This is a genomic window from Streptomyces sp. NBC_01546 (assembly GCF_045208355.1).
GTDB lineage: Bacteria > Actinomycetota > Actinomycetes > Streptomycetales > Streptomycetaceae > Streptomyces.
The window spans coordinates 4,752,386-4,809,109 of record NZ_CP109379.1; the positions used below are offsets into that span (position 1 = coordinate 4,752,386).

The window sequence follows — 56,724 nt, forward strand, 5'->3', positions numbered from 1 at the left end:
CCCGATTTCAAGCCCGCCTGCAGTCTCAACCCCGTGGTCTCCTGCGGCAGCGTGATGAAGAGCGACCAGGCGGCGGCCTTCGGCTTCCCCAACCCCATGCTGGGGCTGGTCACTTACGCCGTCGTGGTGTGCGTCGGCGCGGGCCTGCTGGCCGGCGCGCGCTACCGCGGCTGGTTCTGGCTGGGTCTGAACGCCGGAACCCTCTTCGGCGTCGGCTTCTGCTCCTGGCTGATGGTCCAGTCGCTGTACGAGATCAACGCGCTCTGCCTGTGGTGCTGTCTGGCCTGGGTGGCCACCCTGCTGATGTTCTGGGCGGTCACCGCGTACAACGCCCGTACGGGGATCCTGCCTTCGCCCGGCCCGGTACGGGACTTCTTCGCCGAGTTCGGCTGGGCCCCGCCCGCCCTGCACATCGGGGTGATCGCCATGCTCGTCCTCACCCGGTGGTGGGACTTCTGGACCGGCTGACGGCGCGGAACGCGAGAGGGCCCCGGCAGCTGGACGCTGCCGGGGCCCTCGTCGTTTCGCTCCACGGGCACGGGGCCCGGAGATCAGCTGCCGACGGAGGCGTTGCCCGAGAGGACCGGGATGTTGTCCAGGATGTGCGAGAGCGGCTCGTCGCCCTTGGCCTGGGTGGAGTTCTCGGTGCACTGCTGGTTCTGCGGGTTCGACAGGACGTTGATGTCCTGGACGCCGACGTTGGCGATCAGCGCGAACAGGGACTGGGCGTTGACCTTGACCGGCAGGCCGATGCAGGGCTTGTTCAGGGTGCCCTGGACCAGGCCGAGCTGCGGGCTCTGGTCACCGTGGGTCTTCTGGTTGCCGTAGATCTGCTGGGCGCCGTTGCCGTTGACGGTGTTGATCCCGTTGTCGTTGCCGATGGCCATGGCCGGGGCCGCAGCAGCAGCGCCTGCGCCGACGGCGGCGGCGGTGACGGCGGCGGCGGTCATGATCTTCTTGAACATCTTGATCCTTCTGTCGCACGAGTGCCCGCTAACGGAGCGCCCTGGTCAACTGCCCTGCCAGGAGGTTGGTTCCGCTGCTTCACTCAAACGGCCCGTGTGGCGCGAGGTTTTCCCCGGCCCGGGTGAGAGGCCCCCGGACGCCTGCGCGAAGCCCGTACGAAGCGCGCAGTCGGCCCGCCTCCGGTTGCGCTCCGTACGAGGTGTTCGCACGGTGGGTGAGGGAGCGGATCGCTCAGGTCCGTATCCGCGCGACCACGAGAAGGAAACATCCATGCACCCCACGAAGCCCTCCCGCGCCCGCCGCGTCCGCCTCCTTGTCCCTTCGGCCCTCGCCGTCGTCATACTGTCCGGCGCGGCGGCCCCCGCGGGCGCCGTGGAAAGCGACCGTGGAGCCGCGCTCAGCCGGCGAGCCGCGGCCGGCCCCGTCGACGACCTCATCAACGGCATCCTCGAATCCATCAAGGCCCTCCTGCCGCCGGGCATCAGCCTGCCGGACATCAAGATCCCGGAGATCAAGCTGCCGGAGATCAAGCTCCCCGAGATCAAGCTGCCCGAGATCCCGGGGGTCCAACTCCCGCAGATTCCGGGTGTGGAGATCCCGGGGCTGCCGTCGCTCACCCCGCCGGCGCTGCCGGACCCGGCGGACCCGGCGGACCCGGCGGACCCGGTGGAGATCGTGCCGGAGCTCCCCGACGTCGAGGTCCCGGGGATTCCGGACCTTCCGTAACGTCCGGAACGCGCCGTGGTTACGACTATTGAGCTGAACAGGTCTGATCGCGGACGGAACCGTGTCGTCAGGGAAGATGGACCGTTTCGCTCGATGTGAGCCCCGGATCGGGGCAGAACATCGAACAGAAGGTGCACTTCCCATGAACTCTGCCAAGAAGGCCGCTCTGGTCCTGGCCACCGCTGGTCTCGCCGCGGCCGGTGCCGCCGGCTCCGCCGTCGCCGACTCGTCGGCCGAGGGTGCGGCCGTGGGTTCCCCCGGCGTCCTCTCCGGCAACCTGCTCCAGGTCCCGGTGCACGTCCCGGTCAACGTCTGCGGCAACACCGTGAACGTGATCGCGCTGCTGAACCCCGCGTTCGGCAACGTCTGCGTCAACGACTGACGTCGGCTGTAGAACGACTGTGGGCGCCCCGGCCTCGCCGGTGGCGCCCACAGTCATGTTCGGGCCGTTCAGTGGGCGCCGCCGCCGTTGAGCTGCACGCCGCCGAGGAGCGGGGAGGCCTGGGTGGCGCCGTTCGCGAGGCCGAGCACCTCGCCGGGCAGGTTGTTGCGTACCTTGTTGACCCTCTGGACGGTGCCCAGGACCGTGTTGAGGTGGCCGCCCTGTTCGGCCAGTCCGGCGCCCACGGTCTGGGGGAGCGACTCGGAGACGGGGTTCACGGCCTCCGTCACTTCCGTCACCCCGCTCGTCAGGCTCATGGGCACCGCGGAGGGGGCATCGGCGGCGAAGGCGGGGGCGGAGGCGCCGAGGGCGGCTACGGAGCCGGCGACGACAGCGGCGACCTTCGTGAGCTTCATTTATCGAAATCCTCTTCTTTTCGTGGGCAGAGGCGTCGGCGGCGACCGTCGCGCCGCTTTCGCCATGGGTAACGATTCCCCGCCGATCCGGAAACGCGTCGCGCGGGTACATGACAGCGGCCGGAGAATCCGACAAGGGATTCTCCGGCCGATATTTCTTCCGATTACCGGTATTGCCGGTCAGGCGATACGCGACCGCCGGTAAAGAATGGCGCCACCGAGGATCAGTGCCGTGGCGAGGGCCGCCGCGGCCGCGGGCTGGCCCGCGCCGGTCTCGGCCAGCATGGGCCCGGTCACGTGCGCGGGAGCGGGCGCCGGTGCCGGCGCCGGTCCGGGCGCCGGGGCGGGGAGGGGCGTCGGTGCCGCGGCCGCCGGGGGCAGGTGGACGGGAGTGTCACCGGCGGGTGCGGCCGGGGGCTGGTCGGCCGGACGGACGACCTCCGGTGCCGGGTGCTCGACGGGCTGGCTCCCGTGCGGCGGCCGGGGCGCGGGCGCCTCTTCCACGACGGGGGCGGGCGCGGGAACCGGGGCCGGAAGCGTTACGGGTGCCTCCTCGACCGGGGCCGGAAGCGGTGCGGGTGCCTCCTCGACCGGTGCCGGGAGCGGTGCGGGTGCCTCCTCCGGGACGGGCTCCGGCCCGGGAGCGGGGGCGGGCAGCGGCTGGGGAGCCTCGTCCGCCGGCGCGGGGCGGGCGGCGCCTCGGGACTCGGTGCGGGCGCCTCCTCGACCGGGGCCGGGTGCTCCGCGACGGGCTCGGGCATGGGGTGCGGCCGCTCGGGCGCCGGGGGCGCGTGGTGCACCGGCGGCGGCGGGGCGTGCTCGGGGTGGTCGTCGCACTCCTCCTGGCCCTCCTCCCCGCCGGGGCCGCCGTAGCCGTCCTCGTGGCGCGGCTCCTCCTGGCGCGGCTTCGCGTGCCGCGGCCCCTGGCGGGGCTCCTCGTCCCTCGGCTGCTCGTAGCGCGGCGACTCGTGGCGCTGCTCCGGCACCGCGTGCCGCGGTCCCTCGCGCTCCTCGAGGTAGCGCTCGAAGGCCTCGGCGTTCTCGGGGCTCAGGTAGCGCCCGTAGTCGTGGCCGTCGTCGGAGTGCGAGCCGGTGGTGGTGACGCAGGTGTTCCCCATCGCGGGGTTGAGCGCCGCACCTCCGTCCACGCTGTTGCCGCACACGTTGGGTGCGAAGGTGACCGGTACCGAGACGCTGTTGCCGGCCAGCACACCCGGGGAGTGCGAGGCTTCGGCCGTCGCCCCCTGATGTGCGTAGGCCGCGCCGGCCGCGATCGACAGCAGACTCGACGCTGCCGCCGCCGTGAGCATCCCCTTGCCCAGTACCTGTCGGCTCAGTACCTGTCGCATGGGTCCTTCCCTGTCTACCGGCGCTGGTGCCGGTGCTGAATCGAAGGTGGCCTCGGAGTGCACCGCCGTGCACTCCGAGGCCACCCCGAGGAGGTTTGCCCTTGCGGGCGCAAGCGCTTCGTCAGCAGCTGCTGCGTCAGTGGTTGACGCAGACGTTGCCGAACGCGGGGTTCAGCAGCGCGATCACGTTCACGCTGTTGCCGCAGATGTTGATCGGGATGTTGATGGGCACCTGGACGGCGTTGCCCGAGAGGACGCCCGGGGAGCCCACGGCCGCGCCCGAGGCGCCGGCGTCGGCCATCGCGGGGGCCGCGGCACCGGCGGCCATGAGAACGCCGGCGGCCAGGACAACTGCCTTCTTGTACGTCATTTGATTTTCAATCCTTCCCGCAGAGGCGTATCCGCTGCAGAAATAACAACGAGCGGCTCCGGGAAAAGAAACAGTCCGGGTGCCCGGAATTCGGACTTTATTTGGGTTGCTATTCACTGCCCATTCATGCGGCGAGGCCGTCGCGACCGAATTGGTGCGACGGCCTCGCTGGCGCGGGCCTCGATCAGCTGCCGGCGGAGACGTTGCCGGAGAGGATCGGGATGTTGTCCAGGATGTGCGAGAGGGCCTCGTCGCCCTTGGCCTGCGTGGAGTTCTCGGTGCACTGCTGGTTCTGCGGGCTGGACAGGACCGGGATGTCCTGGACGCCGACATTGACCAGAGCAAGCACGGACTGCACGTTGGCCTTGGCGGGCAGGGCGATGCAGGGCTTGTTGAAGGAGCCCTGGATCAGCGCCATCTGCGGGCTCATGTTGCCGTAGGTGGCCTGGTTGCCGTAGATCTGCGAAGCGCCGTTGCCGTTCACGGTGTTGATGCCGTTGTCGTTCCCGATGGCCATCGCCTGCGGCGCCATGGCGGCGCCCATGCCCACGACCGAGGCCGCAACCGCTGCCGTGGCCATCATCTTCTTGATCATTGTCGTCCCTTTTTTGCAGGATTGCCCGGTACTGGAGCATCCGGAACAACGGCCCGGCACCCGCCGGGGTTGCGTGACTTCACCCGGATGCCGCCGTTTCGGACGGCGCGGTTGACGCTCAGGCGTTCCCCTCGGTGTCACGCTGCCGCTCGGGACGCCGTTGGGTCCCGCCCGCGAAGCCGCTCGCCGCGGCCTCGCCCTGCCGCATGCGCGGAATTCCTTTCGGTTCGAACAATGGTGCAAGAGATAACGACCCGCTCGGTTCGAGGGTGCGTGCCATCGCCCAAAAGGCCGTACGAGCGAGTCCGACGTGATTTCCAGCCCGATTTCTGACAAAGTTCACTCCTGTTTTGTTCCCTTGATCGAAAATGGAGACAGGGTCATGGGTTCCTCCCGCAGAATCCTCGGCACGCTCGGTCTGCTGTCCTGCCTCACACTTTCCGCGTACGTTCCCGCGGCGCAGGCGGCCCCCGCGCCGCAACCCCCCGCTCCCAAGGAGATGCCCCGGGTTCCGTTCACCCAGCGTTACCAGGCGGTGCAGCACGGCGGGCTGGTGCGGGCCTCCAACTCCGGCATCAGCTGCCGCCGCGAGGAGTCCCCGCAGGCCGAGCCGTGCGCCGAGGTCAAGCGGGGCGCGGCGGGGGTCAACAGCGACTTCGAGATGTTCTACAGCGAGGTCGACAAGGACCCGGACACCTACAACTCCACCCGGGCCGAGCTCAAGGTCCCGCAGGGCGCGAAGGTCTCGTACGCCCGTCTCTACTGGGGCGGGAACCTGCGGGTGGGCGAGCAGAAGCCGCCGGAGGACAACGGCCGGGTGCTGGTCGCCGAGCCGGGCGGCGCGTACAAGGAGGTCCTCGCCGACACCGTGATGGGCCACAGAACGGACGCGGGCAGCGATGCCTACCAGGCCTCCGCCGACGTGACGCCGCTGGTGCGCAAGGGCGGCGCCGGGATGTGGACGGTGGCGCAGCTCAACATCGCCATGGGCCACTCCGAGGTCGGGGCCTGGGGCGGCTGGACGCTGGTCGTCGCCTACGAGCACCCGCAGGAGCCGGTGCGCCGGATCTCGGTGTGGGAAGGCTTCGAGGCGCTCGCCGCCCGGGCGGGCGACGGGGTGGTCGAGCTGGACGGCCTGGACGCGCCGGCCGGGGCGTCCGGGCGGGTCGGGGTGGTCGCGTACGACGGGGACCGCGGCACCTTGGAGGACTCACTCACCGTGACGGCCGACAGTGGCCGCCGGGTGAGTCTCAGCGATCCGGAAAACCCTTTCAATGACGTCATGAATTCCACGATCACGGAATTCGGACAGCAAGCATTCTTGCGACAGCCGGATTATATGAACAATCTCGGATATGACGCGGACGTGTTCGATCTGAGTCCCGCCCTGTCCGGTGGTGCCCGCAGTCTGAGCTTCAGGTTCACGGGTGAAAGTCAGGGTCATTTCCTCGGTGTGCTCTTCGTTCAGACAGACGCGCGCCGCTGAACGTAGGAGACCACTCCACGTGCCCACACAGCCATGGGCGGCACAGCCCACGACCGTCCTCCATCTCGCCCAGCCCGTAGACGGCGGTGTCGCCCGGGTCGTCACCGATCTCGTGCGCGCCCAGACCGCCGCGGGCCTGCGCGCCGTCGTCGGCTGCCCGCGCGGCGGAACGCTCGCCGGCGCCGCCCGGGAAGCCGGCGCCGAAGTGCTCACCTGGCGCGCCGGGCGGGGCCCCCGGGCCCGGTCTGCCCGCCGAAGTGCTCGGCGTCCGGCGGCTGCTCCGCCGCGTCCGGCCCGACCTCCTGCACGCCCACAGCGCCAAGGCCGGGCTGGCCGGGCGGCTCGCCGCGCGCGGCACCGTCCCCACCGTCTTCCAGCCGCACGCCTGGTCCTTCGACGCCGTCGGCGGGGCCACCGGCGCACTCGCGCTGCGCTGGGAGAGGTACGGGGCGCGCTGGGCCGACCGGGTGCTCTGCGTCAGCGAGGCCGAGCGCCGCGCGGGCGAGGCCGAGGGGATCACCGCCCGGTGGTCGGTGATCCGCAACGGCGTGGACCTCGACCACTTCCGGCCCGGCGGCCCGGACCCCGGCCAGGACAAGGCACGGGCCCGCGCCGGGCTGCCGCTGCCCGCGGCCTTCCGGGGTGACGGGCCGCTCGCCGTCTGCGTGGGCCGGCTCTGCCTCCAGAAGGGGCAGGACATCCTGCTGCAGGCCTGGCCGGAGCTGCTGGGCACCGTCCCCAGAGCCCGCCTCGCCCTCGTCGGCGACGGCCCCGACACCGAACGGCTGCGCCACACCGCCCCCTCCGGGGTGCTCTTCGCGGGCGCTGCCCCCGACATCCGACCGTGGCTTCGGGCCGCCGATCTCGTTGTACTGCCGTCGCGGTGGGAAGGCATGGCGCTCGCCCCGCTCGAGGCCATGGCCTGCGGCCGCCCGGTCCTGGTCTCCGACGTCAGCGGTGCCAGGGAGAGCCTGCCGCCCGGCCAGGGACGGCTCTGCCTGGTGCCACCGGAGGACCCGACGGCGCTGGCCAAGGCCCTGGGACGGCTGCTCGCCGAACCGCGGCTGCTCGCCGAACTCGGAGAGCAGGCCCGGCAGCACGCCCGGACCGACTTCGACGTGCGGCGGACCACGGACGCGGTCACCGGCCTGTACCACGAACTGCTGGGCAGGCCCCGGCCCTTGAACCAGGAGCGCATCAGCCGATGACGATGGACAGCGCACCCGCCCGGCACACCGGGCAGGGCGGCACGGGGCCCGCCGGCGGTGCCGGCATCACTGCCGTACGCCGTGCCGCGACCGCCATCCACCCTCCGCGCGGGCCCAGGGCAGGTCAGGCCCGGCCCGCCGTACGCCCGCAGCGGGTCCGCCGCCTGGACGGGCTGCTCCCGCTGCTCACCGCCGACGCGCTGGCCGTCGTACTCACCGCGACGGCCCTGCCCGGAACGGGCCTGCCGGCCCCGGCGGCCGCCCCGATCGCCGTCCTGCTCACCGCACTGCACGCGCAGGCCGGGCTCTACCGGCCGCGGCTCTCGCCCTCGGCGCTCCTCGAACTGCCCGTGCTGGCCGGGAGGTCCGCCGTGCTGTGGTGCGGCGCGGCCACCGTCGTCGCCGCCGTGGAGCCCGCCCACGCCCTGGGCTGGGGCGCGCTGCTCACCGCCGTGTGCCTTCAGGTCGTACTGGCGTGTGCGGGGCGCGGGTTCGTCAATCAGTTCCGCCGCCGCACGCGCCTCCGCCGGCCGGCCTCCGCCCTCGTGGTCGGACCCGGCGCCGGAGCGGGCGCGGTGGCCGCCGCCCTGTACGGCCGCCCCGAGTACGGGCTGCGCCCGGTCGGGGTCGCCGACACCGGGACGGCCGCCGAGGGCGACACCGGCCCGCTGCCGGTGCTCACCACCCACGAGGACGTCCGGCGCGCGGTCATCCAGAACTCCGTGCGGCACGCCGTGTTCACCCGCCCGCCCGAGGCCGATGAGCGCACCGCCTCCCTGGTCCGCCTCTTCCACGACCACGGCTGCCGGCTCTGGCTCGCCGACCCGGCCGGTACCGCCAAGGTCACCGGGATGCGGGTGGCGCACCCCGCCGACCAGCTGTGGGGGTACGCCGTCCAGCCCCTGCTGCCCCGCCCGGCGCGGCCGCTGGAGCGCTGGGTCAAGCGGGGCCTCGACGCCATCCTCGCACTGGTCGCGCTGGCCGCCGCCGCGCCCGTGATGGCCGCCTGCGCGCTGGCCGTACGGACCTGCGACGGGCCGGGGGTGATCTTCCGTCAGGAGCGGGTCGGCCTGTACGGGCGCCCCTTCACCCTGCTGAAGTTCCGTACCCTGCGCGCCGACGAGCACGAGTCCGCCACCCGCTGGACGGTCGCGGGGGACCGGCGGATGAGCCCGGTCGGCTCCTTCCTGCGCAAGTCCTCGCTGGACGAGCTGCCGCAGCTGTGGAACGTCGTACGGGGTGACATGAGCCTGGTCGGCCCGCGCCCCGAACGGCCGTTCTTCGTCGCCAAGTTCTCCACCGTCCACCCCGGATACGAGGCCCGGCACCGGATGCCCGTCGGCATCACCGGCCTCGCCCAGATCAACGGCCTGCGCGGGGACACCTCCATCGAGGACCGCGCCCGGTTCGACAACCACTACATCGACACCTGGTCGCTGTGGCAGGACCTGTGGATCCTGGCCCGCACCGCGGCCTCCTTCTTCCGCTTCCGGCTGGGGGGCAGCTGATGAGCCTTGCGGTATCCCTATCCCTGAACGGTGCCCGGCCCGACCTGCCGGGGCTGCTGCGGCGGCACTGGCCGCTGCTGCCGCTCGCCGCGACCGTGCTCTTCCTGCTCGCCCCGCTCCCGGCGGGGGACGCGACGGCCTCCGGGAAGGTCGGCCCGGCCGACGCGGCCTCGCTGCTGCTGGTCTTCGTCTGCGCCGTGCAGGCGCTGCGCGGCCGGGTGCGCGGGCTGACTCCGCTGGGCGTGCTCGTGCTCGGGATGCCCGCCGTGGGGCTCGCGGTCGCGACGATGACCGCGGGTGACCCGCACGCCGCCCTGCCGGGCTTCGTGCGCTACCTCCAGGTCTTCGTGCTGGTCCCGGCGGCCGTGGTGCTGCTGGTGCGCGACGCCGGGGAGTTCCGGATCGCCGCCGGGTGCTTCGTGGTCCTGGCGCTGGTGCAGGGCGCGGTGGGGGTCGTGCAGTACGCGACCCACACCGGGGCCTCCTACCAGGGCCAGGACATCCGGGCCGTGGGCACCTTCGGCCCCGGTGACGTCATGGGCATGGCCACCGTGGTGGCGTACGGGCTGGTCGTGGCGACCGCGGTCGCGCTGGCGCCGGGGCTGGGGCAGCGGGTCCGGCGGATCGCCGGGGGTGTGGCGCTGGTGCTGGTGCTGCCGCTGGTGCTGTCGTTCAGCCGGGGCGTGTGGATCGCCACCGTCGGCGCGGCGGTGCTGGTGATGCTGCTGGCCGGCATCCGGCGGGCGCTGAAGGTGCTGCTCGCGCTGGCCGCCGCCGGGGTCGTCCTGGTGGGCGGGCTGGGGGTCGGCTCCGAGATGGTCGCGGAGCGGCTGACCTCCATCACGCAGGTCTCCAGCGCCCCCGACCAGTCGGTGACCGACCGCTACACGATGTGGGCGGCCGCGGAGTCGATGTGGCGGGAGCGGCCGGCGGTGGGGGTGGGGCTGAAGGGCTTCCCGGCCCACCGGGACGGGCACGCCTCGCTGGGGCTCTCCTCGGGCAGCGACACCGCGGGCGCGGGGCAGGCGTACCTGCGCCAGCCGCTGCTCTCCCCGCACAACATGTACTTGCTCATCCTGAGCGAGCAGGGGCTGATCGGGCTGACCGCGCTGGCGGGCGGCTGGGCGGCGCTGCTGGTGGCGGGGGCGCGGCGGCTCGCCTCCGGTGCCGCGGGACGGATCCGGGACTGCGGGCTGATCGCGACCGGGCTGTTCGTGTGGCAGCTGACCGACTTCCTGTACGCGGACATCGGCGGGCCGTCCACCGTCCTGACCGGAGTGATCATCGGGCTTGCCGCCTGGTGGGCCCTTCCCTCCCGGGGGGACGCGGATCCCGGTGGCCCGGGTGGCCCGCCGGTCCGCGCTCCCCGTACGGCCCGGGGCTCGGCCCCTGAGGGTGCGGCCACCCGGTGACGGACACCCCGCAGACCGGAACGCGGCCCGCCTCCGGTCCTCCGGCCGGGGCGGGCCCCGCCCGTGTGCCGGGCGCCCCCGCGGGCCCCGGCAGCGTGCCGGACCCGGCCGCCGTACCGTCCGCGCCGCCCGGCGGCCGGGCTCCCGTCCTGCCGGACCCCGGGTTCGTGGCGGGGGCGCTGCCCGGTGCCGCCGGGCATCCGGGCGGGGTGCTGGGACCGCGCAGCGTGCGGGTGGCGGCCCGGGCGGCCCGCGGTGGCTCCGGCCGCCCGGCGTCCGCCCTCGCGGCCTCCGCCGGGACCGGCGCCCCGGCACCCGGAACGCCCGGCCGTAGCGGCCCGGCACCCGGACCGCCCGCCGCCCCGAGCGGGAACGGGCCGGCGCCGCTCGGGCGGTTCCTGGCCAAGGCCGCCGCCGTCACCGCCGGGCTGACCGCGGCCGGTGCGGTGTTCGGACTGGTGCGGGACCAGACCATCGCGCACCTCTTCGGGGCCGGGCACGACAGCGACGCCTTCCTGATCGCCTGGACCGTGCCCGAGATGGCCTCGACGCTGCTCATCGAGGACGCCATGGCGCTGCTGATGGTGCCCGCCTTCAGCCAGGCCCTGGCCAGGCGGGCGGCCAGCCGGGCCGGGCTCACCCGCAAGGAGGCCCGCGCGCAGGACCCCGTACGGCTGCTCGTGGGGGCGACCCTGCCGCGCCTCGCCGTGTTCCTGGCCGCGGTGGCCTCCGTGCTCGTCGTGGCCGCGCCGCTGGTCGTCGCCGTGCTCGCGCCCGGCCTGCCCGACCCGGAACTGGCCGTCCAGTGCACCCGGATGACGGCGCTGACCGTCATCTCCTTCGGCATCGCCGGGTACTTCAGCGCGGCACTGAGGGCGCACCGGTCCTTCGTGCCGCCCGCCGCGATCTACGTCTCGTACAACGTCGGCATCATCGGCACCATGGTCGCGCTGCACGCCCTGTGGGGGGTGCGGGCCGCCGCCGCCGGGGTCGCCGCCGGCGGACTGCTGATGGTCCTCGTCCAACTGCCGGCCTTCATCCGGAACGTGGGCTTCGGCCCGCACCGGGCCAAGGGGGCCCCGCGCAGCCAGCGCGACCGCGACCGCCCCACCCTCATCGCCTTCGGCGTGATCGCCCCCGTGATCTTCTTCGCCGTCTTCCGGCAGTCACAGGTGCTCGTCGAGCGGTTCCTCGCCGCCTCCCTGCCGCCCGGGGCGATCTCGCACCTCAACTACGCGCAGAAGGTCGCGCAGATGCCGATGGTGCTCTCCCTGATGATCTGCACCGTCACCTTCCCCGTCGTCGCCCAGGCGATGGCCGGCGGGGAACGCGAGAAGGCCCGGCGCCGGGTCGAGCAGGACCTCGCCCTCGCCTGCCTCGCCGTCCTGATGGGCACCGCACTCGTCATCGGCTACGCGCCCCAGATCATCCAGGTCCTCTTCGAACGCGGCGCGTTCACCCACCGGGACACCCTCGCCACCGCCTCCGTCATGCGGGTCTACGGACTCGGACTCCTCGGCCACTGCCTCGTCGGGGCACTGTCCCGGCCCTTCTTCTCGACCGCCCGGCCCACCTGGTTCCCGGCGCTCGCGATGGGCGCCGGACTGCTCGTCAACATCGTGGCCGGAGCCTTCGCCGTCGGCTGGTGGGGCATCTACGGCATCGCCGCCGCCAATGCGGCCGGCATCTCCACCACCGCCGTCCTGCTGCTCACCGGCCTCGGCTCCCGGATCATCGCCATCCAGGTCCGCCGCGTCGCCGTCAGCATCGGGCGGCTCGCGGTGTCCGCGGCGGCCGCCTGCGCCACGGGCTGGATCGCCGGGCCCATGATCCCCGACCCGAAGCTCAGCGCCGCCCTCGGCTGCCTGCTGGTCCCGGCCATGTTCGGAGCCACCGGCACCGCCATACGCGCCCTCGAAGTCACCGCCCTGCCCGGTCAGATCGACCGGTTCACCTCCCAGTTCACGCAGAGGTTCCGCAATGTCCGCTGACACCGACACGGCGCCCGCCGCCGTGGTGGTCCCCGCCCGCCGGACCGCATCGCCGTGGGTCCTGATGTACCACTCCGTCGCCGAGTTCACCGACCCCGCGGAGGATCCGTACGGCATCACCGTCACCCCCCGCGCCCTCGAGGCCCAGCTGCTGTGGCTGCGCTCCCGCGGGCTGCGCGGGGTGTCGGTCGGCGAGCTGCTCCGGGCCCGGGCGGCCGGACGCGCGGCCGGGCTGGTCGGGCTGACCTTCGACGACGGCTACACCGACTTCCTGACCCACGCGCTCCCGCTGCTGCGCCGCCACGACTGCACCGCCACCCTCTTCGTACTGCCCGGGCGGCTCGGCGTGGACAACGTGTGGGACCCGCTGGGGCCGCGCAAGTCCCTGCTCACCGCCGAGGGGATCCGCGAAGTCGCCGAAGCCGGGCAGGAGATCGGCTCGCACGGGCTGCTCCACCAGGACCTCACCGCGGCCCCCGACCACGCCCTCCAGCAGGAGCTGCGCGGCAGCCGCGACCTGCTGCGCGAGCTGACCGGGACGCTGCCCGAGGGGTTCTGCTACCCGTACGGGCACCTCGACGCCCGGGTCGTCGACGCCACCCGGGCCGCCGGGTACGGGTACGCCTGTGCCATCGACCCCGGGCGGCTCGCGGGCCCGCACGCCCTGCCCCGTACGCACATCAGCCAGGCCGACGCGGGCGCGCGGCTCCGGATCAAGCAGGTGCGCCACCAGGTGCGGGAGCTGCGGCGGGTGGTCAGCCCGTGACGGCGGCCAAGGTACTTCACGTCATCACCGGACTCGGGGTCGGCGGCGCCGAGCAGCAACTGCGACTGCTGCTGCGGCACATGCCGATGCGCTGCGACGTCCTGACGCTGACCAACCCAGGGCCGGTGGCCGAGGGGCTGCGCGCCGACGGGGTCCGGGTCGTCCACCTCGGGATGCGGGGCAACCGGGACCTCGGGGCGCTGCCGAGGCTGGTGAAGTTCATCCGGCGCGGCCGGTACGACCTCGTGCACACCCACCTCTACCGGGCCTGCGTGTACGGGCGCCTCGCGGCCCGGCTGGCGGGCGCCGGGGCGAGCGTGGCCACCGAACACTCCCTCGGCGAGGGTGAGATCGAGGGCCGGCCGCTGTCGCGCGGGGTGCGCGCCCTGTACCTGGCCAGCGAGCGGCTGGGAGCCGCGACCGTGGCCGTCTCGGACACCGTGGCCGCCCGGCTGGAGGACTGGGGGGTGCCGGCCGCGCGGGTGCACGTCGTACCGAACGGGATCGAGGCCGTCCGCTTCCGCTTCGACGAGGGCGTACGGCGCTCCACCCGCGCCCGGACCGGGCTGCCGGAGCGGGCCTTCGTGGTCGGCGGGGTCGGCCGGCTGGTGCCGGGCAAGCGCTTCGACGTCCTGGTGCGGGCCGTGGCCGCGCTGCCCGGGGCGCACCTGCTGCTGGCCGGGGACGGGCCCGAGCGCGCGGCGCTGCGGCTGCTCGCCGCCGAGCTGGGCGCGCAGAGCCGGATCCACCTGCTGGGGGAGCGGAACCCGCTGGGCGACAGCGCGGACGGCCGCACCCCGGGGATCCCGGCTCTGCTGGCCGCCATGGACGTCTTCGTCTCGCCGTCGCGGGAGGAGGCCTTCGGGCTGGCCGTGGTCGAGGCGCTGGCCGCCGGGCTGCCGGTACTGCACGTCACCTGCCCGGCCATCGACGACCTGCCCGCCGCGCAGGCCCCCGGCGCCCGCCGCATCGGGACCGGCACGGACGAGCTGATCGCGGCCCTGCGCGGCCACATGGAGGCGGGCGTCCGCCGGCTGCCCCCGCCGCCGGTGGTCCGCCGCTACGACATCGCCCGCAGCGCGCGGCAGCTGCTGGACGTGTACGACCTGGCCCTGGCCGGGGCCGGCTCCCGGGGCTCCGCCCCGGACCCCGCGCCGCGAACTCCCCCGGCCATTGCCGAGAGGCGCCCCCCGGCGGGGCTGGACATGCCGGTGGGGCTGGAATGACCGGCCCCACGTCCCCGAAGGAATCGAACCCCGTTCAGGAAGCGAGCACGCTCATGGCCGACAGCGCCGACCAGAAGAAGTCCGAGAGCAAGTCGGAGAGCAAGTCCGAGAGGAAGTCCGAGAGGAAGTCGGAGAAGAAGTCCGACCACCGATCCGAGAGGAAGCGGGCCCGGCGGCGGTTGCTGCCTCCCCCCGCCTGGTGGCCGCTGCCCGCGTGCGCCCTGCTCGGGCTGGCCGCGGGCGGGGCGTACGGGGTGCTCAAGACCCCCGAGTACGCCGCCACCAGCTACGTCGTCGCCGTGCCGGACGACACCACCGAGCCGGCCACCGCCCTCGGCTTCTCCCAGGCCTACGCCCGGATCGCCACCAGCAGCTCCACGCTCGCCTATGCCCAGCCCCGCGCGGGCATCAGCGCGCGCCAGCTGCGGACCCAGGTGCGGGCCGAGACCTCCCCCGAGTCCCCGATGATCGCGATCACCGGTACCTCCAAGAGCCCCGGCGAGGCCGCCGACATCGCCAACGCCGTCGCCGACGCCCTGTCCCTGAGCAGCAATCAGGCCGCGAAGAACACCGGCGTGCAGCTGCTGCTGTTCAACCAGGCCGTGGCCCCCACCGACCCCGCCTCCCCGTCCGCCGCCATCAGCGGCGCCGTCGGGATGTGCGCCGGCGGCCTGCTGGGCGGGCTGTGGCTGCTGGCCCGGCCCGCCCGGCGCAAGGAGCAGGAGGAACCGCGGGCTCAGACGCGGGTTCGGGCGCAGGCCTCGGAGGAGCACCCGCTCGTCGAGGAGTACGCCTCGCTCCCGGCGCAGGGTGAGCACACCGAGACCAAGGAGAAGGAGTCCGTGCGATGAGTTCGGGCCCCGCCGCGGCCCTGTCGGTGACGCTGTGCCGCGACCCCCGGCAGTTCGCCGCGCTGGAGGAGCCGTGGAACCGGCTCGTCCGCGCCTGTCCCACCGCGACCCCCTTCCAGAGCCACGCCTGGCTGCACTCCTGGTGGCTGTCGTACGGGAAGGACGGCCGGCTCCGGATCGTCCTCGTGCGGCGCGGCGAGGAGCTGGTCGGCGCGGCCGCGCTGATGCTCGTACACCGGCCGCTGCCGCTGCTGGTGCCGCTCGGCGGCCCCATCACCGACTACTTCGACGTGCTCGTGTCCGCGGAGTACACCGACCTGGTCGTCCCGGCGCTGGCCCGCGGGCTGCACCGGGCCGCCCGGGGCGCGGTCGTCGACCTGCGCGAGGTCCGGCCCGGTGCCGCGGCCGAGGCGCTGTTCAAGCACTGGCCCGGGGTCGGCGCCCAGCTCACCGACTCCACCTGCATGGAGCTGCCCGCGCTGCCCTTCGACGAGCTGGTCAAGCGGATGCCGGCCTCCGGTGCCCAGCGGGTCCGGGCCAAGCTCCGCAAGACCGACGCGGCCGGGATCGAGGAGCACGATGTCGCCGAGCAGGAAGTGCCGCGCGCCGTACGGACCCTGCTGCGGCTGCACGAGAAGCAGTGGCGCGGCCGCGGGGTGACCCCCGAGCACCTCAGGCCCCGCTTCGCCGAGCACCTGACCCGGGCCACCCGGCGGATGGTGCGGGCCGGGGAGGGCCGGCTGACGGAGTTCCGGCTGGACGGCAAGGTGGTGGCGGCCAACGTCACGCTGCTGTCGGCCGGGCTCAGCGGCGGCTACCTGTACGGCGCCGACCCTGACCTGCGCACGCGCAAGGTGGACGTGGCGACGCTGCTGCTGCGCCACGAGGCCGGTCGGGCGTACGCCGAGGGCCGCCCGGTGGTGAGCTTCCTGCGCGGCGACGAGCCGTACAAGAACCACTGGCGGCCCGAGACCGTGGTCAACCAGCGGTTCCTGCTGGCGACCACCGCGCTCGCGCCCCTGCTGCGGCTGCACGAGTCGCAGGTGACGGGGCGCGAGCGGGCGGTGGACGCGCTGCGGGAGGCGCTGCCGGCCGCCAGGAACTGGCGGGCGCGGCTCAACGAACTGCGGGTGCGATGACCCGTCTAGAAGGGCCAGAAGCCGGAGCCCTCGCCCAGGTCGACCTTGACGCAGAACGACTGCTTGCCGACCAGCTTGGAGAGCCACTCGCCGAAGCTGAGCGGGATGCACCACTCCTTGCTGTTGACCGGCGGCTTCGCCGGTTCCGGCAGCGGCTGCGGCTTCGGCTGGGACGGGGAGGGGGTGGGCTCGGGCGACGGCACCGGGGTCGGGACCACGGGGGTCGGGGCTCCGGAGGGTGTGGGGACCTGCGGCGCCGGAAGGTCCGGCGAGGGCACGGGCGTCGGCTCGGGCACCTCGGGAGTCGGGACCAGCGGGCTCGGGGTCACCGGGAGCGGGACCTCGGGCGTGGGGGCCACGGGGGTCGGGGTCGGCACGGCCGGCGTCGGGATCTGCGGGGTCGGGAGGTCCGGTGTGGGGACGGCCGGCGTCGGGACGGCCGGTGTGGGTACGGCCGGCGAGGGCACGACGGGCGTCGGGACCACCGGGGTCGGGACCACCGGGGTCGGGACCACGGGCGTGGGCACCACGGGCGTGGGCACCACCGGGGTCGGGATCACCGGGTCGGACGGGTCCGACCTCAGCGCCTGGCGGAAGACCTTCGTGGACTCCGGGTTCTGCTTGCACTGCCACACGCCGTGCGGGCAGTAGTCGGTGATGGTGTGGTAGAGCGGCTTCTGCTGCTCGATCCACTTCAGCATGCGCCGCACGTACTCCGGATTGTCCCCGCGCCGGAACAGCCCCCACTCCGGGTACGAGATCTGCTTGCCGTGTGCTTCCGCGAAGTCGACGTGGTCCTGGAGCCCGTACGGCTGGGAGATCTGCTCGTCGAAGGTCCGGCCGGGACCCTGGTCGTACGAATCCATTCCGATGATGTCGACCACGTCGTCGCCCGGGTAGCACCTGGTCCAGCCGATGGCGTCCGTACCCCTGTTCGGGGCGAAATCGAACTTGAACTTCTGTCCGGGCACGGCACGCATCGTGTTGACGATGCGCTTCCAGTACACCTTCCAGTTCTCCGGGTCCGGAGCGCAGCGGTGGGTGTAGGTGGTGCCGTTCATCTCCCAGCCCAGCACGATCACCGTGTCCGGCACGCCCACTTCCACCAGCCGCTCCGCCAGTCTCCGGAAGTGCCGGTCGAACTCGCCCTCCGCGCCCGCCCTGATCAGCCGCGCCACCTGGTAGTCGGACACCCGGCCCTCGTTGCGCGCCTGCATGGGCACGTTGAGGACGAACAGCCGGTCGTCCTCGGCCCGGCGCCACTCGGCCCAGTCCTCCAGGAAGTCGACGTTGCCCTCGATGCCCGCCCACCGGTCGCCGGGCAGGTAGGTGTGCCCGACCCGGATCTCCTTGCCGCCCAGCCAGCGCGACAGGTACGGGATCCGGGCCACGCCGGGCGGCCCGTAGTGGAGATAGGCGCCCATGGCGACGTCCGAGCCCGGGTACCGGTCGTCGTCGGGAGTCGAGAGTGCGGCTCCGGTGGCCAGCAGTCCGGCCGTGACCGTACCGATGCAGGTGCTTGCCAGGCGGCGGCGTGGTCTGGGCATGGCGTCTCCCGAGCTTTCCTGAATCGGTTTGCTTACCAAAGACGTTAGGCATCAGATCCGACGAATGGCCTGTCCGGTGACGCCTGCCTAGGCCATTCGCAGTCGCACATCATCCCCGCTTGGTCCGACTAGGTGAAAGACACCGCTGCCATGCACGCGTATCTCAGCCATGTGCCCGCCGTTCTGCTCAGACTCGACCGGAATCCGTTCCACCACGGAACCCTTGGCGCCGTCAGATCCCTTGGCCGCAAGGGCGTGGAGGTCCATGCCGTCGTCGAGGCCGGGGGAGGTCCCATGGGGCGTTCGCGCTATCTGCGCGCCGTGCATCCCGGCCCGGCCGGCGGACTGGACCCCGAGGCGCCCGAGACGCTGCTCGAGTGCCTGACCGGGGTGTCGGAGCGGATCGGCCGCCCTGCCGTGCTCGTCGCCATGGACGATCTGAGCGCGATCACGGTGTCCCGGGTCGCGCCGATGCTGACGGACCGTTTCCGGATTCCCCATCAGCCCGACAACCTGCCCGCCCGGGTGGCCGACAAGGCCGAGCTGTCGCGGCTGTGCGCGCGCTGGGACATCCCGCACCCGGAGACGGTCATCCCGGCGAGCGGCGGCGAGGCGGCGGAGGCCGCCTGGCGGCTCGGCCTGCCGCTGGTCGCCAAGTGGAGCCGGCCCTGGCTGCTGCCGCCCGGGGCCGACGGCCTGCGCAGCACCACGCTGGTGCACACCGCCGCCGAGGCGCGGCGGCTGTACGAGCGCTCCGCCGAGGCCGGGAGCCGGCTGCTGCTCCAGCGGTTCCTGCCGGCCGGGCCGGACACCGACTGGTTCTTCCACGGGGCCTTCGCCCGGGGCGGGCGCCCGCTGCTGGCGGGGTCGGGCCGCAAGGAGCTGTCGTGGCCGGTGCGGACGGGGCTGACGGCCGTTGGCCGCTGGCTGCCGGATCCCGCGGTGGAGGAGGCGGGGCTGCGGCTCGCCGAACGCCTCGGCTACCAGGGGATCCTGGACCTGGACTTCCGCCGGGACGAGCGCGGCACCTTCCGGCTGGTGGACTTCAACCCCCGCCCGGGCGCGCAGTTCCGGCTGTTCACGGACGCCGCCGGGCTGGACGTCGTACAGGCGATGTACCTGGATCTGACGGGGCAGCGGGTACCGGCGCCCGCGGGCGGACCGGGCCGGGTGTTCGTCGCCGAGAACTACGCGCTGCTGGCGGCGGTGCGCGGCCGCTCGCTGCCGCCGCGCCGCGCGGCGGCCTCGAAGGCCGCGGCGACTGCGGGGGCGGCCGGCGAACCGGCGGCCGCGCGCGGGCGCGTGGAGGCGGCCTGGTTCGCCGCCGACGACCTGTTGCCGTTCCTGGCGATGATCCTCGCCTTCCTCGGCCGGGGGCTCGGCAAGGGCGCCCGGGTGCTGAGGGGAGTTCCGGTGGTGCAGGGGCGGCGCACCGCACGCGCGGCGGTCCGGGCGCCCCGCCAGCGCGCGCGGGAGCAGCCGCCGGCCGGGTCCGCCACCCGGTCCGTGCCGCCGGAGGCACCGGCGGCGCCGGACGAGCTGGTGACCCGTTGAGCACGACTCTGGAAGGAAGGCCGTGACCCGGATGGACGATCTCGTGGTGGTCGGCGCGGGCCCGTACGGGCTGTCGATCGCCGCGCACGCGGCGGGTGCGGGGCTCGACGTACGGCTGCTGGGACGGCCCATGGCCTCCTGGCGCGACCACATGCCCGACGGCATGTACCTGAAGTCGGAGCCCTGGGCCTCCAACCTGTCCGCGCCCGACGGGCGGTACACCCTGGCCGACTTCTGCCAAACCCGGGGACTGGTCGCGGAACACGGCACTCCGCTGCCGATCGGCACGTTCAGCGAGTACGGGATGTGGTTCGCCCGCCATGCCGCGCCCGAGGTGGAGGAGGTGACCGTCACGGAAGTGACCCCGCAGGGCGAGGGTTTCCGCGTGCACACCGCCGAGGGACCGCCGCTGCTCACCCGTACGGTCGCCCTCGCGGTCGGGGTGATGCCGTTCGCCCACCATCCCCCGGTGCTGCGCGACCTGCCGCCGGGCCACTACTCGCACAGCAGCGGCCACCGGGACCTGACGCGCTTCGCCGGCCGCGAGGTCGCCGTGCTCGGGGCCGGACAGGCGGCCCTGGAGACCGCCGCCCTGCTGGCAGAGCAGGGCGCCCGGCCGTGCCTGGTCGCCCGGCGCTCCCGGCTGAACTGGAACGCGGTGCCGCAGCCGCTGAACCGCCCCGCGCCGCGCGCCCTGCGCGATCCGCACAGCGGCCTCGGCACCGGCTGGCGCAGCTGGGTGTGGTCGGAGCTGCCGTGGGCGGTGCGGCGGCTGCCCGCCGCCAGCCGGGAGCGGATCGCGGCGACCGCGCTGGGCCCGGCGGGCGCCTGGTGGCTGCGGGACCGCTTCGAGCGGCGCGTCCCCGTCCTGCTCGGACACCATCTGCACCGGGCGGTCGCGGTGGGCGAGCGGACCCGGCTCGGGCTGACCACCAGGGCCGGCGAGTCCGTGGTCCTGGACACCGCGCACGTCATCGCGGCCACCGGGTTCACCCCGGACCTGGACCGGCTGGAGCTGCTCGACGCGGGGCTGCGGGCCGCGCTGGAGACCGTGGGGGACAGCGGGACGCCGGAGCTGAGCCCGGGCTTCGAGTCCTCGTGGCCCGGACTGTTCTTCGCGGGGCTGCTGACGGCTCCCTCATTCGGCCCTTCCATGCGATTCGTGCACGGTGCGGGCTTCACGGCGGGGAGACTGGTGAGAGGAGTCCGCAAGCGGCTCGGTGCCCGGGGCCCGCTGCCGGGCTCCACCGGTGAGGCCCGGGACGACCGGGCCGCAGCCGGGCATCCCAAGACGTATCTGCGGTGAGATCCGCAGTGAGACCCGCGGTGAGAGGGGTCCGCAATGAGCGCGGAGCGAGCACAGGGCCGTGGCTGGGTACGGATTCCCGCCAGTCGCGCCGAACAGCCCGCCACGTCCCGGGCCACCGGGTACGACCGTGGCCCGTACGCGACGGCGCCCCACACCGTCCAGCCCCCGATCTACCTCTCTCTCGTCAAGCGCTGGCGGGAGGCCGGGCGCACCCTTCCGGGTCATCCTGACGAGGAGTGGGAGCGGCTGATCTCCCAGCCGTGCTGGCCCGGCCGTTAGGTGGTGTGTCTCGTGGCAGCGGCGGAGCGCGACAGTCCCGAGCAGGACCGGCAGTCCCCCGAGACCGGGCCGGGGGAACGGCTCGCGCTGAACGGCATGGGCAGCTTCGAGTGGGACCTGGGCGACGACACGCTGGCCCTGGACGAGACCGGGATGTACGTCTTCGACCTGGAGCCGCAGGAGTTCGACGGCACCCCGCTGGCGGTCGGGGTGCGGATCCCGCCCGAGGACGCCGGACGGCTGCGCCAGACCGTCGCGGAGGTCCTGGACAGCGGCGCGGACTCGTACGGGGCCTACTTCACGGTGCGGCGGCGCGACGGCCGCGACCAGTGGACGCACACCCAGGGCCGGGTGCTGCGGGACGGGGACGGGCAGCCGCGGCGGATCGTGGGGATCGTCCGGGACGCGACGGCGGAGCTCGCCCAGGCCACGATGCTGCGCAAACTGGAGACGGCCCGGGCCCAGCAGACGACCATCGTCCAGCGGACCACGGAGGCCCTCTCGCGGGCGGTGACCGTGGACGACGTGACGGCCACGCTGACCGGGGCGGGCGCGCTGGAACGCCTCGGCGCGGACGGGCTGGCCCTGGGGCTGGTCGAGGGCGGCTCCATAAAGATCATCGCGCTGAGCGGGGAATCGCTGGAGATCCTCAGCGAGCGGCGGTTCACCCGGCTGGACGGTTCGCTGCCGCTGTCGCAGGCGGTGCTCAGCAGGCAGGCACGTTTCGTCACCTCGCTCACCGCGCTCGGTGAGGAATTCCCGCTGCTCAGCGACTACCTGGGCCGGATCCGGTACGACGCGGCCGCCTACCTGCCGCTGATCGCCCAGGCCCAGGCCATCGGCGGGCTGGTCCTCTTCTACCGGCGGCGCAGCGAGTTCAGCCCGGAGGAGCGCAACCTCTGCCTGGGGCTCGCGGGAATCGTGGCCCAGTCCCTCCAGCGCGCGCTCCTCTTCGACCAGGAGCGGGAGTTCGCGACGGGGCTCCAGGCCGCCATGCTGCCGCGGCGGATCCCGGAGATCACGGGCGGGGAGATCGCGGTCCGCTACCACTCCGCCTGGAGCGGGCGGGAGGTCGGCGGGGACTGGTACGACGTGATCGCGCTGCCCCGCGACCGGGTCGGCATCGTGGTGGGCGACGTGCAGGGCCACGACACGCACGCGGCGGCCATCATGGGCCAGCTGCGGATCGCGCTGCGGGCCTACGCGGGCGAGGGGCATCCGCCGTCCACCGTGCTGGCGCGGGCCTCGCGCTTCCTCGCCGAACTGGACACCGAGCGCTTCGCGACCTGCATGTACGCCCAAGTGGACCTGGAGACGGGCGGCGTACGGGCCGTGCGCGCGGGCCACCTCGGCCCGCTGATCCGGCACACGGACGGCCGAACGGGCTGGCCCAACGTGCGCGGCGGCCTGCCGCTCGGGCTGGCCTCGGTCTTCGAGCAGGAGGAGTTCCCCGAGACCCGCCTCGACCTGGTCCCCGGGGAGACGCTCGTACTGTGCACGGACGGCCTGGTGGAGGAGCCGGGCACCGCCATCACCCAGGGGATGGAGGCCCTCGCCCACGCGGTCCGCAGCGGCCCGCAGGAGGCCGGGGCGCTCGCCGACCACCTCTCGGACCGGCTCTGGGAGCGCTGGGGCTCAGGGGACGACGTGGCCCTGCTGGTGCTGCGCCGGGCCCCCGACCCGGGCACCCACCGTGCCCCGCGCATCCACCAGTACATCCACCAGGCCGACCCGGAAGGGCTCTCGGAGGCCCGCTACGCCCTGCGCCAGGCGCTGCGCGACTGGGGCATGCCGGACCTCGCCGACGACGTGGAACTGGCCGCCGGGGAACTGCTGGTCAACGCCCTGCTGCACACCGACGGCGGGGCTGTGCTGACGATGGAGGTGCTGCCCGAGCCGGTCCGGCGGATCCGGCTCTGGGTCAAGGACCGCTCCAGCGTGTGGCCGCGCCGGCGCACCCCGGGCGAGGCGGCCACCACGGGGCGCGGGCTGCTGCTGGTGGACGCGCTGGCCACGCACTGGGGAGTGGAGTCCCGGGGTGACGGCAAGGCCGTGTGGTGCGAGTTCGACGCCGCGAGCAGCCCCCGGAGCGCGGGGTGACCGGACGGTCACCCCGAGTTGTGGGGCGCCCGGGGCGGGGTGATGATGCGCGATATGGAACGGATCGTGCTGTGCGCAGGCTGAGCAAAGGCGCCGCGACGGGCATCCTGGCCCTGCTCCTGCTGGCTGCCGGGGTACCGACGGTCGTGGACTGGACGACGGGGCGGCCGCACGCGGACCCCGAGTGCCAGTCGGTGGCGTTCATGTCGATGACGGACGTCGCGCCCGAGTGCCGGTAGCGGCTGCTACCGGCCGGGCACCGCTCGGCCGGGAGCAGCCGCCCGGACAGGGCCTAGTGGTGGGCGATGAGCCGGATCTCCTGGCGGTCCTCCGCGACCGTGTCGATGGAGCGCGGCATCAGACCCGAGAAGTGGATCTCGTTGAGCTGGGCCTCGGCGAGCGCCGGGCCCGGGTGGACGGCCGGGGTGAACTTGAGCGAGCCGGTGGCCTCCCACTCGTGCTCCTGTCCGTCGCACTCCGCCTCGCCGCCGCCGAACGCGAGCCGCGTGCCGCCCTGGACGACGGCCGCCGCGATCTGGAGCTTCGCCCCCATGGGTGACGGGTTCGTGCAGTGGAAATTCCCTGGTCGAAAGAAGTGGCGTCGGCGGGCGCGGTGAATACCGCCGTGGCGGCCAGTACCGACAGCGCTGCCAGGGCCATGCGGGTTCCGTGAATACCCATCGTTCCTCCAGGTGGATGCGGGCGGCGGGATTCCGCCGGAACGAATTGTGCTGGCAGTCGGGGGCAACTCGCGTACACGCTCGCCGGGCCCGCTCGTGTCGGTGTGTGCAATTGCCCGCTCGGGCGCGTGAGACTGACCGAAATACGTCCCCGAAGGGATCCTGCATGCGCAAGTCCGCCGCCCCTGTCCGCTTTACCTCCCGCCTCCCCCGATTCGCCGCCGCCCTCCTCCCGCTGCTCGTGTTCGGCGCCACGGCCTGCCAGAGCGCACCCGAGGGGGCTGCCCTCGCCCCCGCCGCGGCGCCCGCCGTCGTGGTGGACGACGGGGCGCCGGGCGCCGAGGGGGCGCCCGCGCGGCCCGCGGTGAAGGATGCCCGTGTGGGTGAAGCCGTACGGGTGCACGGCCGGCAGGTCGGCCGGCACCTGGAGGCGGTGCTGAGCGCGTACGTGGACCCCGCGGTCAGCGTGGAGAAGAACTTCGCCCCGCCGGCGGGCAAGCGCTGGGTGGCCGCCTCGATGTCGTTCGTCAACGTGGGCGGGGCCTCGTACGGGGCGCTCGGACGCATGTGGGCGCACGACAGCGCGGGGCGGCGCCACCCGGTGGTGCCCACCGGTGAACTGACCACCGGCAAACCCCTCGTCTTCGATTCCCTCGAGGTCGGTGAGCGGGCCGAGGGATGGGTGGTGTTCGAAATCCCGGAAAACGCGCGCATTGAGCGGCTCCAGTACCAGGACGCGAACATCCAGGCGAATTCCGGAGGGGGATTCTGGGCCGTCTAGCCCGCCCGGGTGAAAGGCCGTGAAAGGGCCGGGCGACAGACCACTAGGGTGCGGCGCATGACTTCTACTCAAGCCGAAATCGACCGGTCCCAGCTCGGCACCCTTTCGGTGCTCGCCTGGATCGGCGACCCCTCCGAGGCCCACGACATTCCGTACCTCCTCGCCTACACCCTCGGGGACGGCCCGAAGGGCCGGGAGGCCGGCGAGGCGGCGGCCCGCGGGCTGCTGGAAGAGATCGGCCTGCCCATCGGCGACGTCGTCATGGACGGCACCCGCAACCCGGCCGCCTTCCCCGTGCAGATCCTGCTGGAGGGCAACCAGATCGCGCTCACCCTGCCCGGGATGAACGCCAAGTGCACCGCCCCCGACGAGTGGGTCGCCGCGGCGGCCGAGAGCGGTCAGGCGTACTTCCTGTTCGCCACGCGCGCCTGGCCCGAGGCGGTCCCGGGCCAGCCGGTCGACGCCCAGACCCTCCAGGCGTTCGCGGGCGACGAGTCGGTGCTCACCGGCAGCGCCCACTGCGTCCTGACCGTGCGGCGCCTGCAGAAGTAGCCGCGACGCACCGGGCCGTGCCGCCACCACTGCTCCGGCCGCCGGGCTCCCAGCCTGCCCGGTGGCCGGTCCCCGCCTTCAGGGCCGTTCGAAGGCGAACTTGAGCGAGCGGACCCGGTTGTCGAAGTTCGACCCGGCCAGATCCGGCAGGCCCACCGCGCGCAGCCCGACCGGCCGGGTGAGCAGTTCGCGGAAGAGCGCCTTCATCTCCACCCGGGCCAGGTGCGCGCCCAGGCAGAAGTGCGGTCCGCCGCCGCCGAAGCCCAGGTGCGGATTGGGCGAGCGGGTGATGTCGAAGGCGTCGGGGTCCGGGAAGACCGCCTCGTCGCGGTTGGCGGAGGCGTAGTACAGGACCACCTTGTCGCCCGGGCGGAACAGGTGCCCGTCCATGGTGTGTTCGGCGGCGACGGTCCGGCGGAACTGGATGATCGGCGTCGAGTGGCGGATCATCTCGTCCACCGCGCCGTCCGCGTACGTCTCGAAGTCCGAGAGCAGCAGGTCCCGTTGGCCGGGGTTGTCGGTCAGCAGGGTCAGCCCGTGCGTGATCGCGTTGCGGGTGGTCTCCACCCCGGCGACCATCAGGAGCGAGAAGAAGGCGCCGAGCTGGCGGGCCCCGAGGGCCTGGCCGTCGACGTTCGCGCACACCAGGGCCGAGATCAGGTCGTCGGTGGGGTTCTTGCGCCGCTCGCGCCCGATGCCGGCCACCATCCGCTGCATCCGGGCGAGCGCCCGCAGACCGCGCCCGGGCATCCGCAGCCGGGCGGCCAGAGCGCGCTCCACCCCGATGTTCTCGGAGGCGTGGTTGACGCGGTCGGCGATCTCCGGCCGGTAGTGCTCCGGGATGCCCATCATGTTGCAGATGACCTCCAGGGGCAGCCGGGAGGCCACCGCCGAGACGAACTCGTCGGGCTCCTCGGCCAGTACGTCGTCCACGATGCGGGCGGCCACCGCGTGGATGTCCTCCTCGGCGGCGGCCAGCAGCCGGGGCGTGAACGCCCGTTGCACGATCTTGCGGAGCTGGGCGTGGTCGGGGCCGTCCAGATTGACCATCGAGTCCCCGAACAGGGCGCGGACCCAGCGGGCGGGCTCGGGGGTGGTCACGCCGGGGGCGCTGGCGAAGACCTTGGGGAGGCGGCTGGCCTCCTGTACCTGGGCGTGGCGGACGAGGGCCCAGTGGCCCGGCCCCTGCCCTTCGGGGATGTGGACGGGGCCGTCGGCCGCCCGGAGGCGGGCGAAGGCCGCCAGGCGGTGGGCGGGGGGCTGCTGCCAGAAGCCGGGCTCGGCCAGTTCCCTGCCGGGGGCTTCGGCGGGGCGTTGTGCGGGGAGTGTCATGGCCTGGAAAACGGCCGCGGGGGCGCGGGGGTGACGGTTCGGCGCGGCGCCGTTGCCGGGGGCGCTGCCCCCGGACCCTCCCCCAGCTACCGCTGGGGGGGACCCCAGCGCCTCAAACGCCGGCGCTGGATCTCGTGGCCAGGGTCACGCCGATCGCGACTGTGGCTGTCGCGACCAGGCCCGCGAACAGGACCGCGTACGTGCCCGTCCAGGTGCAGGCGAGGATGGCGAGGGCGGAGAGCGGCAGGGTGAGCTGCTGGGCGAGGCCGTGTTTGAAGTGGCGGGAGTGCAGGAGCCACACCATCAGCAGGAACAGCGCGGACGGGACGGTGACGGAGGCGTTGGCGGAGAGCTGGGAGATGTGCGCCTTGCCGACCGAGTGCTCGACCGCGACCTCGATGCCCGCCCCGATCGCCGCACCCGAGGCGAAGATCAGCAGGTGGCCGTAACCCCACGGGATCGCCTCGCGGTTGGAGGTCAGGTGCTCGTGCATCGGCACCGCGAAGTAGATCCACCACGCGGCGAAGACGATCAGCAGTCCGCCGCCGGCGATCGGCAGCAGCTCGCCCAGGGCCTCGTGCTCGTTGATCGCCGACTGAACCGCCACCGTGCTCGCGGCGATCGTCTCGCCCAGCACGATGATGGTGAACAGGCCGTACCGCTCCACGATGTGGTGGGCGTGCCACGGCGTCTGGTGGCCGCGCTCGGCGATCACCGGGACGGCCAGTTCGGCCGCGGCCACGACGAGGAACAGCCAGCGCTTGGCGTCGTCCGGGGCGAACAGCAGCGCCACCCAGGCGGCCTGGCAGATCACCAGCCCGGCCGCGTACTTCAGCGCCGTCGTGCGCGCCGGGCCGCTCTCCCCGGCGGCGGCCCGCAGCCACTGGGCGGTGAGCGCCACCCGCATGATCAGGTAGCCGATGACGGCCACGGTCCAGTCGTTCTCGTCGAAGGCCTGGCTCACGCCCGCCGCGTAGACGAGAACGCCCGCGATCTGGACGAGCGTCGCGATCCGGTACGGCACGTCGTCGACGTCGTAGGCGGAGGCGAACCACGTGAAGTTCATCCACGCCCACCACACGCCGAAGAAGACGAAGAAGTAGCCGATCACCCCGGTGCCGGGATGGCCCTCCGCCAGCGCGTGCACCAGCCGGGCACCGGCCTGCGCGATCGCGACGACGAAGCAGAGGTCGAAGAACAGCTCCAGCGAGGTGGCCGCGCGGTGGTCCTCGTCGCGGCTGCGGGCGGTCATGGGGGAGTAGGCCATGCCGGCCAGCACACCAGATGGGCGCGGCTTCAGCGGGCCAGGCGCGCGGCCCTCGGCGCCCGCGTGCCCCGGGCGGTCGCGTACGGACCAACGCACTGTGCGCGGCGGGACCTTGTCCCGTCGCCCACAGTGCGTTCTCCTCTGCCGCGGTCCCGGGTGCGGGGCGGAGTCTGGATGGGTCAGGACCCTTCTCGCAATTCAGGACGTGCAGTGCAATGAGTACCGCTACGAAGGAAGCGCAGAGGCCGCTGGTCGGCGATCCGGCGCAGTACCGCCCCGGCCGCACCATCACCGAATGGACGCCGGAGGATCCCTCCTTCTGGCAGTCCACGGGGAAGAGGGTCGCGACCCGCAATCTGTGGATCGCGGTGCCGGCCCTGCTGGTGGCCTTCGTGGTCTGGCAGGTGTGGAGCATCACGGCGACCAACCTGAAGGACGTCGGCTTCGGCTTCTCGCAGTCCCAGCTGTTCTGGCTGACGGCGGTCCCCGGCATCACCGGCGGTACCGCGCGGATCCTCTACACCTTCATCGGCCCGATGATCGGGCAGCGCCGCTTCACGGCGATCTCCACGGTCGTGCTGATCGGGCCGCTGCTCTGGCTGGGCTTCGCGGTGCAGAACCCGGACACCCCGTACGGCACGATGATCGCGATCGCCGCGCTGTGCGGCATCGGCGGCGCGAACTTCTCCTCCTCGCTGGCCAACATCGGCTTCTTCTACCCGAAGCAGGAGAAGGGCAACGCGACGGGCATCAACGGCGGACTGGGCAACCTGGGGGTGTCCGTGGTCCAGCTGCTGACCCCGATCCTGATCACCTCGTCCGTCCTGGCGATCGGCGCGGGCCAGAAGAAGGCGAACGGCTCGGAGATCTACCTCCAGAACGCGGCCTTCGTGTGGGTGCCGGTGCTGATCGTCCTCGCCGCGGTGGCCTGGTTCGGCCAGAACGACCTGAAGGTCGCCTCCACCCCCTTCAGCCAGCAGAAGATCATCTTCAAGCGCAAGCACAACTGGCTGATGACCTGGCTCTACGTCGGCACCTTCGGCTCCTTCATCGGCTTCGCGGCGGCGCTGCCGCTGCTGATCAAGACCACCTTCCCCGGGTACTCGGTGGCCACCTACGCCTGGATGGGCCCGGCGCTGGGCGCGCTGGCCCGCTGGGCGGGCGGCTGGGTCGCCGACAAGCTGGGTGGCGCCCGGGTGACGATCCTGTCCTTCGCGGGCATGGCCGTGTCGATCATCGGTGTGATCACCTTCCTGCCGGCCGGCTCGGACTCCGGTTCCTTCTACGGGTTCTTCTTCTGCTTCCTGTCGGCGTTCTTCTTCTCGGGCATCGGCAACGGCTCGACGTTCCGGCAGATCCCGGTGATCTTCCGGGGGCAGCACCTGAAGGGGCTGACGGAGGGCACGCCGCAGTACGCGGCCGCGCTGAAGCAGGCGGAGATCGAGTCGGGCGCGGTGACCGGGTTCACGGCCGCCATCGCCGCCTACGGGTTCTTCTTCATCCCGGCGATGTTCGCCAACTTCGCGGTGACCAGCGCGATGTGGGGCTTCGTGGCCTTCTACGCCTCGTGCGTGGCCGTGGCCTGGTGGTTCTACGCCCGCCCCGGCGCGCAAGCCCCCAGCTAGGCCCTGTCCCGGCCTCAGTTCTCCAGGTGGACGGGCATCAGGAGCGAGAAGGTGTCCTCGGTATCGGTCCGGCGGATCGCCAGCGGGGCCTTGGGGGCGCCGAACTCCAGAACCAGCTGGTCGGCGGCTCCGGCGGCGAGGGCGTCCAGCAGGAAGTCCCGGTTGACGGCGACCTTGTCCCGGTCGTCGTCACCGTCCTCGCAGACGGTCACCACGCCGTCGGCCGCCACCTTGAGCACGCTGAGGTCGCAGACCGGACCGCCCTCCTCGCGCAGCTCGCTCGCACGGACCGGACCGGTTGCCACCGCCTCCCGGAAGGCCGGGACATCCACGAGGGCACGGCGCCCCGCGGGCAGGCGGACGAGGCGGCGGTAATCGGGGAAGTCGTGGCCGAGGCACTGGCCGGCGGCCTGACGGTCCCCCGTCTCCAGGAGCACGCGGTCACCGTCCACGGTGAGCCGGACGGACGCGTCGTGACTCAGCAGCGCCCGCATCGCGTCGGCGAGCGGGGAGGGTACGACGACCTGCACACGGGACCCGTCGTGCCCGCGGTGCCCGCCGTGCCCGTCCTGTCCGTCGATACCGGCTTGAGCGACAGCCATCCGGTACCGGTCGGTGGCCACGACACGGAGCGTCTCACCCTCGATGTCGAACAGGACACCGCCGAGCATCGGCAGCTCCGGGCCGGTACTGGCGGCGAAACGGACCGCGTCCAGGGCGGCGGCCAGCTCAGGCGCGGAGACGGCCGACCGGACGGAGGTGGTGCGGGGCAAAGCCATGGGGTTCTCCCTGCGTTCGAGTAGCGCTCGGATCGTGGAGAACTCACCGCGGGCATCGGACAGCCCCAGTTCCATACGGTGCAGATGCGCCTGGAGCAGTTTGCGCACCAGATCGGTGTCGGCGGCGGACCAGCCGGCCAGCACCAGCCGGATGTCGGCCAACGGCATGCCCGCCCGGCGCAGCCGGGCCAGCAACCGGGACTCGCCGAGCTGCTCCGGGCCGTACCAGCGGTAGCCGCTCACCGGGTCCACCCAGGCCGGGACCAGCACGCCGGCCCCGTCGTAGAACCTCAGGGCGCTCACGCTCAGCCCACTGTCCCGAGCCATCTCACCGATACTGCGCATCTCGCTCTCCACACCCCGAACTCTGTGCCCTGTACCAAGTCGAGGGTCAATCCCGGCCGACGGAACCCCTATTTGTGAAAGTGTTCACAAGCGCGCGATGGACTTTCGGCCTTGGTGAAATCCCAGGTCATGGCGGTGTCGAGGGTCGTCGGGTGGGGATCGCAGGACCTTCGGGCTTCAGGTCGGGACCAACGCGGCGCCAGATGATCGATCAAAAGGCGTGCAATGGAACCAAGCAATGAGGCGACTCGAAGAAGGTGCGGGCGATGACTGCCACCCCTGCGGAGACCACGAAGAACGGCGAGGCCTGGGAGGGCTTCAAGGGCGGTCTGTGGCGCGACGCCATCGACGTCCGCGACTTCATCCAGCAGAACTACACGCCGTACGAGGGTGACCACACCTTTCTCGCCGGCCCCACCGAGCGCACCACGGCCGTGTGGAAGGCGATCACGGACAAGTTCCCGGAAGAGCGCGAGAAGGGCGTCTACGACATCGCCCACGACATCCCGTCCTCGATCACCGCGCACGCGCCCGGCTGGATCGACCGCGACAAGGACCTGATCGTCGGCCTCCAGACCGACGCTCCGCTCAAGCGCGCGATCATGCCGTACGGCGGCTGGCGCATGGTCGCCGGCGCCCTGGAGACCTACGGCTACCCGGTTTCCGAGGACCTCGAGAAGGTCTTCACCGAGTACCGCAAGACCCACAACGCCGGTGTGTTCGACGCCTACACCCCCGAGATCCGCGCCGCCCGCAAGGCCGGCGTCGTGACCGGTCTGCCGGACGCGTACGGCCGCGGCCGCATCATCGGCGACTACCGCCGGGTGGCCCTGTACGGCGTGGACCGCCTCATCGCCGTCAAGAAGGAAGAGAAGGAGGAGCTGAACTCCCTCCCCGCGGGCCACCGTTCGCTGGAGGAGACGATCCGCCTGCGCGAGGAGCTCGCCGAGCAGATCCGCGCCCTCGCCGAACTCAAGGCGATGGCCGCCTCCTACGGGCACGACGTCTCCCGCCCGGCCGCCACCGGCCGCGAGGCCATCCAGTGGCTGTACTTCGCGTACCTGGCCGCCGTGAAGGAGCAGAACGGAGCGGCCATGTCGCTCGGCCGCACCTCCACCTTCGTCGACGTCTACCTCCAGCGCGACATCGAGGCCGGGCTCCTCACCGAGGAGCAGGCCCAGGAGCTGGTCGACGACTTCATCATCAAGCTGCGCATCGTCCGCTTCCTGCGCACCCCCGAGTACGACGAGCTGTTCTCCGGCGACCCGACCTGGGTCACCGAATCGATCGCCGGCATGGGCGAGGACGGCCGTCCGCTGGTCACCAAGTCCTCCTTCCGCTACCTCCAGACCCTCTACAACCTCGGCCCGGCTCCCGAGCCGAACATGACCGTCTTCTGGTCGCCGCGACTGCCGCGGGGCTTCAAGGAGTTCTGCGCCCGGGTCTCGATCGACACCTCCTCGGTGCAGTACGAGTCCGACGAGCTGATGCGCCCGCGCTTCGGCGACGACACCGCCATCGCGTGCTGCGTGTCGGCGATGCCGGTCGGCAAGCAGATGCAGTTCTTCGGCGCCCGCGTGAACCTCGCCAAGACCCTGCTCTACGCGATCAACGGCGGCCGGGACGAGAAGTCCGGCGCCCAGGTCGGTCCCGAGACCGGCCCCCTCACCTCCGAGGTGCTGGACTACGACCAGGTCATGGCCAAGTTCGACGAGCAGATGGAATGGCTCGCGCAGACCTACGTCCACGCCCTGAACGTCATCCACTACATGCACGACCGGTACGCCTACGAGCGCATCGAGATGGCCCTGCACGACCGCGACGTGCGCCGCACCATGGCCTGCGGCATCGCCGGCCTGTCGGTCGCAGCCGACTCACTGTCCGCCATCAAGCACGCCAAGGTCAGCGCGGTGCGCGACGAGACCGGCCTCGTCACCGATTACCGCGTGGAGGGCGACTACCCGGCGTACGGCAACAACGACGACCGCGTCGACGACATCGCCGTGTGGCTCGTCGAGGAGTTCATAAAGAAGGTGCGGGGGCACGAGACGTACCGGGGTGCCGAGCACAGCCAGTCCGTGCTGACGATCACCTCGAACGTCGTCTACGGCAAGAAGACCGGCAACACGCCGGACGGACGCCGGGCGGGCGAGCCCTTCTCCCCGGGCGCCAACCCGATGAACGGCCGCGACACCCGCGGCTACGTCACCTCGGCGCTGTCGGTGGCGAAGCTCCCGTACGAGGACGCGGAGGACGGCATCTCGCTGACCAACACCGTCACCCCCGACGGTCTCGGCCGCACCCCCGAGGAGCGGATCAAGAACCTGGCGGGCGTGCTCGACGGCTACATGGCCGGCGACGGATTCCACATGAACGTGAACGTGCTGAACCGCGACACGCTCACGGACGCCATGGAGCACCCGGAGAACTACCCGCAGCTGACCATCCGGGTCAGCGGATACGCGGTGAACTTCGTCCGCCTCACGCGGGACCAGCAGCTCGACGTGCTGAACCGCACCTTCCACGGCTCGCTCTAGAGCCCACCCGTCTGGAGCACCTGCCATGACCGTCCTCCTCGGCGCGAACACCGCCCAGCCCGCCGCCCACTCCGCCGCCGCCCCCGCGGCCGCCACCCCCGCGGCCGCCGCGACCCAGCGGCCGAGCGAGGGCTCGGTGCACTCCTGGGACCTGTCGACCGGGGTCGACGGTCCGGGCACGCGCTTCGTGACCTTCCTGTCCGGCTGCCCGCTGACCTGCCTGTACTGCCACAACCCCGACACCTGGAAGATGCGGGGCGGCAAGAGGACCTCGGCCGACGCCGTGATCGCCGAAGCCGCCAAGTACCGGAAGTTCATCGCCGCGTCCGGCGGCGGGGCCACCGTCTCGGGCGGCGAGCCGCTGCTCCAGCCCGTCTTCGCGGGCGAGCTGCTGCACCGGATGAAGCACGAGCTGGGGCTGCACACCGCCCTGGACACCTCCGGCTTCCTCGGCGTACGGGCCACCGACGCGCTGCTGCGCGACGTGGACCTGGTCCTGCTCGACATCAAGTCCTGGGACCGGGAGACGTACAGGCGCGTCACCGGGCGCCCGCTGCGGCCCACCCTCGACTTCGCGCAGCGCCTCGCGGACCTCGGCAAGGAGGTGCACCTGCGCTTCGTCCTGGTTCCGGGGCTCACGGACGCGCGGGAGAACATCGAGGGGGTCGCCGCCTTCGCGGGCTCGCTCGGCAACGTCTCGCGGGTCGACGTCCTGCCCTTCCACAAGCTGGGCGAGGCCAAGTGGCAGGCGCTGGGCATGAACTTCACCCTCCGCGACACGCCCTCGCCCGACGCCGGGCAGGTGGCCGAGGCCAGGGGGATTTTCGAGGCGCGGGGACTGACCGCCGTCTGACCCCCGTTCGGCGTAACCATGACCATGGCATAACGGGCTGAATCGGTATGAACCGCCTAGCGTGGTGCTGTGTCCGAGCCCACAGAAGCACTCGCCGCAGCCCCGCCACCGCCGGAGGCACCCGAGACCCCGCCGCCGGGCAGGAGATCCGTCACCGCCCGGGCCACCCTGGCCGGCACCGTCGTATCGCTCCTGCTCATCGCCGCGATCGTGCTGGGCAGCCGGCTGCTGCGCGACTTCGACTCGGCCCTGCTGCCGTACGCGGTCGCGACGGTCTTCCTGGCCTTCGGCGTTGCCTACCGGTACACGGTCTGGGTCTCCGCGCCCGGCGCGCGCCGCCTCTTCAAGAAGGGCTTCGGCAGCTTCTTCTCGGCCGACAACTTCCGCAGGGCGCCCACCGCCCTGCCCAAGATGATCGCCACCTACCTCGGCTTCCAGAAGTTCCTCGGCGCGCGCTCGCGCGCCCGCTGGGCCGCCCACCAGCTCATCTTCTGGGGCTGCATCCTGGCCGCGCTCATCACCTTCCCGCTGACCTGGGGCTGGTTCACCTTCACCTCGGACAGCGGCTCCGGCCCCGGATACGACATGCGGATCTGGGGCTTCAAGGTGCTCGGCTTCGACTCGCTGAACATCCTGGGCTGGCTGATGTTCCACGGGCTGGACGTCGCCGCGGTCCTGGTCATCCCGGGGGCCTCGTACTTCCTGTGGCGCAGGATGAAGGACCGCGGAGCCATCACCGGCCAGCGCTTCGCCTACGACCTGCTGCCGCTGATCTGCCTGATCGTGATCTCCGTGACCGGGCTGCTGCTGACCTTCTCGTCGATCTTCCTGCACGGCGGCGGCTACGAGTTCCTCGCCATCCTGCACATGGTGTCGGTGGTGTTCACCCTCATCTACATCCCGTTCGGGAAGTTCTTCCACATCGTCCAGCGGCCGGCCGCCGTCGGCATGCAGCTGTTCAAGTACACGGCCCGCCAGGACGAGCAGGTCTTCGCCTGCAAGCGCTGCGGGGAGCCGATCGACACCACCCCGTACGTCGAGAACCTGCGCGGCACCATGCAGGACCTGGGGCTCGACTTCAACGCCTTCGTCGAATACTGCCCGCGCTGCAAGCGGGTGCTGCGCGGCAACGCCTACCTGACCGACGTCAAGAAGGGCTTCAAGTGACCGCGACCGACCCCGTCAAGGCCGTGTCCCGGCCCGTTCCCGTTTCCATCGACCCGTCCATCGCGCCACCCGGCACCCGCAACTTCCGCGACGCAGGCGGGATCCCGGCCGACCAGTGGCACGCCGACCAGAACGGCGAGACCCTCGTCCCCACCCACTGCTGCTTCTGCGGCGTGCAGTGCGGGATGTACCTGCGCGTGGACAAGCACGGCAAGGTCTTCGGCGTGGAGCCGCGCAACCACGACATCAACCGGATGCGGCTGTGCCCCAAGGGCATCAACGCCTATCAGCAGGTCAACCATCCCGACCGGCTCACGGCCCCGCTGATGCGCCGCTCCCGCGACGAGGAATTCACGGAGGCCTCCTGGGAGGAGGCCCTCGACTTCACCGTCTCCGAGATCCGGCGCATCCAGCAGGCGTACGGCAACGACGCCTTCGGCCTGCTCGGCGGCGCCAGCCTGTTCTCCGAGAAGACCTACCTGGTCGGCAAGTTCGCCCGGGTCGCCCTGAAGACCAAGCACGTCGACTACAACGGCCGCCTGTGCATGGTCAGCGCCGCCGGGGCCAACAAGCTCGCCTTCGGCATCGACCGGGCCGGCAACCCCTTCTCCGACATCCTCCTCACCGACTGCCTGCTCATCGCCGGGTCGAACGTGGGGGAGTGCTTCCCCGTGATGACCCAGTACCTGTGGGGCGCCCGGGACCGCGGAGCCTCGCTCATCGTCATCGACCCGCGCGAGACGGCCATCGCGCGCACCGCCGACATCCACGTCGCCCTCAAGCCCGGCACCGACGCCGCCTTCTTCAACGCCGTCCTGCACGTGATCGTCGCCGAGGGACTGACCGACGAGACCTACCTCGCCGCCCACGCCACCGGCTGGGAGGAGGTCAAGCAGACCGTCGCCGCCTACCCGCCCGCCCGGTCCGCCGAGATCTGCGGGATCCCGGCCGAGCAGATCGTCCAGGTCGCCCGGGTCTTCGCCGCGGCGGACAAGGCCATGGCCTGGCACGCCCGCGGCATCGAACACCACTCCCAGGGCGTCGAGAACTGCCTCACGGTGATCAACCTGTGCGTCGCCACCGGCAACATCGGCAAGCCGGGCGCCGGCTACGGCACCATCACCGGCCAGGGCAACGGCCAGGGCGGCCGCGAGCACGGCCAGAAGTCCGACCTCCTCCCCGGCGGCCGCTCGATCTCCAACCCGGAACACCGGGCCCAGATCTGCCGGATCTGGGGCACCGAGGAGTCCGAACTCCCGGGCGCCGGAACCTCCATGATGGAGATGGTCTGGCAGATGCAGCGGCGGGAGATCCGCGGCCTCATCGGCATCTGCAACAACCCCTTCGTCTCCCTCCCCAACTACGCGGTGGTCAAGGACGGCTACGACACCGCCGAGTTCCACGCCCAGTTCGACTTCTTCCTCTCCGAGACCGCCGCCAACGCCCACGTCGTCTTCCCCGTCACCACCTGGGCCGAGGACGAAGGGGTGATGGCCAACGCCGAGGCCCGGGTGGTCAAGCACAACAAGGCCCAGGAGCCCCCCGCCGGAGTGCGCACCGACACCTGGGTCATCTGCGAGCTGGCCAGACGCCTCGGCGCCGGCCACCACTTCGACTTCCCCGGCTCCCGCGAGGTGTTCGAGGAGCTGCGCGTCGCCTCCGCCGGCACGGTCAACGACTACTACGGCATCACCTACGAGCGCCTGGAGGAGACCGGCGGGATCGCCTGGCCCTGCCCCTCCACCGAGCACCCGGGCACCCCCCGGCTGTTCGAGGACGGGAGGACCTGCCACCCCGACGGAAAGATCCACATGCAGGTCGTGGAATGGCATCCGCCCATGGACGCCTACACCGAGGAGTACCCCCTCTCCCTCACCACAGGCCGCACCGTCGCGCACTTCCTCTCCGGCAACCAGACCCGCCGCCTGGGCGCCCTCGTCGAACAGACCCCGCGCCCCTGGGTGGAGGTCCACCCCTCGCACGGCTTCAGGAACGGTGACCCGGTCCGCGTGGTCACCCGCCGCGGCAGCGAGGTCTTCCCGGCCCTGGTCACCGAGGCCATCCGCCCCGACACCGTCTTCATCCCGTACCACTGGCCTGTCCCGACGGCCGCGAACGCCCTGACCATCGACGCCCTCGACCCCCGCTCGAAGATCCCCGAGTACAAGGTCTGCGCCGCCCGTGTCGAGGCCGCCGACCGGATCGACGAGGTCCCCGCGCCGCCCACCGCCCCGGGCCAGGAGGCCTACCCGGAGGCCCAGGTCTCCCGCACCGACCCCCTGCCCCCCACGTCCCCGCAGGGCCGTGGCACGTCGGAGAGGAGCTGACCCGCCATGATGGGCCGCACGATCTTCATCGACCCGGGTCGCTGCATCGGCTGCCAGGCCTGTGTCTCCGCCTGCCGCGAATGCGACTCCCACCGCGGCAAGTCGATGATCCACCTGGACTACACCGAACCCGGCATGTCCGTCGCCTCCCTCCCGACCGTCTGCATGCACTGCGAGGACCCGGTCGCCCCCTGCGCCGAGGTCTGCCCCGCCGACGCGATCCTGGTGACCGCCGACGGCGTGGTCCAGCAGGCCGACACCACCCGCTGCATCGGATGCGCCAACTGCGTCAACGCCTGCCCCTTCGGCGTCCCGAAGATCGACCTCCAGGCGAAGCTGCAGATGAAGTGCAACCTCTGCTACGACCGCACCGCCTACGGCCTGGCTCCCATGTGCGCCACCGTCTGCCCCACCGGCGCCCTCTTCTACGGAACCCTCGAGGAGCTCCAGGCCGAGCGCCCCGGAGTCCAGGTCGCCGACTCCTTCGCCTTCGGCGACGTGATGGTCAGCACCGGCGTGGCGATGGTCGTCCCCGCCGACAAGGTCCAGTGGCCCGTCCCCGGCGGCCTGCCCGTGGTCGAGGTGAACGGAGTGGACGTCCGATGAGCGTCACCGAACAGCCGCCTCCCGCACCCGGTCCCGACGGTGACGCCGCCGCCGAGCAGCTCCGCGACCGGATCAGCGCCGACTCCCTCACCACCCGCCGCGACTACCTGCGGATCGTCGCCACCGTCTCCGGCGGCCTGGCCATCGGCGGGGTCGGCGTCGCCGGCGGCATCCTGCACCGGCACGGCGACAGCGAGAAGCTGCCCGAGCCCAAGCTGGTCGCCGCCGAGCTGGCGCCCGGCCAGTCCGTCGCCTTCCGGTTCCCCGGCGACGAGGACCGGGCCCTGGCCGTACGGCTGGCCGACGGCACCCTCGTGGGCTACTCCGCCGTCTGCACCCACCTGGCCTGCGGCGTGCTCTGGCGCGAGGACCGGGGCCTCGACGGGGAGCTGTACTGCCCCTGCCACGAGGGCGCCTTCGACGTCCGCACCGGCGAGGTGACCGCGGGCCCGCCACCTCGGCCGCTCCCCATGGTCTTCCTGACCGAGCAGACCGACGGCAGCGTCTGGGCCATCGCCACCGCCCGCTCGGGAGAGCCGGCCAAGGACGCCCTGTGCCGGCAGTTCGGCGATACCCGCCCCGAGACGAGCCGCCAGCTGGGCTGCCCCGGAGCCGATCGCGCCACTTCGAACGAGAGCGGGCGGACGTGACCGACGCACAGCTGCCTCCGCGCCCCGACTACCACCCGGGGAGTGCCCAGCCCCGGCTCAACCGGCCGGTGCGCGAGCGGTATCCGCAGATCCGCTCCACCAGCGGCTACGGGGACCCGCGGATCCGGCACACCGGCCCCGGCCCGGGAGCCGGCACCGAACAGGAGCCGGAGCGGTCCTCGAAGCTCAACGCCCGTCTGGCCCTGGCCCTCACCGTGGTCATCGGGCAGCTCTGGGCGCTGACCGTGACCGTCAACGAGTGGATGAAGGGCAACACCGGCACGGCCTGGTGGGGGGCGGGATTCCTGATCCTGTCCTTCCTCGTCGTGATCGCGCTGTGGCTCCTCGACCCGAAGGACCGATGACGATGTCCATACGCACGAACACCGACTCCGCGGTGCGCTCGCACCGGGCGGAGACCTACAAGCCCGGCGCCACCATCGGCGACTGGCGCCCCGAGGACGAGGGCTTCTGGCAGTCCACCGGCCGCAAGGTCGCCCAGCGCAACCTCTGGGTCTCGATCCCCGCGCTGATGCTCGGCTTCGTGGTCTGGCAGGTCTGGTCGGTCACCGTGGTCAAGCTCAACGACGTCGGCTTCGGCTTCTCCAAGTCCCAGCTGTTCTGGCTGACCGCCATCCCCGGCATCACCGGCGGCACCTTCCGGATCCTGTACACCTTCATCGGGCCGATCTTCGGCGAGCGGAAGTTCACCGCCTTCAGCACGATCATCCTCATCGCGCCGATGCTGTGGCTGGGCTTCGCGCTCCAGGACACCGGCACCCCCTACTGGGAACTGGCGCTGATCGCGGCCGTCTGCGGCATCGGCGGCGCGAACTTCGCCTCCTCGATGGCCAACATCGGCTTCTTCTTCCCCAAGCGGGAGAAGGGCAGCGCCAACGGCCTCAACGGCGGGCTCGGCAACCTCGGCGTGAGCGTGGTCCAGCTGGTCGCCCCCCTGGTGGTGACCGCCGCCGTACTCGGCGCCCCGGTCGGCGGTCCGCAGCACGACGCCAAGGAGAGCACCGACATCTGGCTGCAGAACGGCGCCTTCCTCTGGGTGCCGCTGCTGGTCATCATGGCGCTGCTCGCCTGGTTCCTGATGAACGACCTCAAGGTGGCCGCGGCCCCCTTCAGCCAGCAGAAGATCATCTTCAAGCGCAAGCACAACTGGCTGATGACCTGGCTCTACGTCGGCACGTTCGGGTCCTTCATCGGATTCGCCGCGGGCCTGCCGCTGCTGATCAAGAACAACTTCGAGGCGCAGGGCTACCAGGCCACCACCTATGCGTGGATCGGCCCCTTCGTCGGCGCGCTCATGCGCTGGGCCGGCGGCTGGCTCGCCGACAAGATCGGCGGCGCCAGGGTCACCATGCTGTCCTTCGTCGGCATGGCGGCCTCGCTGGTAGTGATCATCTTCGCGCTGCCGCACCAGGGCGACCAGGGCAGCTTCTGGGCCTTCTTCACCGGCTTCCTGGCGGCCTTCGCCTTCTCCGGCCTCGGCAACGGCTCGACCTTCCGGCAGATCCCGGTGATCTTCCGCGACCAGCACATGCGGGAGGCCGCGGACAAGGGGCCCGAGGCGCAGCGCGCCGCACTGCAGCAGTCCGAGATGGAGGCGGGCGCCGTCACCGGCTTCTCCTCCGCCATTGCCGCCTACGGCTTCTTCTTCATCCCCGCGATGTTCGCCGCCATGACGGTCACGAGCGCGCTGTGGATCTTCATCTGCTTCTACGCCAGCTGCCTGGCGGTGTGCTGGTGGTTCTACGCCCGCAAGGGCGCCGAGGCTCCCAGCTGAGCGGAGGAGCCACCGGCGGCGGCCGTACTCTGGAGGCATGAGCACCCCCGCCGCCCCCGACCCGCAGACCGAGCCTGCCGTGCCGCCGAAGCCCAGGCCCCGGCTGGTCTTCGACGACCCGCTGGACCAGCAGTCCTCGGACGACACCGACCGGGGCTGGGGCGAGCGGCCGCCCGCCGGCGGAAGCACGGCCGACCTGGCCCGCTTCCTCGACGAGAAGCCCCCGCACCACATCTGAGCCGCCGTGGCGGCCCGGCCGGACCGGCCGGCTAGAACGCGTCGCGCGACCCCGGTGCCCCGGTGCCACCGCCGTTGGCCCCCCGCTGAGCGACCAGGGCGTCCCGGATGTCCTTGAGGACCTCCAGCTCCGTGATCTCCATGGTCTCCTGGACGCCTTCCCTGGCCTTGCGGCGTGCCTCCACCTTGGCGAGGTACTTCGCCATCGGCAGCACCATGAGGAAGTACACGACGGCCGCGGTGATCAGGAAGGTGAGCGCGGCATTGAGCACCGAGCCCCACAGGATCTCGACGCCCGTGGGCTGACCGCTCGCGTCGATGGCGCAGGGGTCCTTCAGGCACGACTTGTAGACGTCGAGGTTCTTGGTCCCGATGGCTCCCACCAGCGGGCTGATGATTCCCTTGACGATGGAGTTCACGATGTTCGTGAACGCCGCGCCGATGACCACGGCGACCGCCAGGTCGACCACGTTGCCGCGCATCAGGAAGGCTTTGAAGCCCGCCAGGACGCTCTCCTTCTTCTTCTCGCTCACCACTGAGCCTTTCTTCATATGTGCCGAACACGGAGCCAACGGTTCCGAAAACTACGGCAGTCCGGCCGCGGCGTGTCCAATCGGCCCCCACCTCGAGGTGACTTGACTGAGCGCGTGTGCGAATCAACACAACGTCACCGCCAGTCGAGCCGTCGCGCCCGCCCCCACGAGAGCCCGCGCGGTGTCCCGCGGCACGGACAGGACCACCAGCGCCCCACCGTCCCCAACACCCTGGTCGGCAGGGGGCACTTCGGCAACCCTGGCCCCCGCGGCCACCACCCTCGGGGGTCCGGCGCGCTCCGCCGCGACCACGTCGACCCGGTCCCCGGGCCGCAGCAGCCGCACCGTCGCCGCGTCCGCGATGCGCACCGGGGCCGACACCATCCGCACCGCCACGGGTGGAGCCGCGCCCGGGGAGGCCCGTACCTCCGGGGGCGCGGCTCCCCGCGAGGCCTGAGCCTCCGTCCCGCCCACGGCCAGCGCCGCCGCCGCGACGGCCAGCCCGGCCGAGACGGCCCGCCGCCTGCGCCGCAGGGCCCTGCGCAGCCGGTCGCCACCCCGCCCGACCCGCAACGGCGGGAAGGAGGGCACCGAGCGCGCGGGAGGACACGTGGAGGAGCACAGGGAAGGCGGGGCGGGGGAGGGGACAGCAGAAGGGACGGAAGAGGAAGCGGAAGAAGAAGCGGAAGAGGGCGCGGACGTACGGGACATGAGGGCCACCACCAGTCGGAGTGAGTCGCTGTGCCCGGACCCGGCGCCCGGACACAACTCACGATCCGGCCTCCCGCCGGATCCCGCTCCGGCCTGTGGATGATCCCCAGGTTGTGGACAACGGCGTCACCCGCAGGTGTCAGATCCCGGCCCGGACCCGCCCCAGCGCCGCCACCGGGTCCGCGGCCCTCGTCACCGACCGCCCGACCACGATGTGGGAGGCCCCCGCCCCGAAGGCGGCTCCCGGGGTGCCGGCCCGGGCGTGCCCGCCCTCGGCCGCGCCCGGCAGCGTCACCCCCGGGGTGACGATCAGCGGCTCCGGCCCCAGCGCGGCCCGCAGGGCCCCGACCTCCCGGGGCGAGGCGATGACCCCGTCACACCCGGCGGCCACCGCGAGCCGGGCGAGGCGCAGCACCTGCTCCTCTGTGCTCGCAGCGGCGATGCCGACGTCGGCGAGGTCGCTCCCGGTCATGCTCGTGACCACGGTCAGCGCGAGCACCCTCAGCCGCGGGAACTCCCGCGCGGCCTCGACCGCCGCCGTCAGGATTCCCGTGCCGCCCATGGCGTGCACGGTCACCATCGACACGCCCAGCGCGCCCGCCGCCCGGACCGCGCCGGCGACGGAGTCGGGTATCTCGAAGAGCTTCAGGTCGAGGAAGACCTCGTGCCCCCGGCCCCTGAGCTCCCGGACCAGCCCGGGCCCCGCGCTGGTGAGCAGCTCCAGGCCGACCTTGTAGTGGCCGCAGGCATCCCCGAGCCGCGCGACGAGGGCCTCTGCCGCTCCGCGGTCGTCGAAGTCGAGGGCGACGATGATCCGGTTCCCGTTGTTCACGCCGTCATTGTCGCGGCCACCGCTCTACGGCAGTTCCACCGCTCTACGGCAGCTCCACCGCTCTACAGCAGCTCCACCGCTCTACGGCAGTTCGATGCCCAGGTCCCAGCCGTCGTGGACGTGCGTGCACAGGCAGGCGCGCGACTCCGTCGGCGGAAGGGCCGCCACCGCGTCGAAGAGGACCTCGCGCAGACGGCCGACGTTCTCGCCGAAGACCCTCAGGACCTCCGTGTGGGACACGCCCTCGCCGGTCTCGGCGCCCGCGTCCAGGTCCGTCACCAGCGCCATCGACGTGTAGCAGAGCCCCAGCTCCCGCGCGAGGACCGCCTCCGGGTGGCCCGTCATGCCGACCACCGACCAGCCCGCCGCCGCGTGCCAGCGCGACTCGGCGCGCGTCGAGAACCGCGGCCCCTCGATGACGACCATCGTGCCGCCGTCCACCGGCTCCCACTCCCGCCCGCGGGCCGCGGCCAGGGCGACCGACCGCCCCACCGGGCAGTACGGGTCCGCGAAGGTGGTGTGCACGACGTTCGGGACGCTGCCGTCGGGCAGCGGCTCCCCGTCGAAGAAGGTCTGCGCCCGGGCCTTCGTACGGTCGACCAGCTGGTCGGGAACGTGCAGCGTGCCCGGACCGTACTCGGCCCGCAGGCCGCCGACCGCGCACGGGCCCAGCACCTGGCGGACGCCGACCGAGCGCAGCGCCCACAGGTTGGCCCGGTAGTTGATCTTGTGTGGCGGGACGGTGTGGCTGCGCCCGTGCCGGGGCAGGAAGGCCACCTGCCGGCCGGCCAGCTCACCCACGTACAGGGAGTCGCTGGGGGGCCCGTACGGGGTCTCCACCTGGATCTCGGAGACGTCCTCCAGGAAGGAGTAGAAGCCCGAACCGCCGATGACACCGATCTCTGCGTTCACCATGCCGCCACCCTAACCGGGCGTGCGAAAGGCCCCGCTGCCCGGAGGGCGGCGGGGCCTTTCGACAAGCGATGAAGCAGGTCAGGCAGCCGAGGTGGAGCTGCTGCCCGTGCTCGACGACGTCGAGGAGGACGAAGCGGCGGGGGCGGCGGCCGTGGACGTCGACGAGGTCGAGGCGGGCTTCGAGGCAGGAGTGCTGCTCGACGAAGCGCCACGGCTGTCGTTCCGGTAGAAACCGGAGCCCTTGAAGACGATGCCGACCGCGGAGAACACCTTCTTCAGGCGTCCGTCACAGCTCGGGCACACGGTCAGCGCGTCATCGGTGAACTTCTGCACGGCCTCAAGGCCCTCACCGCACTCGGTGCACTGGTACTGGTAGGTCGGCACGAATTTCCTCCTGGCACTCTGACTCAATGAGTGCTAACGACGCTCCATGGTGACGTATTCCGGCGGATCAGTCCACCGTCACCGGCACGCGGTGACCCATCCCACGCTCGTTCACCCGGTTCCGGGCGGCCGGCGAGGCGGCCGACGAGGCGGCCGACGGGCCAGTGGACGGGGCGGCGGACGAGGGTGCGGGCACGGCGGCCGGCGCGGATGAGTTCACGATCCGGCTCGGAGCCTTCGGCGCCAGCTTCGCGCGCAGGGCCAGCAGGGTGACCAGGGCCAGCGCGGTGGCGACCATCGGCACCAGGAAGCCGTACGAGGACCCGTGCGCGTCCGTCAGGCGGCCCGCCAGGGTCACGGCGACGGCCTGCCCGAAGGCGACCGCTCCGGTCAGCCAGGTGAAGGCCTCGGTGCGCGAGGCGGCCGGGATCAGCTGCTCGATCATCGTGTAGCCGGTGATCAGCGCCGGGGCGATGCACAGGCCGACGACCAGGCCGAGCGCACCCAGCAGGATCACCGAGTTCGCGGCCCACAGGACCGAGGCCGCGGCGGTGAGGCCGACGTAGCCCAGGATCAGGCGGCGGCGCGGGCCGATCTTCCAGGCTATGGCGCCCATGGCGATGCCGGCGACCATGTTGCCCGCGGCGAAGACGCCGTAGAGCAGGCCGTTGGCGCCCGGGTTGCCGATCTCGTCGGAGAAGGCGGCGAGCGAGACCTGCATGCCGCCGAAGACGGCGCCGATGCCGATGAAGGCGACGATCAGGACGCGCAGGCCCGGGAAGGACAGGGCGGAGGCGTGCTTCTCGCCGTTCGCCGCGCGGCCGACCGGCTTGGGCTGGGTGGCGCGCTGCGCGGCGAAGATCAGGCCGCCGGCGATCGTCAGCGTGGCCTCGGTGATCAGACCGGCCGCGGGGTGCACCTGGGTGCACAGGAAGGTGGCGAGCACCGGACCGACGACGAAGGTGAACTCGTCGGTGACGGACTCGAACGCGGCCGCGGTCGGCAGCAGCGGAGAGCCCTCCAGCTTCGCGGCCCAGCGGGCCCGGACCATCGGACCGGCCTGCGGGACGGAGGCGCCGGCGGGGATGGCGGCCAGCACCAGCGCCCACAGCGGGGCGCCGAGGAGTGCGAGGGCGGCCAGTGCGACGACCGAGGCGGTGTGCGTCAGGGCGGCCGGCACCAGGACGGCGCTCTGGCCGAACCGGTCGGTGAACTTGCCCATCAGCGGGGCGAACAGCGCCATGGACACACCGGTCACGGCGGTGACGACGCCGGCGCTGCCGTAGGAGCCGGTGGTGTGCTGGACGAGCAGCAGGATGCTGACGGTGAGCATCCCGAAGGGGAGCCGGGCGGCGAAGCCGGGAAGTACGAAGCCCAGGGCACCGGGTGTGCGCAGGAGCTGCCCGTAGCCGGGGCGGGCGGACGTGGCGGACGTTTCGGTCGTGACCGCGGATGTCACGGCCTTGCCTTTCCGCTGCCTGGTAGAGCGTCCCCGTCTGCGGACGGCACGTCGCCTTGTGAGCGACCGTGCCCGTACATGTGGGATCCCCGAGAGCTGTCCTCTTGCGCAGAACCGAGTGATACCTGGGCGCCCACTGCGGGAGGGAGCCACGGCCGCTTTGCGGTCGCGCCAGCTCTGCGTCAGGCAGAGTTGGTTCGATCTGTTGTGCCTTAATCGTACAGGGGAATCCACTACCACGCCCTGTGATTGTGGCGACAAGGTGTGTCTTCAGCTGCGATTAACGGGACCTTCGTCTTTGAGGTCCCTAGAAATAGGGGCAAAAGCGGTCAGACGACACCGAAAATGGCCGAATTAGAACGCCGCTCTAAAGTCTGACTCCACCGGTACGCGTCACCCGCGCGAGCCCGGCCGCCCGTTCCCGCCCGTCCCCAGCCACCCGGCCAGCTTGCCGCCCCGGGCCACCGCGCGCAGCCGCGCCTCGGCCGCGTCCCGTACCGGATCCGTGGCCACCACCAGAAGTTCGTCCCCGCGCCGCAGCACGGTCGACGGCAGCGGTACGAAGCTCTTGCCCTCCCGGACCACCAGGGTGACCGAGGCCCCCGGCGGCAGCCGCAGCTCGCTCACCTCGACGCCGTGCATGCGCGAGGCCGGCGGGATCGCGAAGGAGAGCAGGTGCCCGCGCAGCTTCTCCAGCGGCGCCGACTCGATGCCGAGGTCCGAGGCGGTCTCGTCGGTCTCCCCGAGTTCCAGCTTGCGCGCCAGCCAGGGCAGGGTCGGCCCCTGCACCAGGGTGTAGACGACGACCAGTACGAAGACGATGTTGAAGACGCGGTCGCTGCCCTCGATCCCGGACACCATCGGGATGGTCGCCAGGATGATGGGCACGGCTCCGCGCAGGCCCGCCCAGGACATCAGGACCTGCTCCCGCCACGGAATCCGGAAGGGCAGCAGGCTGACGAAGACCTCCAGCGGCCGCGCCAGCATCGTGAGGACCAGTCCGATGACCACGGCGGGCCAGAAGTCGTGCACCAGCTCGTGCGGGGTGACCAGCAGGCCGAGCAGGACGAACATGCCGATCTGCGCGATCCAGCCGAGGCCGTCCGCGAACCCCCGCGTGGCCGGCCAGTGCGGGAGCTTGGCGTTGCCGAGCACCATCGCCGCCAGGTACACGGCGAGGAAGCCGGAGCCGTGCGCCAGCGCGCCGGCCGCGTACGCCGTCACGGCGATCGCCATCACGGCGATGGGGTAGAGGCCGGAGGCGGGCAGTGCCACGTGCCGCAGGCCGTAGGCGCCGAGGAAGCCGACCGTCAGGCCGATCGCGACGCCGATGACCAGCTCCAGGGCGATCTTGCCGAGGAGGACGTACCAGTCGTCGATCGGCCCGACGGTGGCGAAGGCCACGACCAGGATGACGACCGGTGCGTCGTTGAAGCCGGACTCCGCCTCGAGGACGCCCGTGATCCGGGAGGGGAGCGGGACCTTGCGCAGGACGGAGAAGACGGCCGCCGCGTCGGTCGAGGAGACGACCGCGCCGATCAGCAGGGCCTGGCGCCATTCCAGCCCGACCAGGTAGTGCGCCCCCGCGGCCGTGACGCCGACGCTGACCGCGACGCCCACCAGCGACAGCACGATCGCGGCCGGCAGGGCCGGTTTGATCTCTTTCCACTTGGTGCCCAGACCACCCTCGGCGAGGATCACGACGAGTGCGGCATAACCGATGACCTGCGTCAGCTCGGCATTGTCGAATACGACGTTGCCGATGCCGTCCTGGCCTATCGCGATGCCTATGCCGAGGTAGATGAGCAGGCTGGGGAGGCCGCTGCGTGAAGAGATGCGTACCGCCGCGACGGCGACGAGCAGCACGAGCGAGCAGACCAGCAGAAGCTCATTGAGCGTGTGGACAGTCAGCGGGCGACCCTTCCTCAAAGCGCGCGGAGGATCCGGCGGATCGTTCCTCCAGCGGCAGGTTCAGTGGCTAGTTCGTTACCTTACCTAATCTTTGACGTTCCCTTTACTTGATAGCCACATTGTGAAACGCCCGTTCCCCCTTGTCCTTGCCACCTCGACCCCTGGCGGATCAACGAGTCAGGTCCTGCGCCTATGGTTGCTCCCAGCACTCCCAGGACCACCCTGCCCCTCTAAGGACAGCGATGCCCGCCAACGAAACCGCTCCTTCCGTCAAGAAGAAGGGACGACGTGCCCGTCTGATCGTGCTCGTGCTGGTCCTGGCGCTCTTCGCGGGCCTCGGCTACGGGGCGTACTGGGGCGTGGACAGCGTGCGCGCCTCCTTCCCCCAGACGACCGGCTCCCTCAAGCTGCCGGGGCTCACCGGCACCGTCGACGTCAAGCGCGATGCCCACGGCATCCCCCAGCTCTACGCCGACAACGACGACGACCTCTTCCGCGCGCAGGGCTTCGTCCAGGCGCAGGACCGGTTCTGGGAGATGGACGTACGCCGCCACATGACCTCCGGGCGGCTCTCGGAGATGTTCGGCTCCGGCCAGGTCGAGACCGACGCTTTCCTGCGCACGCTGGGCTGGCGCCAGGTCGCCCAGGCCGAGTACGACAGCAAGCTTTCGCCGGAGACCAAGAAGAACCTCCAGTCCTACGCCGACGGGGTCAACGCGTACCTGAAGGGGAAGTCCGGCAAGGACCTCTCCGTCGAGCACGCCGCCCTCAAGCTCAGCGGTGACTACCAGCCCGAGCAGTGGTCGCCGGTGGACTCGGTGGCCTGGCTCAAGGCGATGGCGTGGGACCTGCGCGGCAACATGCAGGACGAGATCGACCGCGCGCTGATGTCGAGCAAGCTCTCGCAGGCGCAGATCGACGAGCTCTACCCGCCCTACCCCTTCGATCGGAACAAGCCGATCGTCGACGGCGGCAAGATCGAGGGCGGCAAGTACGTACCCCAGGGATCCGGCGGCTCCGCCTCCACGGGCGGCGGCTCCGGCTCGGGCGGCGGCTCCGCGCAGGGCTCCCAGGCCTCCACCGGGACGGGCAGCGGCCTCGCCGACAACGCCACCGCCCAGGGCGCCGGCGTCGGCCTGCGCACCCAGCTGACCTCCCTCGCCAAGACCCTGGACCAGATCCCGGCGATCCTCGGCCCCAACGGCAGCGGCATCGGATCGAACTCCTGGGTGATCTCGGGCCGCTACACGACCACCGGCAAGCCGCTGCTCGCGAACGACCCGCACCTGTCGCCGCAGCTGCCCTCGGTCTGGTACCAGATGGGCCTGCACTGCCGCACGGCCTCGGCCCAGTGCCAGTACGACGTGGCCGGCTACACCTTCTCCGGAATGCCCGGCGTGATAATCGGGCACAACACCGACATCGCCTGGGGCATGACCAACCTCGGCGCGGACGTCACCGACCTCTACCTCGAGCAGGTCAAGCCCGAGGGCTACGTCTACGACGGCAAGGTGATCCCCTTCGCCACCCGTGACGAGGTGATCAAGGTCGCGGGCGGCGCCAGCAAGAACATGAAGGTCCGCATCACCAACAACGGTCCGCTGGTCTCCGACCGCAGCGACGAGCTCGGCACGGTCGGCTCCCGCGCCCCCGTCGCCAGCTCCGCCCCCGACCGCGGCAACGGCTACGCCGTCGCCCTGCGCTGGACCGCCCTGGAACCGGGCAAGTCGATGGACGCGGTCTTCAAGCTGAACAAGGCCAAGGACTTCAACGAGTTCCGCAAGGCCGCCGCCGACTTCGATGTGCCCTCCCAGAACCTGATCTACGCCGACGGCAAGGGTCAGTCCGGCAACATCGGCTACCAGGCCCCGGGCCGGATCCCGGTCCGCGGCCAAGGCGTCGACGGCCGGATGCCCGCGCCGGGCTGGGACTCCAAGTACGCCTGGAAGACCGGCAAGGACGGCAACGTCGAGTACATCCCGCAGAACGAGCTGCCCTACGAGTCCAACCCCTCGCGCGGCTACATCGTCACCGCCAACCAGGCGGTCGTGGAGAGCGGCACCGGCGCCGGCAAGTACCCGTACCTGCTGACCACCGACTGGGGCTACGGCGCCCGCAGCCAGCGGATCAACGACCTCATCGAGGCGAAGATCAAGGACAGCGGCCGGATCTCGACCGACGACATGCGCGCCATGCAGATGGACAACAGCAGCGAGATCGCCGCGCTGCTGACCCCGATGCTGGCCAAGATCGAGGTCTCCGACCCGGACGTGCGCTCCGCGCAGAAGCTCCTGGAGGGCTGGAACTACACCCAGGAGAACGACTCGGCCGCCGCCGCCTACTTCAACGCGGTCTGGCGCAACATCCTCAAGCTGTCCTTCGGCGACAAGATGCCCAAGGAGCTGCGGATCGAGGGCAGCTGCATGAACGTCCGTGCCGACAGCGGCCCGGCCGACGAGCTCTCCGAGGTGGTCCGCGAATGCGGCGCCCGCGGCTCCGACTCGGCGCAGCCGGACGGCGGTGACCGCTGGTTCGAGGTGGTCCGCCGCCTGGTCAAGGACGAGAAGTCGGCGTGGTGGAGCTCGCCCAAGAAGGGCTTCCGCCAGCCGGCGACCACCACCCGCGACGAGCTGTTCGCGCGGGCCATGGAGGACGCCCGCTGGGAGCTGACCGCCAAGCTCGGCAAGGACCAGTCCACCTGGAGCTGGGGCCGGCTGCACCAGCTGACGCTGAAGAACCAGACGATCGGCACCGAGGGCCCCGGCTTCATGCAGTGGCTCCTCAACCGCGGCCCGTGGAACCTGGGCGGCGGCGAGGCCACCGTCAACGCGACCGGCTGGAACGCCTCCAGCGGCTACGGGGTCACCTGGGTGCCGTCGATGCGGATGGTCGTGAACCTCAACGACCTCGACAAGTCCCGCTGGATCAACCTGACGGGCGCCTCGGGGCACGCGTACAACTCGCACTACACCGACCAGACGACGATGTGGGCCAAGGGCGAGCTGCTGGACTGGCCGTTCGGCAAGGACGCGGTCGACAAGGCGACGGTCGACACCCTCACGCTCAAGCCGTGAGGCCGGGGCCGAGGCCTCGGAAACGGACCACCCCCGACGGGGTGGCCACCGCCTGAACGGGGTGGTCGTGCGGTTCCTCCGGGACCCGCGCGACCACCTCGTCGTCGTAGAGGAGCACGACCAGCGCGGGATGCGCCCCGGCGCGCTCCAGCCGCTCCAGGACCCGGTCGTACGAGCCCCCGCCGCGGCCCAGGCGCATCCCGCGGGCGTCCACCGCGAGCCCGGGCAGCAGCACGGCGCCGGCCGTGGTCACCGCGTCCGGACCGAGCGCCGGGCCGGTCGGCTCCAGCAGCCGCATCTTCCCCGGGTGCGCGGTCTCGGCGAGGCCCTGCGAGCCCTCGTACACCGCCCAGTCGAGGTCGTTGTCGGGCAGCAGCAGGGGCAGCAGTACACGCTTGCCGGCCGCGCGCAGGGCGTCGAGCAGGGCGTGGGTGCCGGGTTCCGTACCGACGGAGACGTACGCCGCCACCGTGTCGGCACCGGCCAGTTCGGGCAGCTCGAGGGCCCTGACGGCGAGCGCGCCGGCAGCCGTGCGGCAGGCGTCGGGGGACAAGGCGCGGCGGGCGGCCAGGAGTTCCCGGCGCAGTCGAGCTTTGGTGGACGCGGGGTGCGGGTTCTCTGTCACAGCGGATTCAAATATCCTCGGGAAATCGGCACATAAGTGGACCTACCTACTGCGATCTGGCCTGGGGTTCGGCAGGACCCACTATCGTTCGGGGCATGACTATGTTGCACCCCGTGATCAAGAAGGCCGTGATTCCGGCTGCGGGCCTCGGTACTCGCTTCCTCCCGGCGACCAAGGCGACCCCGAAGGAAATGCTCCCCGTTGTGGACAAGCCGGCCATTCAGTACGTGGTCGAGGAAGCCGTGGCGGCCGGGCTCGACGACATACTCATGATCACTGGGCGTAACAAGCGCGCCCTCGAAGACCACTTCGACCGGAACTACGAGCTGGAGTCGGCCCTCATCGCCAAGGGCGACGACGACCGGCTGAAGAAGGTCCAGGAATCCAGCGACCTCGCGACCATGCACTACGTCCGCCAGGGCGACCCCCGGGGCCTCGGCCACGCCGTCCTGTGCGCCGAGCCGCACGTCGGCCGCGAGCCCTTCGCCGTCCTGCTCGGTGACGACCTCATCGACCCGCGCGACCCGCTGCTGCGTCAGATGTCCGACATCTACGCCCGCACCGGCGGCACCGTCATCGCGCTCATGGAGGTGGACCCGGCCAGCGTGCACCTCTACGGCTGCGCCGCCGTCGAGGCCACCGACGAGGAGGACGTGGTCCGGATCACCGGCCTCGTCGAGAAGCCGGACCCCGAGGACGCCCCCAGCAACTACGCGGTCATCGGACGCTACGTACTCAACCCCGCGATCTTCGACATACTGCGGGAGACCGAGCCGGGCCGCGGTGGGGAGATCCAGCTCACCGACGCCCTGCAGAAGCTGGCCGCCGACGAGACCATCGGCGGTCCGGTGCACGGAGTGGTCTTCCGGGGCCGCCGCTACGACACCGGCGACCGCGGCGACTACCTGCGGGCCATCGTCCGCCTCGCGTGCGAGCGCGAGGACCTGGGCCCGGAGTTCCGCACCTGGCTTCACCGTTACGTCACGGAGGAGATGTAGCACCTTGACCAGTTCCGCACCGCAGGACACCGGCCACCGTCTGTGGTCCGTGGACGAGCACCTCGCGGACATCCTCGCCACCGTCCGGCCGCTGGAGCCCATCGAGCTCCAGCTGCTCGACGCCCAGGGCTGTGTCCTGGTCGAGGACGTCACCGTGCCCGTCGCCCTCCCGCCCTTCGACAACAGCTCCATGGACGGCTACGCCGTCCGTACGGCCGACGTCCAGGGCGCGAGCGAGGAGTTCCCCGCGGTGCTGACGGTCATCGGGGACGTCGCGGCGGGCAGCGGTGAGCTGCCCACCGTGGGCCCCGGCGAAGCCGCCCGCATCATGACCGGCGCCCCGCTGCCGCCCGGCGCGGAAGCCGTCGTACCGGTCGAGTGGACCGACGGCGGCACGGGCGGGGGCGCGGCCTCCGGGATGACCCCGGCCAGCGCGGCCCCCGAGGGCGCGGGCGGCGAGGTGCGGGTGCACCGCGCCGCCGAGGCCCGGGCGCACGTCCGCGCGCGCGGCAGCGACGTACAGGCCGGCGACCTGGCCCTGGCGGCCGGGACCGTCCTCGGGCCGCCGCAGATCGCCCTGCTGGCCGCCATCGGGCGCGGCACCGTACGGGTGCGGCCGCGCCCGCGCGTGGTCGTCCTGTCCACCGGCAGCGAGCTGGTCCAGCCGGGCGAGGCGCTGACCTCGGGGACGATCTACGACTCCAACAGCTTCGCGCTGGCCGCGGCCGCACGGGACGCCGGGGCCATCGCCTACCGGGTCGGCGCCGTCGCGGACGACGCCGACACCCTGCGCTCGACCATCGAGGACCAGCTGATCCGGGCCGACCTGCTGGTCACCACGGGCGGGGTCAGCGTCGGCGCGTACGACGTGGTCAAGGAGGCGCTGACCTCGGTGGCCGGCGGCGACGAGGACATCGCCGGCGGCGGGATCGACTTCCGCAAGCTCGCCATGCAGCCCGGTAAGCCGCAGGGCTTCGGCACCATCGGCCCGGACCACACCCCGCTGCTGGCGCTGCCCGGCAACCCGGTGTCCTCGTACGTCTCCTTCGAGCTGTTCGTGCGCCCCGCGATCCGCGCGCTCATGGGCCTGCCGGAGTCCGAGGTGGGCCGGCCGTCCGTACGGGCGGTCCTCAAGGCCGACGAGGCGCTCGGCTCACCGGCCGGCCGGCGGCAGTTCCTGCGCGGCAAGTACGACGCCGAGAGCGGGACGGTCAGCCCGGTCGGCGGATCGGGCTCGCACCTGATCGCCGCACTGGCCCACGCCGACTCGCTGATGGTCGTACCGGAGGAGGTCACCTCGGTGGAGCCCGGGAGCGAGCTGGAAGTGGTCCTGCTCGGCTGAGGACCGGCAGGTGCGGGTAGCGTGTTGCATCACACAGGTCCCTCGGGGGCCCGGACGGAAGCGGCACGCAGAGTATGAGCACGCAGAGCAGGCTGACCCACATCGACGAGGCCGGCGCGGCCCGGATGGTCGACGTCTCGGAGAAGGACGTCACCACCCGGACGGCCCGCGCCAGCGGACGGGTACTCGTCTCCCCCCGGGTGATCGAGCTGCTGCGCGGCGAGGGCGTCCCCAAGGGCGATGCCCTCGCCACCGCGCGGATCGCCGGGATCATGGGCGCGAAGAGGACCCCCGACCTGATCCCGCTCTGCCACCCGCTGGCCGTCTCGGGTGTCAAGGTCGACCTGACCGTCGCCGACGACGCCGTCGAGATCCTCGCCACCGTGAAGACGACCGACCGTACGGGCGTGGAGATGGAGGCCCTGACCGCGGTCGCGGTCGCCGGGCTCACGGTGATCGACATGGTGAAGGCCGTGGACAAGGGCGCGGTCATCACGGACGTGCGGGTGGAGGAGAAGACCGGCGGGAAGTCCGGCGACTGGGCGCGCTCGTGAACGCCCCGCGCGGCGGCGAGGTGCACAGCCACGTCTCCCCGGTGGCCGCCCCGGCCCCGGCGCCCGCTGCGGCTCCTTCCTCGCTGCGCGGCCTGGTGGTCACGGCCTCGAACCGGGCCTCGCAGGGCGTGTACGCCGACAAGGGCGGTCCGCTGCTGGCCGAGGCGCTGGAGAAGCTCGGTTTCGCGGTGGACGGCCCCCGGGTCGTCCCCGACGGCGATCCCGTCGAGCAGGCGCTGCGGGAGGGCGTGGCCGCCGGCTACGACGTCATCCTGACCACAGGCGGGACCGGCATCTCGCCGACCGACCGCACCCCGGACGCCACGGCGCGGGTGCTGGACTACGAGATTCCGGGCATCCCGCAGGCCATCCGCGCCGAAGGGCTGGCGAAGGTGCCGACCGCGGCCCTGTCCCGGGGCCTCGCGGGCGTGGCGGGACACACCCTGATCGTCAACCTGCCGGGTTCGACGGGCGGGGTGCGCGACGGCCTCGCCGTCCTGTCCCGCATCCTCCCGCACGCCGTGGACCAGATCCGCGGCGGCGACCACCCCAGACCCGCGGAACCTTCCGGGAGCACGAGCTGAACGGTCCATCCTGGCCGGTCGTCCTGACGGACGGCGATGTCACGCTCCGGCCGATAAAGCTGCGGGACCAGAAGATGTGGCGCGAGGTCAACCGCCGCAACCGCGACTGGCTCCGGCCGTGGGAGGCCACGATTCCGCCGCCCGCGCCGTGGGGGCCGGTGATCCAGCGGCCGACGTACCGCCAGATGGTCCGCCACCTGCGGGCGGAGGCGAACGCGGGCCGCATGCTGCCGTTCGTGATCGAGTACCAGGGCCGTCTCGTCGGCCAGCTCACGGTCGCCGGGATCACCTGGGGCTCGATGTGCGCGGGCCACATCGGCTACTGGGTGGACCGCGACGTCGCGGGCCGCGGCGTGATGCCGACGGCGGTCGCGCTCGCGGTGGACCACTGTTTCGGGAAGGTCGGGCTGCACCGGATCGAGGTGTGCATCCGCCCCGAGAACGGGCCGAGCCGGCGCGTGGTGGAGAAGCTGGGCCTGCGCGAGGAGGGACTGCGGCCGCGCTACCTGCACATCGACGGGGCCTGGCGGGACCACCTGGTGTACGCGGTCACGGCGGAGGAGGTGCCGGAGGGGCTGCTGCGCCGCTGGCACCGGTCACGCCACTCGCAGTCCCCGCCGAAATGAAGAAACGAATATCCGTTCGAATTAAGACCTGCACGGAACCGATTCGCCCATAACCTGATCCGAAGAGTCACAAAAAAAGTCCGTGATATCAGCGAGATCGCGCGACACACCGGCCCAATTGGCCGATCCCCTCGCCCGTACCCCTCTACGGTGTGAGGTGTGAGCAGCAGCGGCCTCATCTACGCAGTCATTGTCGGGGCCTGGGCCGCCTACTTGGTGCCCATGTGGCTCCGGAGGCAGGACGAGCTGAACGAAGCCCGTCCGACGGAACGCTTCTCCACTGCCATTCGGCTGCTTTCCGGCCGGGCGGGAATGGAGCGCCGTTACGCCAAGGGGCTGCGTGAGCGCGGTGACGAGGAGGCGGACCCCCAGCCCCAAGCGGACCCGGACGCCGCGACGGAAACGGTGAATTCCGTTGACGCCGACGCCCGGGCCGTCGTCGTGCCCCCGACCAGGGCGGAGCCGAGACCGGCTGCCGCCGAGCGGGAGCAGCGCGCGGAGCGGGCCCGGCGCGAGCAGCGCCTCCAGGTCCTCGCGCGCCGTCGGCGCACCACCGCGCTCCTGTTCCTCGTCTTCACCCTCGGCGCGGTCGTCGCGGCGGTCGGCGGGCTGCGCTTCCTGTGGGCCCCGGCCGTGCCCGCCCTGCTGCTGAGCGCGTACATCGTGCACCTGCGGGTCCAGGAGCGCCGGCGCTACGAGTTCACGATGGACCGGCGCCGTGCCGAGGCCGCCGCGCGGCACCTGCGGGAGAACCGCCCGCGCCGCCGCGAGCCTGAGGCCGGCGTGGGCAGCGACCCGGACCCCGCCCCACCGGTCTCCCCGCAGGAGGCCGGACGGCGCGCGCTGGTCGAGCAGACCGACCACGCCGAGTGGGTGGACCAGCAGCGCGAGCGCGAACGCGGCCCCGCCCGCGGTGACAGCTGGGAGCCCGTCCCGGTCCCGCTGCCCACGTACGTGACGGCCCCGGTCGCCCCGCGCGCCACCGGCCCGGCGACCCCGGACGCCTGGAGCGCGACCCGCTCCAGCACGGCCGAGCCGACGGAACCCCGCCTGCGCGCCCAGCCCGCGGTCCCGGCCCCGAAGACTGAGTCGAAGCCCCCGAGCACCCCGCGCCCGCGCGGCCGCGACCGCGGCCGCACCCCGCTGTTCGACCAGTACGAGAGCGAAGACCGCCCGCGCGCCGCGAACGAGTGATCGGTGACCTGCGCGGACGCTCCTGAATACGCGTTTTGGAGCACCCGCGCCGGGATGCTAATGTTTCACACGTCGCAAGGGCCTGTGGCGCAGTCTGGTAGCGCACCTCGTTCGCATCGAGGGGGTCTGGGGTTCAAATCCCCACAGGTCCACAGACGACAATTCTCGAGTAGCTCTCGAGGATCGTCACGAGATCCCGTTCAGCCGAAAGGCTGGGCGGGATCTCGGCGTTTGCGGGTTGATCACTTGGGGTGGGAGGTGTGCTGAGG

At 71.9% G+C, this 56,724-nt stretch carries 54 protein-coding genes, 1 tRNA gene and 1 pseudogene (1 of these 56 running past the window's edge); 37 read left to right on the forward strand and 19 right to left on the reverse strand.

Features of this window, described 5'->3' with window-relative positions:
• Positions 1-468, forward strand: the 3' portion of a protein-coding gene (locus OHA89_RS21835) for a vitamin K epoxide reductase family protein (RefSeq protein ID WP_406366887.1). It extends 183 nt beyond the left edge of the window; the window shows 468 of its 651 coding nt (coding positions 184-651); the start codon falls outside the window, past its left edge; the stop codon is at positions 466-468.
• Between the two features lie 83 nt (positions 469-551).
• Here the strand turns inward: OHA89_RS21835 and OHA89_RS21840 are convergent, their stop codons facing one another.
• Positions 552-965 carry a rodlin gene (locus OHA89_RS21840; protein WP_266609419.1) on the reverse strand — a complete coding sequence of 138 codons (414 nt, stop codon included), beginning with the start codon at positions 963-965 and terminating at the stop codon, positions 552-554.
• 271 nt (positions 966-1,236) lie between these two features.
• Here OHA89_RS21840 and OHA89_RS21845 point away from each other — a divergent pair, with 271 nt between their 5' ends.
• On the forward strand, positions 1,237-1,692 hold the full coding sequence (locus tag OHA89_RS21845) for a hypothetical protein (RefSeq protein ID WP_406366888.1): 456 nt from the start codon (positions 1,237-1,239) through the stop codon (positions 1,690-1,692).
• A 142-nt stretch (positions 1,693-1,834) separates the two neighbouring features.
• The gene (locus OHA89_RS21850; protein WP_030845163.1) at positions 1,835-2,074 is read left to right on the forward strand and encodes a chaplin; all 240 of its coding nucleotides are present in this window, start codon (positions 1,835-1,837) and stop codon (positions 2,072-2,074) included.
• Positions 2,075-2,142: 68 nt separating this feature from the next.
• Here OHA89_RS21850 and OHA89_RS21855 read toward each other — a convergent pair whose 3' ends face one another.
• The 5 genes from OHA89_RS21855 to OHA89_RS21875 form a co-directional block, all read right to left on the reverse strand.
• Positions 2,143-2,490 (reverse strand): hypothetical protein, encoded by a 348-nt coding sequence (locus OHA89_RS21855; RefSeq protein ID WP_266609421.1) that lies wholly within the window; start codon positions 2,488-2,490, stop codon positions 2,143-2,145.
• Between the two features lie 180 nt (positions 2,491-2,670).
• Entirely contained in the window at positions 2,671-2,994 is a 324-nt protein-coding gene (locus tag OHA89_RS21860) for a hypothetical protein (protein ID WP_406366889.1), read from the reverse strand.
• A gap of 35 nt (positions 2,995-3,029) precedes the next feature.
• Positions 3,030-3,839 (reverse strand): chaplin, encoded by an 810-nt coding sequence (locus tag OHA89_RS21865; RefSeq protein ID WP_406366890.1) that lies wholly within the window; start codon positions 3,837-3,839, stop codon positions 3,030-3,032.
• A 136-nt stretch (positions 3,840-3,975) separates the two neighbouring features.
• On the reverse strand, positions 3,976-4,209 hold the full coding sequence (locus OHA89_RS21870) for a chaplin (protein ID WP_322975545.1): 234 nt from the start codon (positions 4,207-4,209) through the stop codon (positions 3,976-3,978).
• A 184-nt stretch (positions 4,210-4,393) separates the two neighbouring features.
• A complete protein-coding gene (locus tag OHA89_RS21875; protein ID WP_215149169.1) occupies positions 4,394-4,804 on the reverse strand; it encodes a rodlin in 411 nt (136 codons plus the stop codon).
• Between the two features lie 310 nt (positions 4,805-5,114).
• On the opposite strand from OHA89_RS21875, the gene OHA89_RS21880 reads away from it, so the two are divergent.
• The 9 genes and pseudogenes from OHA89_RS21880 (at position 5,115) to OHA89_RS21920 (ending at position 16,391) form a co-directional block, all read left to right on the forward strand.
• Positions 5,115-6,290 (forward strand): DUF3344 domain-containing protein, encoded by a 1,176-nt coding sequence (locus OHA89_RS21880; RefSeq protein WP_406366891.1) that lies wholly within the window; start codon positions 5,115-5,117, stop codon positions 6,288-6,290.
• 19 nt (positions 6,291-6,309) lie between these two features.
• Positions 6,310-7,498: pseudogene (locus tag OHA89_RS21885) on the forward strand (glycosyltransferase family 4 protein).
• Positions 7,495-9,006 carry an exopolysaccharide biosynthesis polyprenyl glycosylphosphotransferase gene (locus OHA89_RS21890; protein ID WP_406366892.1) on the forward strand — a complete coding sequence of 504 codons (1,512 nt, stop codon included), beginning with the start codon at positions 7,495-7,497 and terminating at the stop codon, positions 9,004-9,006. Before OHA89_RS21885 ends, OHA89_RS21890 begins: the two are co-directional and overlap by 4 nt.
• The gene (locus OHA89_RS21895) at positions 9,006-10,418 is read left to right on the forward strand and encodes an O-antigen ligase (RefSeq protein WP_266609423.1); all 1,413 of its coding nucleotides are present in this window, start codon (positions 9,006-9,008) and stop codon (positions 10,416-10,418) included. Before OHA89_RS21890 ends, OHA89_RS21895 begins: the two co-directional genes overlap by 1 nt.
• Positions 10,419-10,645: 227 nt before the next feature.
• On the forward strand, positions 10,646-12,409 hold the full coding sequence (murJ, locus tag OHA89_RS21900) for a murein biosynthesis integral membrane protein MurJ (protein WP_406368550.1): 1,764 nt from the start codon (positions 10,646-10,648) through the stop codon (positions 12,407-12,409).
• Positions 12,399-13,175: a polysaccharide deacetylase family protein gene (locus tag OHA89_RS21905; RefSeq protein ID WP_406366893.1), complete on the forward strand. Its 777-nt coding sequence runs from the start codon at positions 12,399-12,401 to the stop codon at positions 13,173-13,175. The genes murJ and OHA89_RS21905 overlap by 11 nt, the downstream gene beginning before the upstream one ends.
• Positions 13,172-14,401, forward strand: coding sequence for a glycosyltransferase (locus OHA89_RS21910; RefSeq protein WP_266609425.1), 1,230 nt, complete (start codon positions 13,172-13,174; stop codon positions 14,399-14,401). The genes OHA89_RS21905 and OHA89_RS21910 overlap by 4 nt, the downstream gene beginning before the upstream one ends.
• Positions 14,402-14,454: 53 nt before the next feature.
• Positions 14,455-15,252, forward strand: a complete 798-nt coding sequence (locus tag OHA89_RS21915; protein ID WP_266609426.1) for a lipopolysaccharide biosynthesis protein — start codon at positions 14,455-14,457, stop codon at positions 15,250-15,252.
• Positions 15,249-16,391: a GNAT family N-acetyltransferase gene (locus OHA89_RS21920; protein WP_406366894.1), complete on the forward strand. Its 1,143-nt coding sequence runs from the start codon at positions 15,249-15,251 to the stop codon at positions 16,389-16,391. The genes OHA89_RS21915 and OHA89_RS21920 overlap by 4 nt, the downstream gene beginning before the upstream one ends.
• A 5-nt stretch (positions 16,392-16,396) precedes the next feature.
• On the opposite strand, the gene OHA89_RS21925 is transcribed toward OHA89_RS21920, so the two are convergent.
• A complete protein-coding gene (locus tag OHA89_RS21925) occupies positions 16,397-17,938 on the reverse strand; it encodes a glycoside hydrolase family 26 protein (RefSeq protein ID WP_406366895.1) in 1,542 nt (513 codons plus the stop codon).
• A 150-nt stretch (positions 17,939-18,088) separates the two neighbouring features.
• Here OHA89_RS21925 and OHA89_RS21930 point away from each other — a divergent pair, with 150 nt between their 5' ends.
• From OHA89_RS21930 to OHA89_RS21950, 5 genes are all read left to right on the forward strand, one after another.
• Positions 18,089-19,492: an ATP-grasp domain-containing protein gene (locus tag OHA89_RS21930; RefSeq protein ID WP_406366896.1), complete on the forward strand. Its 1,404-nt coding sequence runs from the start codon at positions 18,089-18,091 to the stop codon at positions 19,490-19,492.
• 31 nt (positions 19,493-19,523) lie between these two features.
• Positions 19,524-20,798, forward strand: coding sequence for an NAD(P)-binding domain-containing protein (locus OHA89_RS21935; RefSeq protein ID WP_406366897.1), 1,275 nt, complete (start codon positions 19,524-19,526; stop codon positions 20,796-20,798).
• 36 nt (positions 20,799-20,834) lie between these two features.
• Positions 20,835-21,080, forward strand: a complete 246-nt coding sequence (locus OHA89_RS21940) for a hypothetical protein (RefSeq protein ID WP_215143052.1) — start codon at positions 20,835-20,837, stop codon at positions 21,078-21,080.
• A 12-nt stretch (positions 21,081-21,092) separates the two neighbouring features.
• A complete protein-coding gene (locus OHA89_RS21945; protein WP_406366899.1) occupies positions 21,093-23,180 on the forward strand; it encodes a SpoIIE family protein phosphatase in 2,088 nt (695 codons plus the stop codon).
• A 71-nt stretch (positions 23,181-23,251) separates the two neighbouring features.
• Entirely contained in the window at positions 23,252-23,419 is a 168-nt protein-coding gene (locus tag OHA89_RS21950) for a hypothetical protein (RefSeq protein WP_215143048.1), read from the forward strand.
• Positions 23,420-23,472: 53 nt separating this feature from the next.
• On the opposite strand, the gene OHA89_RS21955 is transcribed toward OHA89_RS21950, so the two are convergent.
• On the reverse strand, positions 23,473-23,928 hold the full coding sequence (locus OHA89_RS21955; RefSeq protein ID WP_406366900.1) for a DUF6299 family protein: 456 nt from the start codon (positions 23,926-23,928) through the stop codon (positions 23,473-23,475).
• A 98-nt stretch (positions 23,929-24,026) separates the two neighbouring features.
• On the opposite strand from OHA89_RS21955, the gene OHA89_RS21960 reads away from it, so the two are divergent.
• Together OHA89_RS21960 and OHA89_RS21965 are read left to right on the forward strand one after the other, a co-directional pair.
• The gene (locus OHA89_RS21960; protein ID WP_266609432.1) at positions 24,027-24,641 is read left to right on the forward strand and encodes a hypothetical protein; all 615 of its coding nucleotides are present in this window, start codon (positions 24,027-24,029) and stop codon (positions 24,639-24,641) included.
• 57 nt (positions 24,642-24,698) lie between these two features.
• Positions 24,699-25,193, forward strand: a complete 495-nt coding sequence (locus OHA89_RS21965) for a DUF5949 family protein (protein WP_266609433.1) — start codon at positions 24,699-24,701, stop codon at positions 25,191-25,193.
• A 78-nt stretch (positions 25,194-25,271) separates the two neighbouring features.
• Here the strand turns inward: OHA89_RS21965 and OHA89_RS21970 are convergent, their stop codons facing one another.
• Positions 25,272-26,525, reverse strand: coding sequence for a cytochrome P450 (locus OHA89_RS21970; RefSeq protein ID WP_215143028.1), 1,254 nt, complete (start codon positions 26,523-26,525; stop codon positions 25,272-25,274).
• Positions 26,526-26,637: 112 nt separating this feature from the next.
• Positions 26,638-27,792 (reverse strand): low temperature requirement protein A, encoded by a 1,155-nt coding sequence (locus OHA89_RS21975; RefSeq protein ID WP_215143026.1) that lies wholly within the window; start codon positions 27,790-27,792, stop codon positions 26,638-26,640.
• 215 nt (positions 27,793-28,007) lie between these two features.
• Between OHA89_RS21975 and OHA89_RS21980 the strand changes: the two genes are divergently transcribed.
• Positions 28,008-29,417 carry an MFS transporter gene (locus OHA89_RS21980; protein ID WP_266609435.1) on the forward strand — a complete coding sequence of 470 codons (1,410 nt, stop codon included), beginning with the start codon at positions 28,008-28,010 and terminating at the stop codon, positions 29,415-29,417.
• A gap of 14 nt (positions 29,418-29,431) precedes the next feature.
• Here OHA89_RS21980 and OHA89_RS21985 read toward each other — a convergent pair whose 3' ends face one another.
• The gene (locus OHA89_RS21985) at positions 29,432-30,541 is read right to left on the reverse strand and encodes a MerR family transcriptional regulator (RefSeq protein ID WP_406366901.1); all 1,110 of its coding nucleotides are present in this window, start codon (positions 30,539-30,541) and stop codon (positions 29,432-29,434) included.
• 266 nt (positions 30,542-30,807) lie between these two features.
• Between OHA89_RS21985 and pflB the strand changes: the two genes are divergently transcribed.
• From pflB to OHA89_RS22030, 9 genes are all read left to right on the forward strand, one after another.
• Positions 30,808-33,078 (forward strand): formate C-acetyltransferase, encoded by a 2,271-nt coding sequence (gene pflB / locus OHA89_RS21990; RefSeq protein WP_406366902.1) that lies wholly within the window; start codon positions 30,808-30,810, stop codon positions 33,076-33,078.
• Positions 33,079-33,103: 25 nt separating this feature from the next.
• Positions 33,104-33,931 (forward strand): pyruvate formate-lyase-activating protein, encoded by an 828-nt coding sequence (pflA, locus tag OHA89_RS21995; RefSeq protein WP_406366903.1) that lies wholly within the window; start codon positions 33,104-33,106, stop codon positions 33,929-33,931.
• 69 nt (positions 33,932-34,000) lie between these two features.
• Positions 34,001-35,098 carry an MFS transporter gene (locus tag OHA89_RS22000; RefSeq protein WP_266609439.1) on the forward strand — a complete coding sequence of 366 codons (1,098 nt, stop codon included), beginning with the start codon at positions 34,001-34,003 and terminating at the stop codon, positions 35,096-35,098.
• A complete protein-coding gene (locus tag OHA89_RS22005) occupies positions 35,095-37,425 on the forward strand; it encodes a molybdopterin oxidoreductase family protein (protein ID WP_406366904.1) in 2,331 nt (776 codons plus the stop codon). Before OHA89_RS22000 ends, OHA89_RS22005 begins: the two co-directional genes overlap by 4 nt.
• A 6-nt stretch (positions 37,426-37,431) precedes the next feature.
• On the forward strand, positions 37,432-38,031 hold the full coding sequence (locus OHA89_RS22010; RefSeq protein ID WP_030662475.1) for a 4Fe-4S dicluster domain-containing protein: 600 nt from the start codon (positions 37,432-37,434) through the stop codon (positions 38,029-38,031).
• A complete protein-coding gene (locus tag OHA89_RS22015; RefSeq protein WP_266609441.1) occupies positions 38,028-38,681 on the forward strand; it encodes a ubiquinol-cytochrome c reductase iron-sulfur subunit in 654 nt (217 codons plus the stop codon). The genes OHA89_RS22010 and OHA89_RS22015 overlap by 4 nt, the downstream gene beginning before the upstream one ends.
• The gene (locus OHA89_RS22020; RefSeq protein WP_266609442.1) at positions 38,678-39,046 is read left to right on the forward strand and encodes a hypothetical protein; all 369 of its coding nucleotides are present in this window, start codon (positions 38,678-38,680) and stop codon (positions 39,044-39,046) included. Before OHA89_RS22015 ends, OHA89_RS22020 begins: the two co-directional genes overlap by 4 nt.
• Positions 39,047-39,048: 2 nt before the next feature.
• A complete protein-coding gene (locus OHA89_RS22025; protein ID WP_406366905.1) occupies positions 39,049-40,476 on the forward strand; it encodes a NarK family nitrate/nitrite MFS transporter in 1,428 nt (475 codons plus the stop codon).
• Positions 40,477-40,513: 37 nt separating this feature from the next.
• Positions 40,514-40,714: a hypothetical protein gene (locus OHA89_RS22030; protein WP_266609444.1), complete on the forward strand. Its 201-nt coding sequence runs from the start codon at positions 40,514-40,516 to the stop codon at positions 40,712-40,714.
• 31 nt (positions 40,715-40,745) lie between these two features.
• Here the strand turns inward: OHA89_RS22030 and mscL are convergent, their stop codons facing one another.
• From mscL to OHA89_RS22065, 7 genes are all read right to left on the reverse strand, one after another.
• Entirely contained in the window at positions 40,746-41,264 is a 519-nt protein-coding gene (gene mscL, locus OHA89_RS22035) for a large conductance mechanosensitive channel protein MscL (protein ID WP_266609445.1), read from the reverse strand.
• A 105-nt stretch (positions 41,265-41,369) separates the two neighbouring features.
• A complete protein-coding gene (locus OHA89_RS22040) occupies positions 41,370-41,837 on the reverse strand; it encodes a hypothetical protein (protein ID WP_406366906.1) in 468 nt (155 codons plus the stop codon).
• Between the two features lie 259 nt (positions 41,838-42,096).
• Positions 42,097-42,789, reverse strand: coding sequence for an orotidine-5'-phosphate decarboxylase (pyrF, locus tag OHA89_RS22045; protein WP_406366907.1), 693 nt, complete (start codon positions 42,787-42,789; stop codon positions 42,097-42,099).
• Between the two features lie 81 nt (positions 42,790-42,870).
• Positions 42,871-43,704, reverse strand: a complete 834-nt coding sequence (locus OHA89_RS22050) for an S-methyl-5'-thioadenosine phosphorylase (protein ID WP_266609448.1) — start codon at positions 43,702-43,704, stop codon at positions 42,871-42,873.
• A gap of 78 nt (positions 43,705-43,782) precedes the next feature.
• Positions 43,783-44,088: an FmdB family zinc ribbon protein gene (locus OHA89_RS22055; protein ID WP_215144656.1), complete on the reverse strand. Its 306-nt coding sequence runs from the start codon at positions 44,086-44,088 to the stop codon at positions 43,783-43,785.
• Between the two features lie 67 nt (positions 44,089-44,155).
• Entirely contained in the window at positions 44,156-45,547 is a 1,392-nt protein-coding gene (locus tag OHA89_RS22060; protein WP_266609449.1) for an MFS transporter, read from the reverse strand.
• 393 nt (positions 45,548-45,940) lie between these two features.
• Complete coding sequence (locus OHA89_RS22065) at positions 45,941-47,476, reverse strand: potassium/proton antiporter (protein ID WP_266609450.1); 1,536 nt, start codon at positions 47,474-47,476, stop codon at positions 45,941-45,943.
• Positions 47,477-47,700: 224 nt separating this feature from the next.
• Between OHA89_RS22065 and OHA89_RS22070 the strand changes: the two genes are divergently transcribed.
• Positions 47,701-50,532, forward strand: coding sequence for a penicillin acylase family protein (locus OHA89_RS22070; protein WP_266609451.1), 2,832 nt, complete (start codon positions 47,701-47,703; stop codon positions 50,530-50,532).
• Here OHA89_RS22070 and OHA89_RS22075 read toward each other — a convergent pair.
• Positions 50,522-51,157, reverse strand: a complete 636-nt coding sequence (locus OHA89_RS22075) for a 5-formyltetrahydrofolate cyclo-ligase (RefSeq protein ID WP_266609452.1) — start codon at positions 51,155-51,157, stop codon at positions 50,522-50,524. The two genes, OHA89_RS22070 and OHA89_RS22075, sit on opposite strands and share 11 nt — an antisense overlap.
• Before the next feature lie 95 nt (positions 51,158-51,252).
• On the opposite strand from OHA89_RS22075, the gene galU reads away from it, so the two are divergent.
• The 7 genes from galU (at position 51,253) to OHA89_RS22110 (ending at position 56,607) form a co-directional block, all read left to right on the forward strand.
• Entirely contained in the window at positions 51,253-52,155 is a 903-nt protein-coding gene (galU, locus tag OHA89_RS22080; RefSeq protein WP_215144665.1) for a UTP--glucose-1-phosphate uridylyltransferase GalU, read from the forward strand.
• Positions 52,156-52,159: 4 nt separating this feature from the next.
• Positions 52,160-53,497 carry a gephyrin-like molybdotransferase Glp gene (gene glp / locus OHA89_RS22085; protein WP_406366909.1) on the forward strand — a complete coding sequence of 446 codons (1,338 nt, stop codon included), beginning with the start codon at positions 52,160-52,162 and terminating at the stop codon, positions 53,495-53,497.
• Between the two features lie 74 nt (positions 53,498-53,571).
• The gene (gene moaC, locus OHA89_RS22090) at positions 53,572-54,051 is read left to right on the forward strand and encodes a cyclic pyranopterin monophosphate synthase MoaC (RefSeq protein WP_215144669.1); all 480 of its coding nucleotides are present in this window, start codon (positions 53,572-53,574) and stop codon (positions 54,049-54,051) included.
• A 41-nt stretch (positions 54,052-54,092) separates the two neighbouring features.
• Positions 54,093-54,635 carry a molybdenum cofactor biosynthesis protein B gene (locus OHA89_RS22095; protein WP_215144750.1) on the forward strand — a complete coding sequence of 181 codons (543 nt, stop codon included), beginning with the start codon at positions 54,093-54,095 and terminating at the stop codon, positions 54,633-54,635.
• Positions 54,632-55,261, forward strand: a complete 630-nt coding sequence (locus OHA89_RS22100) for a GNAT family N-acetyltransferase (RefSeq protein ID WP_215144752.1) — start codon at positions 54,632-54,634, stop codon at positions 55,259-55,261. Before OHA89_RS22095 ends, OHA89_RS22100 begins: the two co-directional genes overlap by 4 nt.
• A 159-nt stretch (positions 55,262-55,420) precedes the next feature.
• Positions 55,421-56,455 (forward strand): hypothetical protein, encoded by a 1,035-nt coding sequence (locus OHA89_RS22105; RefSeq protein ID WP_266609454.1) that lies wholly within the window; start codon positions 55,421-55,423, stop codon positions 56,453-56,455.
• Between the two features lie 78 nt (positions 56,456-56,533).
• Positions 56,534-56,607 (forward strand) — tRNA-Ala (locus OHA89_RS22110).
• Positions 56,608-56,724: the final 117 nt, after the last annotated feature.

Bases quoted from the DNA above. Each gene is read 5' to 3' on its own strand.
- OHA89_RS21840 (WP_266609419.1), bottom strand. From the start codon at position 965: ATGTTCAAGAAGATCATGACCGCCGCCGCCGTCACCGCCGCCGCCGTC.
- OHA89_RS21845 (WP_406366888.1), top strand. From the start codon at position 1,237: ATGCACCCCACGAAGCCCTCCCGCGCCCGCCGCGTCCGCCTCCTTGTC.
- OHA89_RS21850 (WP_030845163.1), top strand. From the start codon at position 1,835: ATGAACTCTGCCAAGAAGGCCGCTCTGGTCCTGGCCACCGCTGGTCTC.
- OHA89_RS21855 (WP_266609421.1), bottom strand. From the start codon at position 2,490: ATGAAGCTCACGAAGGTCGCCGCTGTCGTCGCCGGCTCCGTAGCCGCC.
- OHA89_RS21865 (WP_406366890.1), bottom strand. From the start codon at position 3,839: ATGCGACAGGTACTGAGCCGACAGGTACTGGGCAAGGGGATGCTCACG.
- OHA89_RS21870 (WP_322975545.1), bottom strand. From the start codon at position 4,209: ATGACGTACAAGAAGGCAGTTGTCCTGGCCGCCGGCGTTCTCATGGCC.
- OHA89_RS21875 (WP_215149169.1), bottom strand. From the start codon at position 4,804: ATGATCAAGAAGATGATGGCCACGGCAGCGGTTGCGGCCTCGGTCGTG.
- OHA89_RS21890 (WP_406366892.1), top strand. From the start codon at position 7,495: ATGACGATGGACAGCGCACCCGCCCGGCACACCGGGCAGGGCGGCACG.
- OHA89_RS21895 (WP_266609423.1), top strand. From the start codon at position 9,006: ATGAGCCTTGCGGTATCCCTATCCCTGAACGGTGCCCGGCCCGACCTG.
- OHA89_RS21905 (WP_406366893.1), top strand. From the start codon at position 12,399: ATGTCCGCTGACACCGACACGGCGCCCGCCGCCGTGGTGGTCCCCGCC.
- OHA89_RS21915 (WP_266609426.1), top strand. From the start codon at position 14,455: ATGGCCGACAGCGCCGACCAGAAGAAGTCCGAGAGCAAGTCGGAGAGC.
- OHA89_RS21920 (WP_406366894.1), top strand. From the start codon at position 15,249: ATGAGTTCGGGCCCCGCCGCGGCCCTGTCGGTGACGCTGTGCCGCGAC.
- OHA89_RS21925 (WP_406366895.1), bottom strand. From the start codon at position 17,938: ATGCCCAGACCACGCCGCCGCCTGGCAAGCACCTGCATCGGTACGGTC.
- OHA89_RS21930 (WP_406366896.1), top strand. From the start codon at position 18,089: ATGCACGCGTATCTCAGCCATGTGCCCGCCGTTCTGCTCAGACTCGAC.
- OHA89_RS21935 (WP_406366897.1), top strand. From the start codon at position 19,524: ATGGACGATCTCGTGGTGGTCGGCGCGGGCCCGTACGGGCTGTCGATC.
- OHA89_RS21940 (WP_215143052.1), top strand. From the start codon at position 20,835: ATGAGCGCGGAGCGAGCACAGGGCCGTGGCTGGGTACGGATTCCCGCC.
- OHA89_RS21960 (WP_266609432.1), top strand. From the start codon at position 24,027: ATGCGCAAGTCCGCCGCCCCTGTCCGCTTTACCTCCCGCCTCCCCCGA.
- OHA89_RS21965 (WP_266609433.1), top strand. From the start codon at position 24,699: ATGACTTCTACTCAAGCCGAAATCGACCGGTCCCAGCTCGGCACCCTT.
- OHA89_RS21970 (WP_215143028.1), bottom strand. From the start codon at position 26,525: ATGACACTCCCCGCACAACGCCCCGCCGAAGCCCCCGGCAGGGAACTG.
- OHA89_RS21975 (WP_215143026.1), bottom strand. From the start codon at position 27,792: ATGGCCTACTCCCCCATGACCGCCCGCAGCCGCGACGAGGACCACCGC.
- OHA89_RS21980 (WP_266609435.1), top strand. From the start codon at position 28,008: ATGAGTACCGCTACGAAGGAAGCGCAGAGGCCGCTGGTCGGCGATCCG.
- OHA89_RS21985 (WP_406366901.1), bottom strand. From the start codon at position 30,541: ATGCGCAGTATCGGTGAGATGGCTCGGGACAGTGGGCTGAGCGTGAGC.
- pflB (WP_406366902.1), top strand. From the start codon at position 30,808: ATGACTGCCACCCCTGCGGAGACCACGAAGAACGGCGAGGCCTGGGAG.
- pflA (WP_406366903.1), top strand. From the start codon at position 33,104: ATGACCGTCCTCCTCGGCGCGAACACCGCCCAGCCCGCCGCCCACTCC.
- OHA89_RS22010 (WP_030662475.1), top strand. From the start codon at position 37,432: ATGATGGGCCGCACGATCTTCATCGACCCGGGTCGCTGCATCGGCTGC.
- OHA89_RS22015 (WP_266609441.1), top strand. From the start codon at position 38,028: ATGAGCGTCACCGAACAGCCGCCTCCCGCACCCGGTCCCGACGGTGAC.
- OHA89_RS22025 (WP_406366905.1), top strand. From the start codon at position 39,049: ATGTCCATACGCACGAACACCGACTCCGCGGTGCGCTCGCACCGGGCG.
- OHA89_RS22030 (WP_266609444.1), top strand. From the start codon at position 40,514: ATGAGCACCCCCGCCGCCCCCGACCCGCAGACCGAGCCTGCCGTGCCG.
- mscL (WP_266609445.1), bottom strand. From the start codon at position 41,264: ATGAAGAAAGGCTCAGTGGTGAGCGAGAAGAAGAAGGAGAGCGTCCTG.
- OHA89_RS22050 (WP_266609448.1), bottom strand. From the start codon at position 43,704: ATGGTGAACGCAGAGATCGGTGTCATCGGCGGTTCGGGCTTCTACTCC.
- OHA89_RS22070 (WP_266609451.1), top strand. From the start codon at position 47,701: ATGCCCGCCAACGAAACCGCTCCTTCCGTCAAGAAGAAGGGACGACGT.
- galU (WP_215144665.1), top strand. From the start codon at position 51,253: ATGACTATGTTGCACCCCGTGATCAAGAAGGCCGTGATTCCGGCTGCG.
- moaC (WP_215144669.1), top strand. From the start codon at position 53,572: ATGAGCACGCAGAGCAGGCTGACCCACATCGACGAGGCCGGCGCGGCC.